Annotated in this window: 66 protein-coding genes; 16 read left to right on the plus strand and 50 right to left on the minus strand. The window is 37.5% G+C overall.

The genetic code is table 11. The features are described 5' to 3' along the window. The 32 genes from rplQ to rpsL form a co-directional block, all read right to left on the minus strand. A partial coding sequence (rplQ, locus tag ASG38_RS07650; RefSeq protein WP_056068798.1) for a 50S ribosomal protein L17 occupies window positions 1-513 on the minus strand: 513 nt, incomplete at its 3' end. A gap of 39 nt (window positions 514-552) precedes the next feature. Beyond that, complete coding sequence (locus ASG38_RS07655) at window positions 553-1,545, minus strand: DNA-directed RNA polymerase subunit alpha (RefSeq protein ID WP_056068801.1); 993 nt, start codon at window positions 1,543-1,545, stop codon at window positions 553-555. A 19-nt stretch (window positions 1,546-1,564) separates the two neighbouring features. After that, window positions 1,565-2,170, minus strand: a complete 606-nt coding sequence (rpsD, locus tag ASG38_RS07660) for a 30S ribosomal protein S4 (protein ID WP_056068803.1) — start codon at window positions 2,168-2,170, stop codon at window positions 1,565-1,567. 87 nt (window positions 2,171-2,257) lie between these two features. Continuing rightward, window positions 2,258-2,641: a 30S ribosomal protein S11 gene (gene rpsK / locus ASG38_RS07665; protein WP_023574076.1), complete on the minus strand. Its 384-nt coding sequence runs from the start codon at window positions 2,639-2,641 to the stop codon at window positions 2,258-2,260. Window positions 2,642-2,649: 8 nt separating this feature from the next. Then, window positions 2,650-3,024, minus strand: a complete 375-nt coding sequence (rpsM, locus tag ASG38_RS07670; protein ID WP_056068805.1) for a 30S ribosomal protein S13 — start codon at window positions 3,022-3,024, stop codon at window positions 2,650-2,652. A 2-nt stretch (window positions 3,025-3,026) separates the two neighbouring features. After that, complete coding sequence (gene ykgO / locus ASG38_RS17400) at window positions 3,027-3,143, minus strand: type B 50S ribosomal protein L36 (protein ID WP_002987490.1); 117 nt, start codon at window positions 3,141-3,143, stop codon at window positions 3,027-3,029. A gap of 10 nt (window positions 3,144-3,153) precedes the next feature. Continuing rightward, on the minus strand, window positions 3,154-3,369 hold the full coding sequence (gene infA / locus ASG38_RS07675) for a translation initiation factor IF-1 (RefSeq protein ID WP_007136545.1): 216 nt from the start codon (window positions 3,367-3,369) through the stop codon (window positions 3,154-3,156). Between the two features lie 5 nt (window positions 3,370-3,374). Beyond that, a complete protein-coding gene (gene secY, locus ASG38_RS07680; RefSeq protein ID WP_056068807.1) occupies window positions 3,375-4,727 on the minus strand; it encodes a preprotein translocase subunit SecY in 1,353 nt (450 codons plus the stop codon). 15 nt (window positions 4,728-4,742) lie between these two features. Further along, on the minus strand, window positions 4,743-5,198 hold the full coding sequence (rplO, locus tag ASG38_RS07685; RefSeq protein WP_056068809.1) for a 50S ribosomal protein L15: 456 nt from the start codon (window positions 5,196-5,198) through the stop codon (window positions 4,743-4,745). Between the two features lie 12 nt (window positions 5,199-5,210). Then, on the minus strand, window positions 5,211-5,393 hold the full coding sequence (gene rpmD / locus ASG38_RS07690; protein ID WP_056068811.1) for a 50S ribosomal protein L30: 183 nt from the start codon (window positions 5,391-5,393) through the stop codon (window positions 5,211-5,213). Window positions 5,394-5,404: 11 nt separating this feature from the next. Continuing rightward, window positions 5,405-5,929 carry a 30S ribosomal protein S5 gene (gene rpsE / locus ASG38_RS07695; RefSeq protein WP_056068813.1) on the minus strand — a complete coding sequence of 175 codons (525 nt, stop codon included), beginning with the start codon at window positions 5,927-5,929 and terminating at the stop codon, window positions 5,405-5,407. A 6-nt stretch (window positions 5,930-5,935) separates the two neighbouring features. Then, entirely contained in the window at window positions 5,936-6,289 is a 354-nt protein-coding gene (gene rplR / locus ASG38_RS07700) for a 50S ribosomal protein L18 (RefSeq protein ID WP_056068815.1), read from the minus strand. A 12-nt stretch (window positions 6,290-6,301) separates the two neighbouring features. After that, entirely contained in the window at window positions 6,302-6,844 is a 543-nt protein-coding gene (gene rplF / locus ASG38_RS07705) for a 50S ribosomal protein L6 (RefSeq protein WP_056068817.1), read from the minus strand. Between the two features lie 19 nt (window positions 6,845-6,863). Beyond that, window positions 6,864-7,262, minus strand: a complete 399-nt coding sequence (gene rpsH, locus ASG38_RS07710; RefSeq protein ID WP_056068820.1) for a 30S ribosomal protein S8 — start codon at window positions 7,260-7,262, stop codon at window positions 6,864-6,866. A gap of 153 nt (window positions 7,263-7,415) precedes the next feature. Next, the gene (gene rpsN / locus ASG38_RS07715) at window positions 7,416-7,685 is read right to left on the minus strand and encodes a 30S ribosomal protein S14 (protein WP_014085011.1); all 270 of its coding nucleotides are present in this window, start codon (window positions 7,683-7,685) and stop codon (window positions 7,416-7,418) included. Between the two features lie 3 nt (window positions 7,686-7,688). Next, window positions 7,689-8,240: a 50S ribosomal protein L5 gene (rplE, locus tag ASG38_RS07720; RefSeq protein WP_056068822.1), complete on the minus strand. Its 552-nt coding sequence runs from the start codon at window positions 8,238-8,240 to the stop codon at window positions 7,689-7,691. 2 nt (window positions 8,241-8,242) lie between these two features. After that, window positions 8,243-8,557, minus strand: coding sequence for a 50S ribosomal protein L24 (gene rplX / locus ASG38_RS07725; RefSeq protein ID WP_056068824.1), 315 nt, complete (start codon window positions 8,555-8,557; stop codon window positions 8,243-8,245). An 11-nt stretch (window positions 8,558-8,568) separates the two neighbouring features. Further along, complete coding sequence (gene rplN, locus ASG38_RS07730; protein ID WP_007803649.1) at window positions 8,569-8,937, minus strand: 50S ribosomal protein L14; 369 nt, start codon at window positions 8,935-8,937, stop codon at window positions 8,569-8,571. Window positions 8,938-8,939: 2 nt separating this feature from the next. Next, the gene (rpsQ, locus tag ASG38_RS07735; RefSeq protein WP_026710306.1) at window positions 8,940-9,197 is read right to left on the minus strand and encodes a 30S ribosomal protein S17; all 258 of its coding nucleotides are present in this window, start codon (window positions 9,195-9,197) and stop codon (window positions 8,940-8,942) included. A 17-nt stretch (window positions 9,198-9,214) separates the two neighbouring features. After that, entirely contained in the window at window positions 9,215-9,406 is a 192-nt protein-coding gene (gene rpmC, locus ASG38_RS07740; RefSeq protein ID WP_056068826.1) for a 50S ribosomal protein L29, read from the minus strand. Window positions 9,407-9,418: 12 nt separating this feature from the next. Further along, complete coding sequence (gene rplP, locus ASG38_RS07745; protein WP_056068828.1) at window positions 9,419-9,844, minus strand: 50S ribosomal protein L16; 426 nt, start codon at window positions 9,842-9,844, stop codon at window positions 9,419-9,421. Window positions 9,845-9,863: 19 nt separating this feature from the next. Continuing rightward, a complete protein-coding gene (gene rpsC, locus ASG38_RS07750; RefSeq protein WP_056068830.1) occupies window positions 9,864-10,610 on the minus strand; it encodes a 30S ribosomal protein S3 in 747 nt (248 codons plus the stop codon). A 4-nt stretch (window positions 10,611-10,614) separates the two neighbouring features. Further along, the gene (gene rplV, locus ASG38_RS07755) at window positions 10,615-11,025 is read right to left on the minus strand and encodes a 50S ribosomal protein L22 (protein ID WP_056068831.1); all 411 of its coding nucleotides are present in this window, start codon (window positions 11,023-11,025) and stop codon (window positions 10,615-10,617) included. A gap of 8 nt (window positions 11,026-11,033) precedes the next feature. Then, entirely contained in the window at window positions 11,034-11,312 is a 279-nt protein-coding gene (gene rpsS / locus ASG38_RS07760; protein ID WP_014085019.1) for a 30S ribosomal protein S19, read from the minus strand. Window positions 11,313-11,318: 6 nt separating this feature from the next. Continuing rightward, window positions 11,319-12,143: a 50S ribosomal protein L2 gene (rplB, locus tag ASG38_RS07765; RefSeq protein WP_056068833.1), complete on the minus strand. Its 825-nt coding sequence runs from the start codon at window positions 12,141-12,143 to the stop codon at window positions 11,319-11,321. A gap of 16 nt (window positions 12,144-12,159) precedes the next feature. Then, complete coding sequence (rplW, locus tag ASG38_RS07770; protein ID WP_056068835.1) at window positions 12,160-12,450, minus strand: 50S ribosomal protein L23; 291 nt, start codon at window positions 12,448-12,450, stop codon at window positions 12,160-12,162. A gap of 6 nt (window positions 12,451-12,456) precedes the next feature. Beyond that, on the minus strand, window positions 12,457-13,086 hold the full coding sequence (gene rplD / locus ASG38_RS07775; protein ID WP_056068837.1) for a 50S ribosomal protein L4: 630 nt from the start codon (window positions 13,084-13,086) through the stop codon (window positions 12,457-12,459). Beyond that, entirely contained in the window at window positions 13,086-13,703 is a 618-nt protein-coding gene (rplC, locus tag ASG38_RS07780) for a 50S ribosomal protein L3 (RefSeq protein ID WP_056068839.1), read from the minus strand. The genes rplD and rplC overlap by 1 nt, the downstream gene beginning before the upstream one ends. Before the next feature lie 155 nt (window positions 13,704-13,858). Beyond that, window positions 13,859-14,164, minus strand: coding sequence for a 30S ribosomal protein S10 (rpsJ, locus tag ASG38_RS07785; RefSeq protein ID WP_056068841.1), 306 nt, complete (start codon window positions 14,162-14,164; stop codon window positions 13,859-13,861). Between the two features lie 12 nt (window positions 14,165-14,176). Continuing rightward, window positions 14,177-16,333, minus strand: a complete 2,157-nt coding sequence (fusA, locus tag ASG38_RS07790; protein ID WP_056068843.1) for an elongation factor G — start codon at window positions 16,331-16,333, stop codon at window positions 14,177-14,179. Between the two features lie 10 nt (window positions 16,334-16,343). Continuing rightward, entirely contained in the window at window positions 16,344-16,820 is a 477-nt protein-coding gene (rpsG, locus tag ASG38_RS07795; protein WP_056068845.1) for a 30S ribosomal protein S7, read from the minus strand. 90 nt (window positions 16,821-16,910) lie between these two features. Further along, window positions 16,911-17,294, minus strand: coding sequence for a 30S ribosomal protein S12 (gene rpsL / locus ASG38_RS07800; RefSeq protein ID WP_007136570.1), 384 nt, complete (start codon window positions 17,292-17,294; stop codon window positions 16,911-16,913). Between the two features lie 324 nt (window positions 17,295-17,618). Here rpsL and ASG38_RS07805 point away from each other — a divergent pair, with 324 nt between their 5' ends. The 5 genes from ASG38_RS07805 to rlmB all read left to right on the plus strand — a co-directional run bounded on the left by ASG38_RS07805 (window position 17,619) and on the right by rlmB (window position 25,663). Further along, complete coding sequence (locus ASG38_RS07805) at window positions 17,619-19,235, plus strand: hypothetical protein (protein WP_235498576.1); 1,617 nt, start codon at window positions 17,619-17,621, stop codon at window positions 19,233-19,235. A gap of 108 nt (window positions 19,236-19,343) precedes the next feature. Continuing rightward, complete coding sequence (locus tag ASG38_RS07810) at window positions 19,344-22,427, plus strand: SusC/RagA family TonB-linked outer membrane protein (protein ID WP_056068848.1); 3,084 nt, start codon at window positions 19,344-19,346, stop codon at window positions 22,425-22,427. Window positions 22,428-22,438: 11 nt separating this feature from the next. Beyond that, window positions 22,439-23,914 (plus strand): SusD/RagB family nutrient-binding outer membrane lipoprotein, encoded by a 1,476-nt coding sequence (locus ASG38_RS07815; protein WP_056068850.1) that lies wholly within the window; start codon window positions 22,439-22,441, stop codon window positions 23,912-23,914. Window positions 23,915-23,928: 14 nt separating this feature from the next. Beyond that, window positions 23,929-24,837, plus strand: coding sequence for a DUF1735 domain-containing protein (locus ASG38_RS07820; protein WP_056068852.1), 909 nt, complete (start codon window positions 23,929-23,931; stop codon window positions 24,835-24,837). Window positions 24,838-24,928: 91 nt separating this feature from the next. Beyond that, window positions 24,929-25,663 (plus strand): 23S rRNA (guanosine(2251)-2'-O)-methyltransferase RlmB, encoded by a 735-nt coding sequence (gene rlmB, locus ASG38_RS07825; protein ID WP_056068855.1) that lies wholly within the window; start codon window positions 24,929-24,931, stop codon window positions 25,661-25,663. Here rlmB and ASG38_RS07830 read toward each other — a convergent pair. Then, complete coding sequence (locus ASG38_RS07830) at window positions 25,660-26,460, minus strand: rhomboid family intramembrane serine protease (RefSeq protein ID WP_056068857.1); 801 nt, start codon at window positions 26,458-26,460, stop codon at window positions 25,660-25,662. The two genes, rlmB and ASG38_RS07830, sit on opposite strands and share 4 nt — an antisense overlap. Window positions 26,461-26,653: 193 nt before the next feature. On the opposite strand from ASG38_RS07830, the gene ASG38_RS07835 reads away from it, so the two are divergent. Beyond that, window positions 26,654-27,931: a replication-associated recombination protein A gene (locus ASG38_RS07835; RefSeq protein ID WP_056068859.1), complete on the plus strand. Its 1,278-nt coding sequence runs from the start codon at window positions 26,654-26,656 to the stop codon at window positions 27,929-27,931. On the opposite strand, the gene ASG38_RS07840 is transcribed toward ASG38_RS07835, so the two are convergent. The 7 genes from ASG38_RS07840 to ASG38_RS07870 form a co-directional block, all read right to left on the minus strand. Beyond that, on the minus strand, window positions 27,928-28,644 hold the full coding sequence (locus ASG38_RS07840; protein ID WP_056068861.1) for a hypothetical protein: 717 nt from the start codon (window positions 28,642-28,644) through the stop codon (window positions 27,928-27,930). The genes ASG38_RS07835 and ASG38_RS07840 overlap by 4 nt on opposite strands. Window positions 28,645-28,654: 10 nt before the next feature. Further along, window positions 28,655-29,341, minus strand: coding sequence for a YjjG family noncanonical pyrimidine nucleotidase (locus ASG38_RS07845; protein ID WP_056068862.1), 687 nt, complete (start codon window positions 29,339-29,341; stop codon window positions 28,655-28,657). 1 nt (window position 29,342) lies between these two features. Beyond that, window positions 29,343-29,879 carry a hypothetical protein gene (locus ASG38_RS07850; RefSeq protein ID WP_235498577.1) on the minus strand — a complete coding sequence of 179 codons (537 nt, stop codon included), beginning with the start codon at window positions 29,877-29,879 and terminating at the stop codon, window positions 29,343-29,345. Continuing rightward, entirely contained in the window at window positions 29,872-31,143 is a 1,272-nt protein-coding gene (locus tag ASG38_RS07855) for an FtsX-like permease family protein (RefSeq protein WP_056068864.1), read from the minus strand. The genes ASG38_RS07850 and ASG38_RS07855 overlap by 8 nt, the downstream gene beginning before the upstream one ends. Beyond that, window positions 31,140-31,769 (minus strand): ABC transporter ATP-binding protein, encoded by a 630-nt coding sequence (locus tag ASG38_RS07860; protein WP_056069097.1) that lies wholly within the window; start codon window positions 31,767-31,769, stop codon window positions 31,140-31,142. The genes ASG38_RS07855 and ASG38_RS07860 overlap by 4 nt, the downstream gene beginning before the upstream one ends. 207 nt (window positions 31,770-31,976) lie before the next feature. Further along, the gene (locus tag ASG38_RS07865; RefSeq protein ID WP_056068866.1) at window positions 31,977-32,642 is read right to left on the minus strand and encodes a response regulator transcription factor; all 666 of its coding nucleotides are present in this window, start codon (window positions 32,640-32,642) and stop codon (window positions 31,977-31,979) included. Window positions 32,643-32,648: 6 nt separating this feature from the next. Continuing rightward, window positions 32,649-34,661, minus strand: coding sequence for a sensor histidine kinase (locus ASG38_RS07870; RefSeq protein ID WP_082482182.1), 2,013 nt, complete (start codon window positions 34,659-34,661; stop codon window positions 32,649-32,651). 140 nt (window positions 34,662-34,801) lie between these two features. Between ASG38_RS07870 and ASG38_RS07875 the strand changes: the two genes are divergently transcribed. The 4 genes from ASG38_RS07875 to ASG38_RS07890 all read left to right on the plus strand — a co-directional run bounded on the left by ASG38_RS07875 (window position 34,802) and on the right by ASG38_RS07890 (window position 37,587). Next, window positions 34,802-35,299 carry an outer membrane beta-barrel protein gene (locus ASG38_RS07875; RefSeq protein WP_056068869.1) on the plus strand — a complete coding sequence of 166 codons (498 nt, stop codon included), beginning with the start codon at window positions 34,802-34,804 and terminating at the stop codon, window positions 35,297-35,299. A gap of 27 nt (window positions 35,300-35,326) precedes the next feature. Beyond that, on the plus strand, window positions 35,327-35,737 hold the full coding sequence (locus tag ASG38_RS07880; RefSeq protein ID WP_056068871.1) for a hypothetical protein: 411 nt from the start codon (window positions 35,327-35,329) through the stop codon (window positions 35,735-35,737). Window positions 35,738-35,854: 117 nt separating this feature from the next. Beyond that, window positions 35,855-37,033 carry a hypothetical protein gene (locus tag ASG38_RS07885; RefSeq protein ID WP_056068873.1) on the plus strand — a complete coding sequence of 393 codons (1,179 nt, stop codon included), beginning with the start codon at window positions 35,855-35,857 and terminating at the stop codon, window positions 37,031-37,033. 53 nt (window positions 37,034-37,086) lie between these two features. Continuing rightward, window positions 37,087-37,587, plus strand: a complete 501-nt coding sequence (locus tag ASG38_RS07890) for a hypothetical protein (RefSeq protein ID WP_056068875.1) — start codon at window positions 37,087-37,089, stop codon at window positions 37,585-37,587. A 49-nt stretch (window positions 37,588-37,636) separates the two neighbouring features. Here the strand turns inward: ASG38_RS07890 and radC are convergent, their stop codons facing one another. Further along, window positions 37,637-38,344 carry a DNA repair protein RadC gene (gene radC, locus ASG38_RS07895; RefSeq protein ID WP_056068877.1) on the minus strand — a complete coding sequence of 236 codons (708 nt, stop codon included), beginning with the start codon at window positions 38,342-38,344 and terminating at the stop codon, window positions 37,637-37,639. 125 nt (window positions 38,345-38,469) lie between these two features. Here radC and ASG38_RS07900 point away from each other — a divergent pair, with 125 nt between their 5' ends. Next, the gene (locus tag ASG38_RS07900) at window positions 38,470-39,045 is read left to right on the plus strand and encodes a DUF1287 domain-containing protein (protein ID WP_056068879.1); all 576 of its coding nucleotides are present in this window, start codon (window positions 38,470-38,472) and stop codon (window positions 39,043-39,045) included. 52 nt (window positions 39,046-39,097) lie between these two features. Here ASG38_RS07900 and murC read toward each other — a convergent pair whose 3' ends face one another. From murC to ASG38_RS07945, 8 genes are all read right to left on the minus strand, one after another. Next, the gene (gene murC, locus ASG38_RS07905; RefSeq protein WP_056068881.1) at window positions 39,098-40,456 is read right to left on the minus strand and encodes a UDP-N-acetylmuramate--L-alanine ligase; all 1,359 of its coding nucleotides are present in this window, start codon (window positions 40,454-40,456) and stop codon (window positions 39,098-39,100) included. A gap of 28 nt (window positions 40,457-40,484) precedes the next feature. Then, entirely contained in the window at window positions 40,485-41,183 is a 699-nt protein-coding gene (locus tag ASG38_RS07910; protein ID WP_056068883.1) for a lipopolysaccharide assembly protein LapB, read from the minus strand. Window positions 41,184-41,393: 210 nt separating this feature from the next. After that, complete coding sequence (locus ASG38_RS07915) at window positions 41,394-43,541, minus strand: S46 family peptidase (RefSeq protein WP_056068885.1); 2,148 nt, start codon at window positions 43,539-43,541, stop codon at window positions 41,394-41,396. Between the two features lie 148 nt (window positions 43,542-43,689). Continuing rightward, entirely contained in the window at window positions 43,690-45,735 is a 2,046-nt protein-coding gene (locus tag ASG38_RS07920; protein ID WP_056068887.1) for an LTA synthase family protein, read from the minus strand. 529 nt (window positions 45,736-46,264) lie between these two features. Further along, complete coding sequence (obgE, locus tag ASG38_RS07930) at window positions 46,265-47,278, minus strand: GTPase ObgE (RefSeq protein ID WP_056068891.1); 1,014 nt, start codon at window positions 47,276-47,278, stop codon at window positions 46,265-46,267. A gap of 88 nt (window positions 47,279-47,366) precedes the next feature. Continuing rightward, entirely contained in the window at window positions 47,367-48,641 is a 1,275-nt protein-coding gene (locus ASG38_RS07935) for a hemolysin family protein (protein ID WP_082482183.1), read from the minus strand. 15 nt (window positions 48,642-48,656) lie between these two features. Further along, on the minus strand, window positions 48,657-49,229 hold the full coding sequence (locus tag ASG38_RS07940; protein ID WP_056068895.1) for an adenylate kinase: 573 nt from the start codon (window positions 49,227-49,229) through the stop codon (window positions 48,657-48,659). 67 nt (window positions 49,230-49,296) lie between these two features. After that, window positions 49,297-49,827 (minus strand): phosphoribosyltransferase, encoded by a 531-nt coding sequence (locus tag ASG38_RS07945; protein ID WP_056068897.1) that lies wholly within the window; start codon window positions 49,825-49,827, stop codon window positions 49,297-49,299. Between the two features lie 189 nt (window positions 49,828-50,016). Between ASG38_RS07945 and ASG38_RS07950 the strand changes: the two genes are divergently transcribed. The 3 genes from ASG38_RS07950 to ASG38_RS07960 all read left to right on the plus strand — a co-directional run bounded on the left by ASG38_RS07950 (window position 50,017) and on the right by ASG38_RS07960 (window position 53,322). Then, entirely contained in the window at window positions 50,017-51,279 is a 1,263-nt protein-coding gene (locus ASG38_RS07950) for a sorbosone dehydrogenase family protein (protein WP_056068898.1), read from the plus strand. A gap of 185 nt (window positions 51,280-51,464) precedes the next feature. Beyond that, window positions 51,465-52,019, plus strand: a complete 555-nt coding sequence (locus ASG38_RS07955; RefSeq protein WP_056068900.1) for a hypothetical protein — start codon at window positions 51,465-51,467, stop codon at window positions 52,017-52,019. 70 nt (window positions 52,020-52,089) lie between these two features. Then, window positions 52,090-53,322: a cation:dicarboxylate symporter family transporter gene (locus ASG38_RS07960; protein WP_056068901.1), complete on the plus strand. Its 1,233-nt coding sequence runs from the start codon at window positions 52,090-52,092 to the stop codon at window positions 53,320-53,322. Here ASG38_RS07960 and ppk1 read toward each other — a convergent pair. Continuing rightward, window positions 53,319-55,385, minus strand: a complete 2,067-nt coding sequence (gene ppk1 / locus ASG38_RS07965; protein WP_056068903.1) for a polyphosphate kinase 1 — start codon at window positions 55,383-55,385, stop codon at window positions 53,319-53,321. The genes ASG38_RS07960 and ppk1 overlap by 4 nt on opposite strands. A 417-nt stretch (window positions 55,386-55,802) precedes the next feature. Here ppk1 and ASG38_RS07970 point away from each other — a divergent pair, with 417 nt between their 5' ends. Beyond that, window positions 55,803-56,204: a helix-turn-helix transcriptional regulator gene (locus tag ASG38_RS07970; RefSeq protein ID WP_056068905.1), complete on the plus strand. Its 402-nt coding sequence runs from the start codon at window positions 55,803-55,805 to the stop codon at window positions 56,202-56,204. A gap of 12 nt (window positions 56,205-56,216) precedes the next feature. Continuing rightward, window positions 56,217-56,702 (plus strand): hypothetical protein, encoded by a 486-nt coding sequence (locus ASG38_RS07975; protein ID WP_056068907.1) that lies wholly within the window; start codon window positions 56,217-56,219, stop codon window positions 56,700-56,702. Window positions 56,703-56,849 lie beyond the last annotated feature (147 nt).

Here is a 56,849-nt window from a genome sequence, read left to right on the forward strand (position 1 = left end):
TTCAGCAGCATCAGTAGAAGTTTCTGCAGCCGGTGCAGCTGGAGTTTCAGCTTTTGGAGCCTCTTCGACAGCAGTTTCTTCTGCTTTCTTAGTAGACTTACCACCACGACGGCTTTTCGCTTTTTTAACTTCTTTTTTACCTCCGTTGTATAGTTCGTTGAAATCAACTAGTTCGATCATCGCCATATCAGCGTTATCTCCTAAACGATTTCCAAGTTTGATGATACGAGTGTATCCACCTGGACGATCTCCAACTTTTGCAGCAACATCTCTGAAAAGGTCAGTTACAGCATACTTATTTTTAAGGTAAGAAAAAACAATACGTCTGTTGTGAGTAGTGTCTTCTTTTGATTTAGTAATCAAAGGCTCAACATATTGTTTAAGCGCTTTAGCTTTAGCAACAGTAGTGTTAATACGTTTGTGTTCGATTAGAGAACAAGCCATATTAGACAACATAGCTTTTCTGTGCGATGCCTGTCTGCTTAAGTGATTGATTTTTTTTCCGTGTCTCATTGCTATTGAAATTTAATCTCGAACGAATTCGGGATTAGATTATTCTTTATCTAATTTATACTTTGTTAAATCCATTCCGAAATGTAAATTTTTCACTGCAACAAGCTCATCAAGCTCAGTTAATGATTTTTTACCGAAATTACGGAACTTCATTAAGTCATTCTTATTGAAAGATACTAGATCTCCGAGTGTATCAACTTCAGCCGCTTTCAAGCAATTTAAAGCTCTAACAGACAAATCCATATCAACAAGCTTAGTTTTAAGCAATTGTCTCATGTGTAATGATTCTTCATCATAAGATTCTGTCTGAGCGATTTCATCAGCTTCAAGTGTTATTCTTTCATCAGAGAACAGCATGAAATGGTGAATCAAAACTTTAGCAGCTTCAGTAAGAGCATCTTTAGGATTGATAGATCCGTCAGTCTTGATTTCGAAAACTAGTTTTTCGTAATCTGTTTTTTGCTCAACACGGAAGTTTTCGATAGCATATTTCACGTTCTTTACCGGTGTAAAGATAGAATCCGTAAAAATAGTACCGATTGCAGCGTTTTGTTTTTTATTCTCTTCTGCAGGAACGTATCCTCTACCTTTTTCAATAGTCAACTCCATATTCAAGTTAACTTTGCTATCTAAGTTGCAGATAACCAATTCCGGGTTCAATACTTGGAAACCAGAAATAAATTTTTGAAAATCTCCAGCAGTAATCTGGTCTTTACCAGAAATTGAGATAGAAACAGACTCATTGTCTATATCTTCAATCTGACGCTTGAAACGTACTTGTTTAAGATTTAGGATGATTTCTGTAACGTCTTCCACTACTCCTGAAATTGTAGAAAACTCGTGATCTACACCTTCGATACGAACAGATGTTATTGCATATCCTTCTAAAGCGGAAAGCAAGACTCGTCTAAGTGCATTACCAACAGTCAATCCGTAACCAGGTTCCAAAGGTCTGAATTCAAACTTACCTTCGAAATCGGTTGAATCGATCATGATAACTTTATCGGGCTTCTGAAAATTAAATATTGCCATATGTTCGACTAGTGTCTTATTATTTGTTATACAACTCTACGATTAGTTGCTCTTTAATGTTTTCTGGGATTTGAAGTCTCGCTGGAACTGAAACGAAAGTACCTTCTTTAAGGTCGTTGTTCCAAGTAATCCACTCGTAAACGTGACTTGAATTAGATAATGAACGCTCGATAGCTTCTAAAGATTTAGATTTTTCACGAACGGCAACTTTATCTCCAGGTTTCAAGTGATATGAAGGAATGTTTACAACTTCACCGTTAACAGTGATGTGTCTGTGAGAAACGATTTGACGTGCAGCTCTTCTTGATGGAGCGATTCCCATTCTGAAAACTACGTTATCAAGTCTTGCCTCACAAAGTTGTAAAAGAACTTCACCTGTTACTCCTTTAGTAGCAGAAGCTTTTTCGAATAAGTTTCTGAATTGTTTTTCCAAGATTCCATAAGAATACTTAGCTTTTTGCTTTTCCATTAACTGGATAGCGTATTCAGATTTCTTACCTCTTTTTTTAGCCAATCCGTGTTGTCCCGGTGGATAATTTCTTTTTTCGAAGGCTTTGTCATCTCCGAAGATTGCCTCGCCGAATTTACGAGCAATTTTAGTTTTTGGACCAGTATATCTTGCCATTTTAAAAATTAATTAAGGTAGAGATTATGAATTCAGGTCATATCCTCCGATAATCTTAGATTCTACCTAGTTATACTTAAATATTAATTAAACTCTACGTCTTTTTGGAGGACGACATCCGTTGTGTGGCATTGGAGTAACGTCAATGATTTCTGTTACTTCAATTCCGCCGTTATGAATAGAACGGATAGCAGACTCACGTCCGTTTCCTGGTCCTTTTACATAAACTTTCACTTTTTTAAGTCCAGCTTCTAACGCTACTTTGCTGCAATCTTCAGCTGCCATTTGAGCGGCATACGGAGTGTTCTTTTTAGAACCTCTGAATCCCATCTTACCTGCAGAAGACCAAGAAATAACTTCACCTTTTTTGTTAGTCAAAGAGATGATGATGTTGTTAAAAGTTGCATTAATATGAGCTTCGCCTGTTGATTCAACGATAACTTTACGTTTTTTTGTACTTGCCTTAGCCATACTACTTATTATTTAGTTGCCTTTTTCTTGTTAGCAACAGTTTTTCTTTTACCTTTTCTAGTTCTAGAGTTGTTTTTAGTTCTTTGTCCTCTTAATGGAAGACCAGATCTGTGACGAATTCCTCTATAACATCCGATATCCATCAAACGTTTGATGTTCAATGAAATTTCAGAACGTAATTCACCTTCAATTTTGAAGTAGGAAACAGCCTCACGGATAGCTCCGATTTCATCATCATTCCAATCTTGAACTTTAGTATCCTGGCTAACTTGAGCTTTTTCTAAAATCTCAATAGCTCTGCTTTTTCCTATCCCGAAGATATAAGTTAAAGCGATAACTCCTCTTTTGTTTTTAGGTATATCTACCCCTGCTATTCTTGCCATAACTATCCTTGTCTTTGTTTAAATCTAGGATTCTTTTTATTAATAACGTACAATCTTCCTTTTCTTCGTACGATGATGCACTCGGCACTTCTTTTTTTAACTGATGCTCTTACTTTCATTTTAATAGCTTTAGTATCTATAAGTAATTCTTGCTTTTGACAAATCGTAAGGGCTCATTTCCAGCTTCACTTTATCGCCAGGCAATAATTTGATGTAATGCATGCGCATTTTCCCAGAGATGTGAGCTATTACAATATGTCCATTTTCTAACTCTACACGGAACATCGCATTTGATAATGCTTCGATGATGGATCCGTCTTGTTCTATTGCTGATTGTTTTGCCATAAAAATTAAGCTACTGCTTTTCTATTTTTACCACTTTTCATCAAACCATCGTAATGCTTGTTCAACAAATAAGAATTAATTTGCTGGATAGTATCACTTGCAACTCCAACCATAATCAATAACGATGTACCTCCGTAAAACAAAGCCCAGGATGGTTGTACATTCAAAATAGTTACAACGATTGCCGGGAACACGGCGATCAAAGCAAGAAATAATGAACCTGGGAATGTGATGTAAGACATAATCTTATCTAAGAATTCTGAAGTTTCAGCACCAGGTTTGATTCCTGGGATAAAACCGCCACTTCTTTTCAAATCATCTGCCATTTTATTTGTAGGTACTGTAATTGCGGTGTAAAAGTAAGTAAAAACTATGATTAACAAGGCGAAAACCAAGTTATACTGCCATCCAAAAATATTCTGGAAAGCTGTACTAACTGAAGTAGCTGTTTCTGAGCTAGATAAACCAGCCAAAGCTGCAGGAATGAACATAATTGCCTGAGCAAAGATGATTGGCATAACTCCGGAAGCATTCAGCTTCAGAGGAATCCATTGTCTGTTTCCTGCCTGTTCGAATTCACCTGATACCGTACGGCGTGCATACTGTACCGGAATTTTTCGAACCGCCATAACTAATAGAACACAAGCTACGATGACGAGCAACCAAATTATTACTTCGAAAACCAAAAGCATTGGACCACCGTTATTGTTTGTTACTCTGGTAGAGAATTCCTGGATGAATGCTTGTGGCATTCTCGCAATAATACCCACCATAATCAATAACGATATACCGTTTCCGATTCCTTTATCTGTAATTTTTTCTCCAAGCCACATCGCGAAGATAGTACCTGAAACAAGTATTACAACAGACAGGAACTGAAATGCAAAAGGTGAGATCAATCCTGGGTTCACATTAGAAAGGAAAGCTTCTCCCGGTAAAGTTCTGTAAAGGTTGAAAATATAACCCGGAGCCTGAACCAACGTAATTACGATAGTCAACCAACGTGTGATTTGATTCATTTTCTTTCTTCCGCTTTCACCGTCTTTTTGTAGCTTTTGAAGGTAAGGCACAGCAATACCCATCAATTGAACTACGATAGATGCAGAGATGTATGGCATGATACCTAATGCAAATACAGATGCCTGCGAAAACGCACCACCTGTAAATACATCGATTAACCATCCGATTCCTTCTTTTGTTTGATCAGTAAGTCCATGTAACTTAGTCGCATCAATCCCTGGAAGCGTTACTTGTGCTCCAAAACGATACACCAATAACAATCCAAGAGTAACTAAAATTCTGTTTTTTAGCTCTTCAATCTTCCAAACATTGCTTAACGATTCTATAAACTTCTTCATCTTGATTATTAAGGATTACAAAGTTACAGCTTCTCCTCCGGCAGCTTCGATAGCAGCTTTTGCAGTAGCAGTAAATTTATGTGCGGTTACCTTTAATTTAGCTTTTAATTCACCTCTACCCAAAATCTTTACGATTTCGTTTTTAGTTGCCAAACGGTTAGCTACGAAAACTGTCATATCAACAGTGTTATCTGTAACAATGCCATTATCAACCAAAGCTTGAAGCGTATCAAGGTTTACACCTTCGTATTCTTTACGATTGATGTTTTTAAAACCAAATTTAGGCACACGTCTTTGAAGTGGCATCTGACCTCCTTCAAAACCAATCTTTTTAGAGTAACCAGAACGAGACTTAGCTCCTTTGTGACCTCTTGCAGAAGTACCACCTTTTCCAGAACCTTCTCCTCTACCTAATCTTTTGTTTTGATTGTGTGTTGAGCCTTCAGCTGGCTGTAAGTTACTTAAATTCATAACTATAATTTGTTATTTAGCTTCTTCAACAGAAACTAAGTGTTTTACTTTGTTTATCATCCCAAGGATAGCAGGATTTGACTCATGCTCCACAACTTGTCCCATTTTACGAAGACCTAAAGCTTCAAGACCTCTTTTTTGAGATAGAGGACAGTTGATTTTGCTTCTAACTTGTTTTACTAATAATTTTGCCATTTTTCCTTGAATTAACCTTTAAAAACTTTCTCCAAAGAAACACCTCTCTGTTTTGCAACAGTATAAGCGCTTCTCATTTGCAATAAAGCATCAAAAGTTGCTTTTACCACGTTATGAGGGTTTGAAGAACCTTGAGATTTTGATAATACGTCGTGAATACCTACTGATTCAAGAACTGAACGAACAGCTCCACCAGCGATAACTCCTGTACCATGAGATGCAGGCATCAAGAATACACGCGCTCCACCAAATTTACCTTTTTGTTCGTGAGGAACAGTTTTGCTGCTCAATGGAATTTTCACAAGATTTTTCTTTGCGTCTTCTACTGCTTTAGCAATAGCTTCAGAAACATCTTTAGATTTTCCAAGTCCATGTCCAACTACACCGTTCTCGTCACCTACAACTACAATTGCAGAAAATCCGAAAGCTCTACCACCCTTAGTAACTTTAGTTACACGGTTTACACTCACCAAACGGTCCTTTAATTCAAGTCCACTTGGTTTTACTAACTCTACGTTTTTGTATTTATGATACATAATTTCTTAGAATTTAAGTCCAGCCGCTCTAGCGCCTTCTGCTAATGATTTAATACGACCGTGATATAGATATCCGCCTCTATCGAAGGTAACGGTTTCAATTCCGGCTTTCAACGCTTTTTCAGCTACCAGTTTTCCAACTGCTGCTGCAACTTCTACGTTTGTACCTTTAGTATCTACTTCTTTCTCTCTAGAGGAAGCAGCCAATAAAGTAACACCATTTACATCGTCTATGAGCTGTGCATAGATTTCTTTGTTACTTCTGAATACAGAAAGTCTTGGTTTAGCAGCAGTACCGCTTACGATTTTTCTGATTCTGAATTTAATTCTCTGTCTTCTTTCAGATTTTGTTAATGACATAATCTTTTATTTTTAAGCTGATTTACCTGCTTTTCTTCTTAATACTTCACCAACAAACTTAACTCCTTTTCCTTTGTATGGCTCTGGCTTACGGAAACTTCTGATTTTCGCAGCTACCTGTCCTACAAGTTGTTTATCGAAAGATGTTAATTTTACGATTGGGTTCTTACCTTTTTCAGAAACTGTCTCCAATTTTACTTCAGGAGCAATATCCAAAATGATATTGTGTGAAAATCCTAGAGCCAAATCAAGTTTTTGTCCTTGATTAGAAGCTCTGTAACCTACTCCAACCAATTCCAATTCCTTTGTAAAACCTTCAGATACACCAACAATCATGTTATTGATTAACGCTCTGTACAATCCGTGTTTTGCTCTCTCTTCTTTCTGATCAGATGCTCTTTCAACCTGAACTTGACCATCTTCAACTTTTACAGTAACATTAGAATATTCCTGAGTAAGCTGACCTAATTTTCCTTTTACCGTAATCACACCTTCAGCAACTTCAACAGTTACTCCGGCAGGGATTGCGATTGGGTTTTTTCCTATTCTTGACATCTTAATAAGTCGTTTAAAATTAGTATACGTAGCAGATTACCTCTCCACCAATATTCAATTGCTTAGCTTGTTTTCCAGTCATCAAACCTCTTGATGTTGAAACAATAGCAATACCTAATCCGTTAAGGATTCTTGGAAGTTTAGCAGCACCTGCATATTTACGCAAACCTGGTTTACTAATTCTTTGGATATCTTTGATAACCGGCTCTTTAGTATCTTTATCATACTTCAAAGCAATTTTGATTGAACCCTGTACAGAGTTGTCCTCAAACTTGTAGCTCAAGATATATCCTTGATCAAATAAAATCTTTGTGATTTCTTTTTTAAGATTAGAAGCAGGAATTTCAACGACTTTGTGGTTTGCAGCCACAGCGTTTCTAACTCTTGTCAAATAATCCGCAATAGGATCTGTATACATATAATTAAAATTGCGGTTTTGGTATTCGTCCCGGACTCTCCGGTAGAACCTGAAACCATTAAAACTTACTAATTAATCGACAGATAGTTGCCGGTTCGCGGCAAAAATCCGGCAAACTTACAACTATCTGTCGAGAAAACAAAATTTTTGATTTTACCAGCTGGCTTTTTTAACTCCTGGTATCAATCCTTGGTTAGCCATTTCACGGAAAGTTACACGTGAAATACCGAATTGACGCATATACCCTCTAGGTCTTCCAGTCAATTTGCAACGGTTGTGCAAACGAACAGGAGAAGCATTTTTCGGTAATTTTTGTAGGCCTTCATAATCTCCAGCTTCTAATAAAGCTTTTCTTTTTTCAGCATACTTAGCTACCGTTTTTTCTCTTTTTACCTCACGGGCTTTCATTGATTCTTTAGCCATAACTTAATTCTTTTTAAAAGGTAATCCTAATTCTGCTAATAATGACTTCGCTTCTTTATCTGTTTTTGCAGATGTTACAAAGGTAATATCCATACCAGAGATTTTGTTTACTTTGTCAATATCAATTTCTGGGAAAATGATTTGCTCCAAAACTCCAAGGTTGTAATTTCCTCTTCCATCAAAACCAGTAGCTTTGATTCCGCCGAAGTCTCTTACTCGAGGCAATGAAGATGTAATCAATCTGTCTAAGAATTCATACATTCTTTCGCCACGCAAAGTAACTTTTGCACCAATTGGCATTCCTTTTCTCAATTTGAATGACGCTACGTCTTTTTTAGATATAGTCGCTACTGCTTTTTGACCTGTAATTTTAGTCAACTCATCAACTGCATAATCGATAAGTTTTTTATCAGATACTGCAGCACCAACTCCGCGGCTCAAAACGATTTTTTCCAATTTAGGAACTTGCATTACATTTTTGTAACCAAATTCTTCTTTAAGAGCAGAGATAACTCTGTCCTTATACTCTTGTTTTAGTCTAGGTATATAAGCCATCACTATAATACTTGATTAGATTTTTTTGAAAATCTTACTTTCTTATCTCCTTCTACTTTCACACCTGTTCTTGTAGCCTTTTTAGTCTTAGGATCTATAAGAGCAATGTTTGAGATATGAATTGGAGCTTCTTTCTTAACGATACCACCTTGAGGGTTTTTCGCACTTGGCTTCGTGTGTTTTGAAACCATGTTTACACCTTCAACAATCGCTTTATTTTTTTCACGATCAACACGTAAAACCTTACCTTCTGCACCTTTATGGTCGCCAGCGATAACTTTTACTGTATCTCCTGATTTGATTTTTAGCTTTATCATCTTGTAAATAATTAAAGCACTTCTGGTGCTAATGATACAATCTTCATGAATTGTTTCTCACGAAGTTCTCTTGCTACTGGACCAAAAACACGAGTTCCTCTCATTTCTCCTGCAGCATTCAAAAGAACACATGCATTGTCATCGAAACGGATATAAGAACCATCAGCTCTTCTCACTTCTTTTTTGGTACGTACAACAACTGCAGTTGAAACAGCTCCTTTTTTCACGTTTCCGTTTGGAGTTGCATCTTTGATAGATACTACAATCTTGTCACCAACAGAGGCATACCTTCTTTTGGTACCTCCTAAAACACGGATAGTTAAAACTTCTTTAGCTCCTGTGTTATCTGCTACTTTTAGTCTTGATTCTTGTTGTACCATAATTATTTAGCTCTTTCAATGATTTCAACTAGTCTCCAACATTTTGATTTACTTAAAGGACGCGTTTCGCTGATTCTTACAGTATCTCCAATGTTACAGTCGTTTGTTTCGTCGTGTGCTACATATTTCTTAGTTTTCAACACGAACTTACCGTATAACGGGTGTTTTACTTTTTTTGTTTCAGAAACAACAATAGATTTCTCCATTTTGTTGCTAGTAACAACACCTATTCTCTCTTTTCTTAAATTTCTTTTTTCCATCTTTTAGCAGAATACAATTACTGTAACTCTCTTTTGCTTAACTCTGTAGCGATTCTTGCAACTGATCTTCTCAAACTTCTGATTTGAAGCGGGTTTTCAATTGGAGAAATTGCGTGAGCATTTTTTAGGTCGGCATATGTCTTTCTTAATTGACCAAGTTTTTCTTGCAACTCAGCTACAGACAGATCTTTAATTTCTGATTGTTTCATAATAAAAATTGATTATGCTTCGAAATCTCTAGCTACGACAAACTTAGTTTTAACAGGAAGTTTTTGTGCTGCAAGACGCAAAGCTTCTTTTGCAACTGACAAAGGCACACCACCTACCTCAAACATAATTCTTCCGGGTTTAACAACTGCAGCCCAATATTCAACTGCACCTTTACCTTTACCCATACGTACTTCAAGAGGCTTCTTAGTGATTGGTTTATCTGGAAATATTTTAATCCATAATTGTCCTTCTCTTTTCATGTAACGAGTTGCAGCGATACGTGCAGCTTCGATTTGGCGAGAAGTAAGGAACATTCCAGTTTCATGAACAGATTTAATACCAAACATTCCGTTAGAAAGTTCGTGCCCTCTTTGAGAGTTACCTTTCATTCTACCCTTCTGTACCTTGCGGTATTTTGTTCTTTTAGGCTGTAACATTTTTCTTTAATTTAAAAATTTACTTTCTTTTACGTGGGTTTGATTTGCCTGGTCTGTCAGATTTGCCACGAGGAGCATCTCCGCCTTTACCGCTTCCGGCTTGTTTTTTGTCCATTCCAACTAGTGGAGACAAATCTCTCTTGCCGTAAACCTCACCTTTCATGATCCACACTTTGATTCCCATTCTACCGTAAGTAGTATGAGCTTCAGCAAGTGCATAATCAATGTCAGCTCTGAAAGTTGATAGAGGAATTCTACCTTCTTTGAACATTTCTGAACGCGCCATTTCAGCACCATTCAAACGACCTGAAATCATAACTTTCACACCTTCAGCGTTCATACGCATTGCAGCCGCAATAGCCATTTTAATAGCTCTTCTGTATGAAATACGACTTTCGATTTGACGAGCGATACTTGTAGCCACTAAGTAAGCATCAAGCTCCGGTCTTTTAATTTCAAAGATGTTGATTTGAACCTCTTTGTCAGTAATTTTCTTAAGCTCTTCTTTCAACTTGTCTACCTCTTGGCCACCTTTCCCGATAATGATACCAGGTCTGGCAGTAGTGATAGTAACGGTTACAAGCTTCAAAGTTCTCTCGATGATTACTTTTGATACACTAGCTTTTGATAAACGAGCGTGGATATACTTTCTGATTTTGTGATCTTCGGCAAGTTTGTCACCGTAATCATTTCCACCATACCAGTTTGAATCCCATCCTCTGATGATACCAAGTCTGTTTCCAATTGGATTTGTCTTTTGTCCCATCTTATTAATTGCTTTGTGTGTTATCTAATTGTCCCAACACGATAGTTACGTGGTTAGAACGTTTTCTAATTCTGTGTGCACGACCTTGTGGAGCCGGACGAAGTCTTTTCAACATCATTCCACCATCTACTCTGATCTCTTTAACAATCAAGCCTGCTTCAGCTACATTACCTTCGCTGTTTTTCTGCTCCCAGTTATTGATTGCAGACAACAAAAGTTTTTCTAACTTTCTTGAAGCTTCTTTAGAGCTGAATCTTAAAATATTCAAGGCTCTTTCCACTTTCTGACCTCTTACTAGATCTGCTACTAAGCGCATTTTTCTAGGTGAAGTAGGGCAGTTATTCAATTTTGCGAAGGCAACTTGCTTATTAGCTTCTTTGATGCCTTCAGCTCTTTCTCTTTTACGAACTCCCATTGCTCTTCTTATTTTTTACCTTTATTTTTTGCTCCAGCGTGACCTCTAAAAGATCTTGTTGGTGAAAATTCTCCTAATTTATGACCTACCATGTTTTCTGTTACGTAAACTGGTACAAACTGACGACCGTTATGAACTGCGATAGTCTGTCCAACAAAATCTGGAGTAATCATAGAAGCTCTAGACCAAGTCTTTACAACTCCTTTATTACCTTTTTCAATATTTTCTTGAACTTTCTTATCTAATTTATAGTGAACAAAAGGTCCTTTTTTTAATGAACGTGCCATATCTTATTATTTCTTTCTACGTTCTACGATATACTTGTTACTCGGATTTTGCTTAGAACGCGTTCTGTAACCTTTAGCAGGCAACCCTTTTCTTGAACGTGGGTGTCCTCCTGAAGAACGTCCTTCTCCACCACCCATTGGGTGATCAACAGGGTTCATCGCAACTGGTCTTGTTCTAGGTCTTCTACCTAACCATCTAGATCTACCTGCTTTACCAGATACTACTAATTGATGATCAGAATTAGATACTGCTCCAATTGTAGCCGAACAAGTCAACAAGATTAATCTTGTTTCTCCTGAAGGCATTTTAATTGTTGCATATTTTCCATCTCTTGCCATTAATTGAGCGAAAGTTCCTGCTGAACGAGCAATAACAGCTCCCTGACCAGGACGCAACTCAATACAAGAAATAACAGTTCCCAAAGGAATTTTGCTCAAAGGCAATGTATTACCGATTTCCGGAGACGCTTCAGCACCAGAAACTACTTTCTGACCTACCTGCAATCCGTTTTGAGCGATAATATAAGTTTTTGCTCCATCAGCATAAGCTAACAAAGCGATAAAAGCAGTACGGTTTGGATCGTATTCGATTGATTTCACAGTAGCCGGAATTCCGTCTTTTGTTCTTTTGAAATCAATAATACGATAACGCTGCTTGTGACCACCACCCGTATAACGCATGGTCATCTTTCCTTGACTATTTCTACCTCCTGAGTTTTTTATCGGTGCTAACAAAGAGCGCTCCGGCTTATCAGTTGTAATGGCGTCAAAACCATTAACAACTCTAAAACGCTGACCCGGGGTAATAGGTTTTAATTTTCTAACTGACATGTTTCTGCCTTATTTATTAGATATTATTATAAAAATCTATCGTTTCTCCTTCTTGTACTTGAACAATTGCTTTTTTGTAAGCATTTGTCTTTCCGTTGATGATACCACTTTTAGTATATTTAGTAGATCTATCAGCTCTATAGTTCATCGTGTTTACTTCAACAACAGTAATCCCGTAAGCTGCCTCGATAGCATTCTTAATCTGGATTTTGTTTGCTTTTTTGTCAACGATGAATCCAAAGCGATTGAAAACCTCACCATCTTTGGTAATTTTCTCAGTAATTATAGGTTTAATTATGATACTCATGGCCTATTATTTGCTTAAATTTTCTTGAATTCCTTCCAAAGACCCTTCTAAAAGCACTAAATTGTTTGCATTCAAAATAGCGTAAGTGCTTAATTCTGAACTAATTACAACGCTAGACGCCTTTAAATTGCGTGAGGACAAATATACATTTTTATTCGACTCTCCCAACACAAATAAAGATTTTTTATTCTCTAACCCTAAAGCTTTCAAAACGTTAATGAAATTTTTAGTGTTTGGCACTTCAAAATTGAAGTCTTCTAATACGATAATATTTGACTCTTTTGCTTTGATTGAGAAAGCAGATTTTCTTGCCAAACGCTTCAAGTTTTTATTCAATTTGAATGAATAACTTCTTGGTCTTGGTCCGAAAACTGTACCTCCACCTTTAAACAAAGGGTTCTTAACGCTACCAGCACGAGCCGTACCGGTTCCTTTTTGCTTTTTAATCTTACGCGTACTTCCGGTTACCTCAGCTCTCTCTTTAGATTTGTGAGTTCCTTGTCTTTGATTAGCAAGATATTGCTTAACATCAAGGTATACCGCGTGATTATTTGGCTCAATTGCGAATACTGAATCAGAAAGAGTAATCGTTCTGCCAGTTTCTTTTCCGTTGATATTTAAAACTTTTACTTCCATTACTTCTGAATGATTACATAAGAGTTATTGTGTCCTGGAACACATCCTTTTACTAAAAGCAGGTTCTTCTCAGCAACCACTTTCAAAACTCTTAAGTTCTGAACAGTTACATTATCAGTTCCCATTCTACCTGCCATACGCATTCCTTTGAATACTCTGGAAGGATAAGAAGAAGCTCCTACAGATCCCGGCGCTCTCAAACGGTTGTGCTGACCATGTGTAGACTGTCCAACCCCACCAAAACCGTGACGCTTAACAACACCCTGGAAACCTTTACCTTTTGATACACCTTGAACATCTACAAATTCACCTTCTACAAAAAGGTCTACAGTGAGCACATCACCTAATTTGTATTCTTCTTCGAAGTACTTGAACTCAACGACTTTTTTCTTAGCTACAGTTCCCGCTTTTTTAAAGTGACCTAGATCAGCTTTTGTGGAATGTTTCTCATTTTTGTCATCGAAACCAAGTTGCAACGCTTCATACCCGTCAACCGCATTGGTTCTGACTTGGGTAACAACACATGGTCCAGCTTCGATTACAGTACAAGGAATATTTTTCCCGTTTTCATCGAAAATACTGGTCATGCCGATTTTTCTACCAATTAACCCAGACATAAAATATTAATTATTAATTATTAAAATACAAAACAATAGAACACATTATTTAAACGAATCCTATTTTTTGGAGGCGCAAAAGTATAACTATTTTGCGATTTATCCTAAAAATATTTTTTCGCCTAAATAATGTGTTGTTTTTCTTAATGAGATACTTATACTTTGATCTCTACTTCAACTCCACTTGGAAGCTCCAATTTCATTAGAGCATCGATAGTTTTTGATGAAGAAGAATAAATGTCTAACAATCTTTTGTATGACATTACTTCAAATTGCTCTCTAGATTTTTTGTTAACGTGCGGAGAACGCAACACAGTAAAAATCTTTTTGTGAGTTGGCAACGGAATTGGTCCTGTTACCACTGCACCTGTACTTTTTACAGTTTTTACAATCTTCTCAGCAGATTTGTCTACCAAATTGTGATCGTAAGACTTTAGTTTTATTCTGATTTTTTGACTCATTTTTCTTTAGAATTAAGCGTTACCTTTTGCTTTTTTGATTACCGCTTCTGAAATGTTAGAAGGCGTTTCAGCATAGTGAGAGAACTCCATTGTAGAAGTAGCTCTACCTGATGACAATGTTCTCAATGTTGTAACATAACCGAACATTTCTGATAATGGCACATCAGCCTTGATAGTCTTAGCACCATTTCTGTCACCCATGTCATTAACCTGACCTCTACGACGGTTCAAGTCACCTACGATATCACCCATGTTTTCTTCCGGAGTGATAACTTCGATTTTCATGATTGGCTCAAGGATAACAGCACCAGCAGCTTTTCCAGACTCTTTGTATCCTAATTTCGCAGCTAACTCGAAAGAAAGCGCATCAGAATCCACAGGGTGGAAAGATCCGTCCAACAAAGTAACTTTAAGGCTATCTACTGCATAACCAGCCAAAGGCCCTTGTTTCATTGCTTCTCTGAAACCTTTTTCTACTGCAGGGATATATTCTTTAGGAACGTTACCACCTTTAACTTCATTAACGAACTGTAATCCAACAGGAACTTTTCCGTCAACTTCGTCAGCTGGTTCGATTCTAAATACGATATCACCAAATTTACCACGACCTCCAGATTGCTTCTTGTAAACCTCTCTGTGCTGAGCCGGTCTGGTGAACGCTTCTTTGTACTCTACCTGAGGCTCACCCTGGTTAACTTCCACTTTGAACTCACGTTTCATACGGTCGATAAGGATATCCAGGTGAAGCTCACCCATACCAGAAATAATTGTCTGACCTGAAGCCTCATCTGTTCTAACTGTAAACGTTGGATCTTCTTCAGCCAATTTAGCCAAAGCCATACCCATTTTGTCTACGTCAGCCTTAGTTTTAGGCTCAATAGCGATACCAATTACCGGATCAGGGAATTTCATAGATTCAAGGATGATTGGGTGTTTTTCATCACACAATGTATCTCCTGTTTTGATATCTTTAAATCCAACAGCAGCTCCAATATCTCCAGCCTCGATAAATTCGATTGGATTTTGCTTGTTAGCGTGCATCTGGTAGATACGGGAAATTCTCTCTTTGTTTCCTGAACGGGTGTTCAAAACATAAGAACCAGCATCAAGACGTCCGGAGTAAGCACGGAAGAACGCCAAACGACCTACGAATGGGTCAGTAGCAATCTTAAATGCTAAAGCTGCAAACGGCTCTTTTACATCTGGCTTACGCATAATTTTTGTTTGGTCTTCTTCCAACAAATCTGCATCATCAGGATGAATTCCTTCGATACCTTCTTTGTCTAGCGGAGAAGGCAAATATTTACATACAGCATCCAACATGAACTGAACTCCTTTGTTTTTGAAAGAAGAACCACAGATCATAGGAATGATAGCCATATCAATTGTAGCAGCACGTAATGCCTTGTTGATTTCTTCTTCTGTGATAGAGTTTTCGTCCTCCATGTATTTGTCAAGAAGATTTTCATCATACTCGGCCACAGCCTCGATTAAAGTAGAACGGTATTGTTTTACTTCGTCTACCATATCAGCAGGGATATCAACGATATCAAAAGTAGCTCCCTGAGTTTCATCATGCCATATGATAGCCTGATTTTTCACCAAGTCAACCACTCCTTTGAAATCCGCCTCATCACCAATTGGCAATGTAATAGCAACAGCGTTAGATTTCAACATATCTCTAACCTGTTGGCATACGTTCAAGAAGTTAGAACCTTGACGGTCCATTTTGTTAACGAATCCCATACGTGGAACTCTATATTGGTCAGCAAGTCTCCAGTTAGTTTCAGACTGAGGCTCAACACCATCAACTGCACTAAACAAGAAAACCAATCCATCCAATACTCTTAAAGAACGGTTTACCTCAACGGTAAAGTCAACGTGCCCAGGAGTATCGATGATGTTAAAGTGGTAAGGCTTACTTTCCGGAAGAAGCTTTCCTTGTACAGTTGGAAAGTTCCACTCACAAGTTGTAGCAGCCGAAGTAATTGTGATACCTCTTTCCTGCTCCTGTGCCATCCAGTCCATTGTTGCAGCACCATCGTGCACCTCACCAAGTTTATGTGATTTTCCAGTATAAAAAAGAATACGCTCCGTTGTTGTTGTCTTACCAGCATCAATGTGAGCAGCAATTCCGATATTTCTTGTATATTTTAAATCTCTAGCCATTTCTTAAGGATTAAAATCTAAAGTGAGAGAATGCTTTGTTTGCTTCAGCCATCTTGTGAGTATCCATTCTCTTCTTAACAGCAGCACCTTCTTCTTTAGCAGCAGCTAAAACTTCAGAAGCTAGTTTTTGAGCCATAGATTTCTCGTTTCTTCTACGAGCATAAAGTATCATCCACTTCATTGCCATAGAGATTTTACGGTCTGGTCTGATTTGCATCGGGATTTGGAATGTAGCACCACCAACTCTACGGCTACGTACTTCTACGTGAGGCATAACGTTAGTTAAAGCATCTTTCCAGATTTCCAATGAAGATTTTTCTGCATCTTGTTTCTTGTTTTCTACGATATCCAATGCATCATAGAATACTTTGAAAGCAGTTGATTTTTTACCGTCCCACATTAAGTTGTTCACAAAACGCGTCACTAACTGATCGTTAAATTTTGGATCTGGTAAAAGAGGTCTTTTTTTGGCCTGTCTTTTTCTCATGTCTTGAATTTTAGTCTAAAGTCTAAAGTTTAAAGTCGTAAAGAATATTTCTTTCAACCTTCCGCCTTCGACATCGGACTGATTAAAAAATTACTTTTTTGCTTCTTTTGGGCGTTTTGCACCATACTTAGATCTTCTTTGCGTTCTTCCGGCAACACCTGATGTATCAAGCGCACCACGAACGATGTGGTATCTAACTCCTGGTAAATCTTTTACCCTTCCACCCCTAACTAATACTATCGAGTGCTCTTGTAGATTGTGTCCTTCTCCTGGGATGTAAGCATTCACTTCATTACCATTTGTCAAACGTACACGCGCAACTTTACGCATTGCAGAGTTTGGTTTTTTTGGTGTAGTAGTGTAAACACGCGTACAAACCCCTCTTCTTTGAGGACAAGAATCTAAAGCAACCGATTTACTCTTCTTAGTTATCTGGGTTCTTCCAGTTCTTACTAATTGTTGAATTGTTGGCATAATTAATACTAATATATATTATGATTTAATTTCCCGCTTTTTACGGGGTTGCAAATGTAGCAATTATTTTTTTTTAAACAAACGTTAATTCATTAATTTTCAAACAGATTAACCTAGATTTAATTTTTGTATATTATTCGTTGCTTTTTTGCGTTACTTTTACCGTAGTCAGACAACAGTCCGAAAAGCTTTATTCCCATTCTTATAAATCCTGAGAAATTCCGGAATAAAAGCAAAAAATCCCGTATCGTTGTTTTTAACAATTATAGTATTTTGAACCGATTTTTTTTTCTTCTATTCTGCATTTTATTCAGCTTAAATTCTTTGGGCCAGAAACTTCATTTAAAAATTACATCGGATTCGCAAAGCGATTTGAAAACGATTGACTCCATTGGCTATTCCAAAAAACACAGCAATGCCAAAAGTATCGTAGAGGAAGCCAATAGCCTTTCGGAAAAACTAAAACGTTTCGGTTTTCTTGAAAACGAAATTCAGGAAAATAAAAAACAGGATGACAGCACTTTTTTATTCAAATTTCGCTTGGGGCAGAGAACCCGTTTTATACATATTTATTTAGGAAAGGATTCTGAACTACGGAAATTAGGAATCGTAGAAAGCCCCGGAGATACACTAAAACTCCCTTTGGGGGAAACGGAAAGTTTTCTGAACACTACACTAAATTCCCTGGAACGAAAAGGCTACTCTTTAGCCAGGCTTCAGCTTATCAATCTAAAAAAACAGAAAAACATCCTACTTGCCGACTTGAATTTCCAAACCGAAAAGCAACGACAGGTAAATGATATTGTAATTAACGGTTATGAAAAATTTCCTGAAGGACATAAAAAAGAAATCAGGCGCCGTTACCGCAACAAAGTTTTTAACCAACAAAATCTCAAAAACATACACGAAGATTTTAACCAATTTCAATTTGTAACCCAAACCAAATATCCTGAAATCCTTTTTATGAACGACACCACCAAGGTGTATGTCTATCTGGAAAAATCAAAACCCAATCGTTTTGACGGATTCATAGGTTTCGGAAATGACGATAAAGGCGACTTAAAAATCAATGGCTATCTTGACCTGTTATTGGTCAACTCGCTAAACGTAGGTGAACGATTTAATCTGTACTGGAAAAGCGACGGCAACGACCAAAAGACTTTTAACGCCAATATCGAACTCCCTTATATTTTCAGAAGCCCCTTGGGAATCAAGGCTCAGCTAAACATTTTTAAACAGGACAGTACGTTTCAAAATACGCAGACCGCTATCGATCTCGGATATTACTTTAATTACAACACAAGATTATATGTAGGATATCAATCCACAGAATCAAATGACATCCAGAACCTCAACAGTTCGACTTTGAAAGATTTTGACAATGCTTTCATCACCTCTAATTTTGAGTATACGCGATTCAAAAACGATGATTTTTTATTTCCGGACAAAACATTACTCAATATTAAGGCTGGCGTAGGAAGTAGAAATTCCGAAGCTTCAAAGAACAGCCAGTTCTTTACCAATGTAGACCTCAGACACAATCTTTATCTGAATGACAAGAACATTATAGCACTCCGGAGCCAGAACTTCCTGCTGCAGAGCGACAGCTATATCACCAACGAGCTTTTCCGTTTTGGCGGGATAAATTCCATCAGAGGATTCAATGAAAACAGTCTTCAGGCCAATCTTTATTCTTCTATACTTACGGAATACAGATATGTTTTGGCACCAACAATCTATATCCATTCCATCATTGATTTCGGATATTATCAGGACAAGACTACAGATAACGACGGAAATCTTCTTGGACTGGGATTCGGATTTGGATTGCTGACCAAAAATGGACTTTTCAATATTGTATATGCTAACGGCAGTACTGGCGAACAGCAAATAAAACTTTCCAATTCAATCGTCCATATTAGCTTTAAGGCTAAATTTTAACATTAAGAATACATATATTACAATATAATAAAAACAAAATTAAAAAAACTATAGGTTTGTTAAGAAATATTTAAGAAATTTGAATTAACTAATTCAAACCTATATCTAATGAAAACAAAGTTAAACGGCTTGTTAACGCTTGTCCTGGCGTTAATAATGCAGATTTCTTTTGCACAGGAAAGGACAATTTCTGGTACAGTAAGTGACCAAAGCGGACTGCCCCTTCCCGGGGTAAGCGTAACCATCAAAGGAACAACAATGGGTACTCAAACCGATTTTGATGGTAAATTTCAAATAAAAGCTTCACCTCCCGACATTTTAGTTTTCAGTTTCATCGGCATGACCACAAAAGAAGTTATGGCTACAGCCAACGATTTCAACATTGTAATGGAAGACGATGCAACCCAGCTTGAAACTGTCGTGGTAACAGCTCTTGGAATAAAAAGAAATCCAAAAGAACTGAGCTATTCCACTCAAGTCGTAAAGTCTGACGAATTAAATCAGGCCAAGGCCGTAAATGCAGCCACAGCGTTAGTTGGAAAAGTGTCCGGTTTACAAATTAATACCATAAACAGCGGTGTCAATCCACAGACCAGGGTTGTATTAAGAGGTGCCAGATCCATTTCAGGAAACAACGAAGCACTGATTGTAATTGATGGTGTGCCTTCTGCCCTTAGCACTTTGAGTGAATTGAACCCGAACGACATTGAAAGCACTACTATCCTAAAAGGTGCCAATGCTGCGGCCTTATATGGTTCTGCGGGTTCAAACGGAGCAATCATGATAACTACCAAAAAAGGACGAAATGGTAAAATGACTTTGCAATACAACTCGACTATAACTTTTGAACAGGTTCAGTTCATCCCGGACAGGCAGACAAGATTTGGTCAAGGCTGGGCAGGAGAACTTGACCCGGTTGAAAACACTAACTGGGGAGCGCCATTAGATGGCTCATTAGTTCAGGTTGGACCGGAATTGCCGGATGGATCTATCAGAGAATTTAGCTATGTAGCCCGAAAAAACAATATCAAGGACTTTTTTAATGTTGGAACTACAAAACAAAATGGCTTTTCTATCTCACAAGGCGATGAAAATGGTAATTTATTCTTCTCTGCTCAGGATGTAAAAACAGAAGGGATTATTCCTGGTGATCTTTACCACAAAAACACCTTCCGTTTAAATACAAGCAAAAATTCCGGAAATTGGTCGGTTACAGGAAATGTTTCCTATTTTACTGATAAAACAGATATCGCAGGAAGCCTTACCGGCTCTGATGACGAAAGCAGCTTTTTTACAGATACAGAAAGTGGCCGAAGCCTTTACAGCCAACTTTTGCAAACTCCTATCAACATTCCTTTAGAAGTATACTCTCAGGGAGATTTACAGGATTACTTTACAAACTATGCTTATAACCCTTATTGGATTCTGAAAAATTCACGACGTATTTCTTCTACAGAGCGTTTTCAGGGATCGGTTGATTTAGGTTATAAGATAAACGATTGGTTCAATGTTTTATACCGCGGAGGTGTAAGTATGTTGAGTTCTGATTTCAAACACACCAATAACGGCCATGTTTTCACAGATGGCAGTGGTAGGGAAGATTTAAACCAGGGTGTTTCTGACGGTTCGAATTTTGAGAGAAGAATTAACAGCGACCTGATGCTTAACTTTGATTTCAACCTGACTAAAGATATTACAGCCAAAATCATTTTGGGGAACAATATCAGGGATATCCGAACAAAAGAAATCGGAATACGCGGTGACAATTTAGTTGTTGAGGGATTATATAATGTTTCTTTAAGAACAGGTGAGCTTCGTGGTGTTGAATTCAATTCCCGTTTAAGAAGCATCGGTCTATACGGAAGCGCCGAACTGGGCTTCAAGGACTTTTTATTCCTTAATGTTACCGGAAGAAATGACTGGTCGTCTGCTTTAATCAAAGAAAACAACTCCTACTTCTACCCTAGTTATGGTATTTCATTCATTCCTACATCAGCTTTCCCTGAACTAAAAGGAAATGTTTTGAATTTTGCAAAGTTAACCGCAAGTTATACCAAAGTAGGAAACTCTACTTCCGCTTATGCGAACCAAAACACCTATGTCCGCTCTGTAGGTTTCCCTTATGGCGATCTGACATCTTTTAATTTGAGCAATACAGTTGCTTTAGCAGGATTAAAGCCGGAGTTTACTACATCAAAAGAATTTGGTTTAAATCTTGAATTCTTCAACAAAAGAATCTGGCTGGATGCGAGTTATTATATTTCAAACTCTACTGACCAGATTATTAATGCAGCAGCATCTTCATCATCTGGTGCCACAAGAGCTTTGCTAAATGCGGGGGAATTACAGACGAAGGGGCTTGAATTAGACCTGGGCTTTGTGCCAATCCAGACCGAAGATTTCAGCTGGGATTTCAGAGTAAGCTATAGTGCTCCAAAAACCGAAGTAAAAAGCTTACTACCTGGTGTTAACGAACTTTCTTTAGGTGGTTTTTCTACTGCCGGAGTTTATGCTGTTGTAGGACAGGAATATCCTATTATTAAAGGAACCGCTTATGAAAGAGACGACCAGGGCAGAGTAATTATCGACCAGGCAACAGGAAACCCAATCCAATCATCAGCTTTGAAAAATCTGGGAAAAACAACTCCTGATTACATCGTTGGCCTTTCAACCAACTTTAATTATAAAGGATTCAGACTTTCTGCTGTTTTTGATTACAGAACAGGACACGTATTTTATAATGAAATAGGTCAAATGCTTGATTTCACAGGTTCGTCAGTACAAAGTGCACAGACAGGAAGGTTACCATTCGTATTCCCTAACTCTTCTTACCAAACAGCACCGGGAGTATATACTGCCAATACAAGCATTCCAACTTCCAGCGGAGGACAACCTTTTTGGGATTCGGTTTACAGCAACATTGCAGAAAACTATGTGATTGATGCAACAGCTTTCAAATGCCGCGAAATAGCACTTAGCTATTCATTCCCTAAAAAAGTATTAGACAACTCTCCTTTTGAAGGCATTACCATTGGAGCAAACGCACGCAACGTATTCATGATTTTGCCTAAGGCAAACCGATATACAGATCCTGAATTTGGATTTACTACAGGAAATGCTGTTGGGGTAGGAACCGTAAATGAAGTTCCTCCAACCAGAAGCTACGGTTTCAATGTTACATTAACTTTCTAATTCAAGAAATGATGAAAAATATATTCAAAAAAAGCTCCTTATTAATTGCCTCTTTTTTCTTGCTGTTTTCCTGCAGCGATTATTTGGACATCAATGAAGATCCAAACAACCCCACTAATGTAAAGCCGGAATTACTTCTGGCAAGCGCTCAAAATTCAGGAGCAAGAAAACTCAATGTAAGAATGAACCATGTGGGTAACTTTATGGTTTACAACTGGTCAAATAACATTGAAGAATTTATTGCCTATCAGGATGAGATGCAATATATCGTAAACAGTACATTCTATGATGACACCTGGGATGACCTGTATTTGACCTTGGCTAACTTTCATAAGATTGAAAAGACATCTTTAGAAAACTACGAAAATTATCAGGCAATCGCCAAAATAATGAAAGCTTTCTATTTCCAGTATCTTGTAGATTTATATGGAGATATTCCTTATACTGAAGCATTGCAACGTGATTTGGAACTGACTCCTGCCTATGATGACGCAGAAGCTGTTTATGATGATTTAATTGTGCAATTAGATGCAGCAATCGAACTTATCAAAAACGCACCTTCTTCTGCATTGGATCCTGCCAACAATGATATCATGCTTCACGGAGACATGGATGAATGGATAAAATTTGCCAACACCGTAAAGATGAGAATCCTTATCCGTCAATCAGGAATGCCTTCGAAACAGGCCTATATTGCCGATAAGTTCCAAGACATCATTGATGAAGGCAGTGGCTTCATAACTGAAAACGTAACCAACAATCCCGGCTACATTACGAGTACCGGAAAAATGAATCCGTTTTTTGAAACTTATGGAACAACATTATCTGGAAGTCCAACAAGTGACAACAGAGCAGTAAAAGGTACGCAATATACTATTGACTATCTTAACAGTACAAATGACACCAGACTTGAAAAAATCTATGCCCCAATTCCTGGCGGAGGTTTTGCCGGAATAAACCAGGGTGCTCCAGACGAGCAAGGAACAGTGGTTGTGCCATACTCAGGATTAGGAAATGGAGTACTTAAAAACTTTACCCAGGATGCTTATATTTTAACAGCCGCAGAAAGCTATTTCCTTCAGGCTGAAGCAGTAGCAAGAGGCTATATTGCCGGAAGTGCTCAAAATCTCTATGAATCAGGAATCGAGGCCTCATATGAAACTTTAGGGCTTACAGCTGCTCAGGCAAACACTTACTATTCACAAGCTACCAACCTTGTAGGATGGAATGCTTCTGCAGGAAATGAAATCGAAGCCATCATAACACAAAAATGGATTGCCTTAAACAGTATTAACGGTATCGAATCCTGGATTGAATACACCAGAACCGGATTCCCATCAGGCATTCCGTTATCATTAATTGCAAGCAGACCACAACGTCCAATTAGATTAATGTATCCTAACTCAGAATATGTGGCCAACTCTGCAAATGTTCCTAACCAGACAACGGATGACGCTTTTACATCACCTATTTTTTGGGATAACTAATTAAAATGTGAAACATGAAAAAAAATAAATTCAAATTCGCAGCTATTGCGATCATATTGGCCCTGTTCTCATCTTGTCTTGTAGATGATGATGTGACAGATTTTGGTGCCGGGACGAACCTTGTTGACTTTCCGTCTGGCTCTATTGACGGAACATTTGATATTGGAATGGACGAAGCAGAATTTCAGGTTCCTGCCCGTTTAGTAGGTGGTAACGGCTCGGCTGCTCCATCAGATATTGTAGTTACGTATGAAGTAGATCCCGCCAAGACAACAGCTGTTGAAGGCACAAACTTTGTCATTTTAAACAACGGGACATTTACATTCCCGGCAGGAGAAACTCAGGCCACATTCCCAATCAAGATACTCCCTTCTTCATTGGACCCTGAATTACCTGTTCCATTGACTATTGCCCTGAAACTGACTGCTGCTACAGGAAGTTTCCCAGTAGGAGTTTCTACAAAAGAATCTACAGGCACTATCATAATCAACCTGAAACCATTGTGTCCAATTACAGATGATCTGTCAGGAACACATACCTATACTCAGACATCGATGCAATATGGTGATGGAGAAGGAACAGGTACAGGAACGGGAATTGCGGGTACTATCAGCGGCACAGTAACATGGACTGAAACCGAACCAGGAAAATACAGTCTTGACGATGCCTCATTCGGATTGTATGGAGCTATCTACGACGATGACCCTGCTGTTGGCCCTGACGGCGCCTTTTTAACATGGGTATGCCGTGAATTTCTTTTCAGCGGTTCGGACCAGTATTCCGATACTTTCACCTATAACATTGTCAGTGTTACAGGACCTGTTATGGTCTTTACCTGGAGAAATACATGGGGTGATGGCGGTACCGTTACCTTAACCCGTGAAGGCGGCGTTGATTGGCCGGATATCTTCCAGACCAACTAATTAATCAAAACAAGTATAAAACAAAGGCCGGCAGAATCGAATTCGCCGGCCTTATTTTATTTCTTTACAACTTTATCCTATCTTTGCCACCATGGAAAAAGGACATCAAATTTTTGGAATCAGAGCTATCATAGAAGCTATTCAGGCAGGAAAAGAAATAGACAAAGTATTTATACAGAAAGACGCTCAGGGTGAATTGATGAAAGACTTGATGAAAGTCATGAAGCGTGCCGGAGTAAATTTTTCTTATGTGCCTGTAGAAAAGCTAAACAAACTAACTCCAAACAACCATCAAGGTGCTGTTGCCACTATTGCGCCGGTTTCTTTCCACAATCTTGAAACGCTTATAGAAACTGTGATGGACAGCGGAAAGACTCCCCTTTTCCTTATTTTGGACCAGATTTCCGATGCCCGGAATTTTGGGGCTATTATCCGTACTGCAGAGTGTACCGGAGTCGATGGAATCATCATTCAAAAACAGGGTGCCGCTCCGGTTAACGGAGATACCGTAAAAACATCAGCAGGTGCTGTTTTTAATGTTCCAATCTGTAAAGTAGAACACATCAAAGATGCTATTTTCCATCTTCAGGGATCAGGCATAAAAACTATCGCCGCTACAGAAAAAACGGATCAGAACATTTATGACTTGTCACTAAACGAACCTATAGCCATCATCATGGGTTCTGAAGACCGTGGGGTGAATCCTTCCGTTTTGAAAATTGTAGATGAAAAGGCCAAGTTGCCAATGTTTGGAACTATTGCTTCCCTGAACGTATCGGTTGCCTGTGGCGCTTTCCTTTATGAAACAGTAAGACAGAGAAGTTAGGTATTCTCTTCTACCCCATCTTCATTATTTTCCTGACTCTCTTCTGAATTATCACGGACAATTGTATAAAAGACATTATAATTGGATCTGAAAAAATCCTCATTGCCTGTTTCATCATCAACATCAGGTTTTGGAAGATTTTGGAAATTGCCGTTTTCATCAAAATGCCTCATAAACATATCTTCTTCCGGATTAAAGTCAGGCCGTTCCCAATCATACACAATCGGTTTTTGATATTCCGGAGTTTTAATTGCCAATGAGAAAACATATCCTGTTATGAGTCCTGACAAATGGCCTTCCCAGGAAATTCCCTGCTGTACGTTTGGAAAAATATACCACACCATACCTCCATACAGCAGTATAATTGTTAGGGATAAGGCAACAAGCCTGTAATATCGGGTTTGTATTCCTTTAAAAAAGATAAAGCTGACCAAAACATAAATCAAACCGCTGGCTCCAATATGATAGGATTCCCTACCGATAACCCAGGTCAAAAAACCAGAGAGCAATATTCCATATCCAAGCACTGCCAGAGTCTGGTTTCTATAAAAGAAACGCATTGCTGCTATTAAAAGAAACAGCGGAATCGAATTATTATAAAGATGTTGGATATCGCCATGAAGAAACGGGCTGAATAAAATTCCCCTCAATCCGGAAAAAGTTCGCGGATAAATTCCAAATTCTGTAAGATTGAGTTTAAAACGTACTTCCGCCCAAAAAATAATCCACAAAAGAACTATGGAAAATAATGGCCAGGCCAAAACCGAAGGCGAGAATCGTAAATTTTTATCATCCATTGCTTTTAGGATTTTTTTTACCAAAAACTGTCAAAAACTTATCCACTTTTATTTTCGTGCTATTTTGTCAGCATTTGAAATCAGGCAAACTGTTTTACCTCTCATAAGATAAAATATAGGCCTTCAGAAATTTCACAAAAGTTTATGCTGTGTTCCTTAAAAAAAACTTCTTCAAATTCAGTAATTTTACAAAATGGAAGCACCGTTAGCAGAAAGAATTCGCCCGCAACAACTTGAAGATTATTTAGGTCAACCGCAACTAGTAGGCCCTAACGGGTCATTGACCCATCAGATTGCAAAAGGCATCATTCCTTCATTAATTTTTTGGGGACCACCGGGAACAGGAAAAACTACCCTGGCCCAAATTATTGCACAGGAGTCCAAACGTCCGTTTTATATCCTAAGCGCTATTAATTCCGGCGTAAAAGAAGTGCGTGATGTTATTGAAAAAGCCAAGCAAAGTGGCGGTTTGTTCACTGCCAAAAATCCAATCTTATTTATTGATGAGATTCACCGTTTCAGCAAATCGCAGCAGGATTCCTTATTAGCCGCTGTAGAAAAAGGCTGGGTAACATTGATAGGTGCCACAACTGAAAATCCTAGTTTTGAAGTAATTCCCGCATTACTGTCGCGTTGTCAGGTTTATATATTGAATGCCTTTTCAAAATCAGATTTGGAGGCGTTGCTTGAACGGGCTATGAAAACCGACGTCTATCTGAAAGAAAAAAACATTGAATTAAAAGAAACGGAAGCTTTATTAAGGCTTTCGGGTGGAGATGGCAGAAAGCTGCTCAATATTTTCGACCTCGTCGTTAATGCTTCCAACGATGAAAAAATCATAATTACGAATGATTCCGTACTAAAACTGGTACAGCAAAATACGGTTTTATATGATAAGACCGGTGAACAGCACTATGACATTATTTCCGCATTTATAAAATCCATTCGCGGTAGTGATCCAAATGGGGCCGTTTATTGGCTGGCCCGCATGATTGAAGGAGGTGAAGATGTCAAATTTATTGCGAGACGTATGCTGATTCTTTCCAGCGAAGATATTGGCAATGCAAACCCTACAGCCTTTATCATGGCAAACAATACGTTTCAGGCAGTTTCAACCATTGGCTATCCGGAAAGCAGGATTATTTTAAGCCAGTGCGCCATTTATCTGGCAACTTCGCCTAAAAGCAATGCTTCGTATACGGCAATTGGAAAAGCACAGCAAATAGTAAAACAGACAGGCGACCTGCCTATTCCGCTTCATTTAAGAAATGCACCAACAAAATTGATGAAAGAACTGGGTTATGGTGAAGATTATAAATATGCCCACGATTATCAAAATAATTTTGCGGAGCAGGAATTCCTTCCCGATGAAATAAAAAATACCCCTATCTATGTTCCGGGAAATAATTCCAGAGAACAGTCAACAAGGGAATTTTTAAAAAATCGTTGGAAAGACAAGTACGGTTATTAAAACTTAATCAAAAGTTTTTCTGAAACCGGCTTATCGTCTTTATAATATTCCAGTACCCATTCATTATTTTTTCTGATTAATGCCCCGTTAATGGTATCCGATTGCACTGTGAAATAGTCCGGGTGAGAAGTCTTGAAAATTTTGAATACCACTTTAGGTGTCTTATCTACCAATTGGTAGCCATTAGGAATTGGCTGCGCAAAAAGCATATTAGGAGTATCTTCCGGCTCTACAGAAGATTTAGGGGTTTCTACCTTTTTAGCTGATTCCGGTTTATAAACCGTTCCGTTATAGTTATATCCAAAAGTAAACAGTGATTTAAAAGCATCATTTAGCGCCTCAGGATAAGCAATTTTATACTCTTTAGCCTTGCTTAACCCAATGCTGCTTCTGCTAATTTCTACATTATTGCAATCTCTGAATACCACAACCACCTTTGTTGATAACAGCGAGCTTACTTTTTCTACGTTAACGAATAATCTGCTGCATCTTTCTCCTGCTGTTTCTAATGGTAGATCCTCATTGTCATAAAAAGCCTCAAATCCCATCTTCGTCAGATTAAATTTTGTAATTGTGTTGAGTCTGTACTCATTTTCCTCATTTGCAAAAGCAAATCTTACAGGAACGATAGCATATTTGTAATCATTTAATGAACGTTGTGCCAAAGCAGATAAAGAAACAAATAAGAAGAGTATTAGGATGTTTTTTTTCATAACTAGAGGTTTAAAGATATTTTTTTAAGGCCAGCAGATGGTTTACCTGCTTGATATTAGGGTTAGTTTCTAAATTGTGTTCGTTAAAAAAGATAGCGTCAAGCCCCACATTCAAGGCTCCTTCGATATCGGCTTCCAGATTGTCTCCAATCATGATGCTTGTTTCTTTGGCACATTTTGCCAAATCCAAAGCATAATTAAATATTTCCGGATGTGGTTTTTTTACACCTGCATTTTCGGAATTGGTAATGGTTTCAAAATAATGCACAATTTTAGAATTGACCAACTTATTATTTTGTATCTGGTGGAATCCGTTTGTGATGATATGCAGCCTGTATTTTGGCTTCAGGTATTCCAACAGTTCTATTGCCCCTTCATAGAGGTGATTGAACTGCGGAAGATAACTGATGTATTCTTCTGCTAAAAAATGAATCATTTCGTCATCGACCTCAATTTTCATATGGTCAAAAACATCTTTCAGTCTTCCATAGCGCAATTCTTGCTGTGTCACTTTATCATCCTGGTAAAGCTTCCAGTATTTAATATTTACGGGAACATATAACGAAATAAACTCCTGAATATCCACATTAACTTTGTGTTTCTTCAGGATGGTATCAAATGCTAACGCAGAATTCTTTTCAAAGTCCCATAAGGTATGGTCCAAATCAAAAAAAACGTCTGAAATTTTAGTTTCCAATTTATTTTCCTTTTACAATTACGGCATCTTCAATATGATAGATCCAATCTTCTACATCATTTTCATTTATACGGAAATTGCCTTCCAAAGTTACATACTGATCCGTTTTCAACTTTGGAGTACCTCCCCTGAACTTTATTCCCATAATGGTTTCCGGCCCTGCCTGTCCGCAGAAAAAGCAGGCTGCAAAAACATTTTTGCTGAGTGCATAAGTGGTATTGTCTATCGGGACAATGAAGCCTGACATGGCAATCCTCTTTTTGTTTTTTGTCTTTAAGGTAGAATTGATTATCGGGTACATGACACCTTCAGGATAATCCTTGGTTGTTTTTTTTACAAACTTGATAGCCCCCAGCAATTTCCAGTTTAAAGTATCGGTCACAATAAGAGATTTTGCTTCCGATTTAGAAAAAGCTTCTGCCTTTGGCAAAAAACCTGCCTGCTGTACTGAAAATGAATCTGATTCTCTTCCCTTTACATTCATATAAATTGCGCCTAAAAAAAGAAAAAGCGCTATGAAAAAATAAGTCTTACGCATTTGCTAAAGTTTTTGAAATATTCAATCGGTATGCTTTTATGGCAGGAATTGCTGCCGCCAATACTCCTACAAAGATAGTTACTATAAATAAAATTCCTTCTTTCTTCCAAACAAAAGCAAATGGATCAAAAGTCATTTTATATTCCTCATCTGTTGAAGAAGAAATTAAAAACAATGCTATCCTTCCAACAATAGTGCCGAAAATAAATCCGACAAAGCAAAGCAATATGCTTTCAAACATCACCAGGCTAAGCAATTGTATGCGACTGGCTCCGCCAACCCTCAGAAGGGCGAATTCGTATTTCCGTTCTTTCAATGTTGTATAAAGCGCTATAAAAATACTGATTCCGGATATAAGCATAATTCCGTATGCCAGATACTGTAAAGCCTGAAGTCCTATCCCGAATAAGGAAAACAGCCTGTTGATTTCGATTGCAGGAGAAGCTGCCTGCATTTTTGTATTCTGTGCAATCAATCTCGGCCAGGTTACAAAACCCATTTTATTCCTGAATTTTATCAATACGGCAGTTATTTCTTTCCCTTCTTCAGATACCGGCATTGCTGCTTCGTGATTGTGATGTTCGTGTTCATCGCCTTCAAAGTGAATATGTCCTTCTTCTCCATGTTCCGGATTTTCATCTGCATGCTCGTGGTTTTCATGCATAGCCCATACACTAGGGATGTTGCACAAAATCAGATTGTCGATTACTTTTCCGGTAGGACTCGCAATACCGCTGACTTTATAAGCAAATTCTTCATGAACCTCGCCTTCGGCCGCATCTCCATGCGACCCGAAAAACTTATCTCCTACTTTTATATTTAGTTTTTTTGCAATTTCGGCACCCACAACAACTTCAAAATCGGATTGAAATATCTTTCCCTGAGAGACGGTTGCCCCAAATTTATCAAGATAAGCGGGTGTTGTTCCTACAATTTTAAATCCCCTGTAGTTATCTCCAAAAGCCAAAGGTATGGCGCTTTTTACAAAAGGATGTTTCATCCATGTTTTTGCTTCGCTGTAACTAATATTGCCTGTTGGCGCATCAACCTGATATACTGAAGAAAGAATCAGCTGCAACGGACTTCCCTGTGCCCCCAAAACAACATCAACACCATCAATATTACTTGAAAATTGCTTTTCAAATTGTTCCTGAAGCAGAATCAATAATGAAATTATGGCAACACTTGCCGTCAGCAAAATAATACTCAAAATGGTATTCAAGGGTTTGAACCAAATATTTTTCCAGGCTAATCTGCCAATCATGCTAATGTAATTTGATTAGAAAAACGATCTTTTAGTCTTTGGTCGTGCGTAACAATAATGAGTGCTGCACCATATTCTTTTGACAATTGCGAAAGCAGGTCGGCTACCTTATAGGCATTCTCATCATCAAGGCTTGACGTGGGTTCGTCTGCCAAAAGCAATTGGGGCTCATTCACCAAAGCTCTGGCTATGGAAACTCTTTGCTGCTGCCCAATACTCAAACGTGATGTAAGCTTGTGTATTTGATCAGACAGTCCCAGTTCTGCCAAAAGTAATTTTGCTTTTTCGTCTGCCTTCCGTCCGGTTGCCAGCCAGGAAGAAAGAACAACATTTTCAAACACAGAAAATGCCTCTACAAAATGAGATTGCTGGAGTATTAACCCAATATTTTTGCCTCTGAATTTGTCCAGATTCTTATTGGACAGGGTTTCGATATTGACATCGCCTATACGGATAGAACCTGATTGGGCTTTCAGCAACCCACCCAAAAGGTGAAGCAATGTTGTTTTTCCTTTTCCGGAGCCGCCGGTAATCAAAAGTACCTCGCCGCTATTTAAGGAAATATCAGGGAAATTAAAATTTGCTTTCCCATTATAAGAAAAAGCCAGATTTTTAGTCTGAATCATAACTAAAGTCATTTCTGCAAGTGCCTGCAAGATACTGAAATACTTTAATATAAATTGTTAAGCCAAACTTATAAATATGGCCTTGAAAAGCGAATGAAACGAAACAACCAAAGTTGCTCCCGCTTAGAAGGTTAATATAATGACAGAAATGCAATTTTCAGAATTATCGGAAACATCAGATAAGAAATGGAGTTCTAAATTGAAAAGTCAGCTAAAATTAGGTGGAAAATAAGGGTTGTTAAGAAGTCCATTCTCATTGGCAAAATTGATTAGTTCGAGAGAATTTTTGACATCAAACTTTTGAAGCAGGTTTCTTCTGTGGGTTTGTATGGTTAAAAAACTTAAAAATAACTCTTCTGAGATTTCTTGTGTAGATTTCCCTTTTATTAATAAAGCCAATATTTCTTTTTCTCTTTTGGTCAGCCTCGGAATCGATTTTAAATCAGCTATCTGTATTTTATCCAACATAACCTGTACTTCTTTTCCAAATACGATTTTCCCTTTTGCCGCCTCTTTTATGCAATGGATATATTCATCATTTTTGGCTGTTTTTAATAAATAACCGGAGGCACCTTGTTTGATCATCTGTAATACAATACTTCTTTCTGCCTGACTGCTAATTCCCAATATAATCATTTTGGGATATTTCTTTTTCAAATCAAAACAAATATCGATTCCGTTATTATTTCCAAAGAAAATATCCAACAGCAGTACATCAATTTTGTGAATTGCTTCAAAACCATACAGTTCTTCACTTTGGTTAAAACCACCCAGCAGATTAAATTCTGTGTGGTTTGAAAAAAGTGTTGTCAACCCCTCAATAATCAAAGGATGGTCATCTAAAATGGCAATATTCAACTTTTTATTTTCCATAGTCTGTCAGACATCAAGTTCTATATTATAGGAAGTTCCTCCGGAACTACTTTCACAGTCAAGGCTTCCGTGTAAAAGTTCTATTCTGCTTTTTATATTTTTGATTCCAAGTCCCTGGTTTTCTTCAATCCCTGAAATATCAAAACCAACTCCATTATCTTCTATTGAAATATAAAACCGGTTGCCATTCTGGCTGCAAGAAACTAAAATCTGAGTGGCTTTTGAATGTTTTAGCGCATTGTTTAATAATTCCTGAACGATTCTAAAAATATTTGTTTGCGTAGTGAGCGGCATTGAATTATCAATTTCATACGAATGAAATTCTATCGAAACAGTATCAGAACGCAATGTAAAACACAAATCGCCAAGGGCTTTTTCCAAACCTAATTTCAGCAGAGATTCGGGAACCAAATTATATGAAATCTGCCTTAACTCAGCTATGGACGTTTCTAAAATAGTATTGATTCTGCTATCATTATAATCGTTTTTGTTTTGTGTATTTGCAAATATAATTTTCAAAGCCGACAGCTTACTGCCTATACTATCATGCAAGTCCCGGGCTACCCTTTTTCTTTCAGCTTCTTCTACATTAATCATGGTTTGCATGATTTCAATTTCTTTTTCCCTTTTTAAATTATTTAGTTTCTGAAAATGGTTAATTTCTTTTTGGGCTGTTATTTTCTTTTGGTTTTTTAAATTCTTCCAGATAAAATAGGTGACAGTCAATACGCAGATAAGGGCAAAAGACAGCAATAAAAGGAAGAGCATATTTTTTCTCTGATTTAATAGTGTTGCCTGTTTTTCGATAGTCAGCTCTTTTATCTTATTTTCATTTTCCAATTTATTGTATTTGGCCTCAATGTCTGCTATCTTTTCAGCCTCAAACATTTGACTCAGGCTATCTTTTAATTGAATGTATTGCTCATTATAGACATAAGCCTTTTCAAAATCATTTAATTTCCGGTAAATTTTAGACAGTTCATAAGAATAATAGGCCCTATCCTTAATATTCATTCCGTCGGTTTTAAAAATCTCTAGCAGTAAATCTTTAGCACTTTTAATTTTATTTTGAAGAATAAAGACCTCATATTTCATGAGTTTGAATCTTTGTTCCAGAGCAGAATCCTTATTCAGTTTTGACAGCTTTATACCATTATCATAATCCGAAATAGCCTGCTCATAGTTTTTAATCTCCTGATTCAAACTCCCTTTTGCAAAATAATATTCAATATATAACGATTTCAACGGATAGGATTTCAACAAATCTTCAGCTTTTTGCAAATATTCAAAAGCTTCATTCGTTTTTTTCTGAACAGATAAAACCTCAACATTAAACAAATACAATTCTATTAAATCCTCATTGTATCTGTTCTTTTTGCTCTTTCCCTGTTCCAAAGTACTGATTGACAGATCCAGATAATATTTTGTTTTGGCAATGTCTTCATTATTATAAAAAACAACGGCAATTAATTTATATAGATTAGACAGTTCCTGGCTATCCTTGCTTTTCTTTGCCACCGGAATCGCTTCCTTTACCAAAACCTCTATTGTTTGTAAGGGTTCATTTTCCCGCTGATATAGGAGTCCTATATTAAAAAGTATTTTAGACCTTAATATGTATATTTCCCTGCTGTTGTATTTTTTTAAGGCTTCGTCTGCTTTTCGGAACTTCTGCAGATTCTCTTTTGTCAGGCTAAAAAAAAGCGAATTATAATAACAGGAGAGGTCTTTTAAATAGCTATTGTTTTTTACTAATTCATTGCCCTTTTTTAAATGAATCTTTCCCAACTCTTTCTTATCTACATTTTTAGTACAAATATAAGCCAGCCTGTAATTCATAATGCAACGGAGACTGTCTGATTTACTGGTAGAAATTGCATTTTTCAGGCTATCAATTGTAACCTCATAATCATTTAATGTACTACTGCTTTGTGCGTGCGCAAGACTGCTTGCAAATAGCAGGAAAAAAAGATGCAATCGCTTCATTTTGTAGAGATAAGCTACAAATGTAATGACCATTATTCGGATTCTGAATAAAAGGCAGAAAATTACCTGATTTCAGGTAATCATATATACCTTTTTATGATTAGACGCAAATTAAACCTCCTCTATAAATTTGTCTGACATCTAATAACCATCTAATCAATTAAAAAAATTAAATGAAAAAGCTTATTAATTTATCTGTGCTTTTGCTTACTGTTTCTGCATTGGCGCAATCTCCGCTTGAAAAAGGCAAAATTCAATTAAACGCCGGCTTTGGGACATCTAACTGGTCGACGCCTGTTTATGTTGGTGCAGATTACACGATTTCGAATCCAATTACTGTGGGAGTTGAGGCATCCTATCAGTCTTATACTACCTATGGCATTAAAAGTACCATAATAGGTTTGCAGGCCAACGGGAATTATCATTTTAATGAATTGCTGAAAATCCCGAATGAATGGGATGTTTATGCAGGACTTAATTTAAATTACTATAACTGGAAATTCAAAGATTCGGAAACCAACACTTATCTGGTTGATGACAAACCTTTTGGAGTTGGAATTCAAATTGGCGGAAGGTATTTCTTTAATGAGAGATTTGCTGTAAATCTGGAGCTCCGAAGTGGAAATGTTACAACAGGAGGAAAAATTGGCATTACTTATCTGTTAAATTAAAAGTACCATCTCTAAAAAACAAAAACTATGAAAACAATAAAAACATTTTTTTCCATCTTATTAATTGCCATTACTGTTTCCTGTAGCAGTGACGATGGCGACGGCAATCCAATACCTACACCCACACCGATTAAAACTGCAAAATTTGAAATAACGGGCAACTTTACCGGTCATATATTTGTAGTTTATAACAATAATGTCACCGGAAACACGACTGAAACAGTCACTTCATTGCCATGGAGCAAAACAATTGAGTATCCTGACAATGTCATGGGCATTGGCATTAGCGGTAATGCCGTAATGCAAAATCCCGGTGTTGCAGGTCAAACGGCCAGCTTAAAAATCTATTATGACAACAACGTTGTGAGGCAAAGCAATAAAATTGCGGACGTTAATGGTACATTTAGTTTTGAAAGCCTGGCTTTTGTTTTTCCTTAACATACTAATTATTAGGACGTTTACAAAAAACCATCCTATTTAAGAAAGAGAAATGGCTGATAATTAAGTAAAAGAAAATATATTTAGAAAAAATAAATTCAGTTAAGCCAAATAATCATGAAGCAATTGTTTAAGTATGTTTTTCTTTTCACTTTAAAAATTTCAGCACAAACCAATACAGAAACTTATCAGTTTTCAAAAGATATTGCAGCCAAAATCGAAAAAGACACACTGGCATGGAAATATCAAATGGGAGCAACAGATTATTCCATAAACGGATATTATAAACAGGCTTTAGAAACCTGGGATAAGAACGGAAGACCTGCACGAAAAATCAGCAAAGAAGATAGTTTGTACTTCACTTCTTTCAGGCAAAAGAATGCAAAGGACTATATCATAAATCGCTCAAAAGACGAGAAAATCATCATCATCAATGAAGCACACCATAACAACAGGCACCGTGTTTTTACGACTTCGCTTTTACAAGGTTTGTATGATAATGGTTATCGCTTCTTTGGTTTGGAGGCACTCGCTGATACGGAAATAAATGACCGGAAATTTCCTGTCATGGAAAGTGGTTTTTATGTAAAAGAACCACAGATGGCAAATATGTTAAGCGAAGCATTAAAAATTGGTTTTGTTTTATTTGAGTATGAAGCATCTGATGGAAAAAATGGTAAAGAAAGAGAAATTGAACAGGCTGCCAATATTGCCCGATTAGTCAAGGAAAATCCAAATTCAAAATTTTTAATCCATTGTGGCTTCGACCATGTAATAGAAGGAATTCCACCAAGCAAAAGTTGGGAAAGAGCTATGGCTGGCCGATTAAAAGACGAAACAAATATTGATCCTTTTACAATTGATCAGGTGTATTATACGGAAAAAGGTGATATTAAATTCACCAGTCCTTATGTCTTGATGGCGAATCCTAAAAAATCGGTAATTATGGTCAATGGAGCCGGAAAATTATTTAATGGCGGAGAAACAAATGATCAGACCGATTGCAGGATAATTCATCCTATTACGGAATACGAAAACGAAAGGCCTGATTGGTTATTATTAGATGGGAAACGAAAAACATATATGGTTCCAAAATCTAAAATTACCGAATATCCTGTTTTGGTTCTTGCCTACCGAAAAAATGAATACGAAAAAAATGGAGTTCCTGCAGACATTATTGAAATCCTAAATAAGGAAACAAAGACAAATCTTATTTTAGACAAAGGCATTTATAAAATAATTATTAAGGATAAAAATTATAAGATTATTCACGGATTTGATGCAAAAATAAAATAACCCATCATCTTCAATTTTTAATATGCCTTTTTTGAACCTTTAATATAAAAAAAATGAAAAGACATATTGGCATATTACTATTGCTGTTATCATCTGTATATGGTAAAGCCCAAACCAAATTACCCGAGTTTAATGACAAGCCGGCCTATTTCAATGCCGCCACAAATGAGCTGATTGAGTTGGAGAAATCACAATACAACACTATGGCAAAGGCCAAAGGATTATTTAGTGCGGAGGGCGGTTTTTATTTAAACGGAATCAAATCATCTGTTACCATTAAAAACAAAAGCACTTTAAAATTCATTGTTAAAGTAAACCCCGGAACCGACCCGACTTCTGTTTTTGATTTAGTAAAATTTGAAATCCGAAAAGATAAAAGGGTTTTGATTACCACGAAAGCAAAAGCAACCAGCACATCAACTTCATTCGACAAGATTAATTATACGATTGAAAAAGTAAAAGACGGCTATTATTACTTAGTCGTTAAAAATCTCGCTTCAGGAGAGTACTTTTTTGGATCCGGGGACTTCATGTTTGCTTTTAGTTTGGAATAAGAACCTGATTTGGTGCAACATCCTTGCAAGGATGTTGCACTTCTCAAATCTATAAAATACCATTATCTGCAAAGCTGTAATAATCATTTTCGGTAATTATTACGTGATCAAAAACCCGTATGTCGAGGCTTTCTCCTGCTGCTTTTAATTTTTTAGTTATTATTCTGTCAGATTCACTTGGATATAATACCCCTGAAGGATGGTTGTGTGCCAGAATTATTGCTGTTGCATTATGCTCGATTGCTATTTTAAAAACAAGGCGGGCATCCACTACGGTTCCTGTCATTCCGCCTTTGCTCAATCTCCATTTGTGAGCAATTCTATTGGAGTTGCTAAGAAATAGGATCCAGAATTCTTCATGTGCAAGTTCACCTATAACAGGTTGCATCGTTTCAAAAACCACCCTGCTTGTAGCAATTCTCCTAGATGGCACGGCTTCTTCAGAGCGCCTTCTTCGGCCCAATTCAACAGCTGCAAGAATTGTAATCGCCTTTGCCTCTCCAATGCCGTGATAAGTGAGGAGCTTTTCAATAGATAGCTTTCCTATCCCATTTAGACTTTTAGCATCTGCCAAAATTCGCTTGCTCAAGTCTACAGCACTTTCGGTATGATTTCCGGTACGTATCAGGATAGCTATAAGCTCTGCATTGCTTAGGGCTTCCTGCCCTTTATGCATTAGTTTCTCTCTTGGTTTGTCATCTTTTGCCCAATCCTTGATTGGAAATGTTTTTGTTTTTTTCGCTTCTTTTCCCTGCATGGCGTTGAAATTAAATCTAATAAGTGAATATACGAATATATACTATAAAAAAATACCCCTATTAAATTTAACCGAAATTATAAGATATATCATACCTCTGCCGTTATAGTTAAAAAATAACTGCCATGAAATATTTCATCTCTCTTACCTGTTTTCTTTTCATTGCCGCTATTGTAGAAAAAAGTTTTCCGGAAAAACTTTCGGATGCGGCAATTACGCTGACTAAAGACAAGGTTGTCTATGACCCGGGCTATTTTTCCATCAGCTATCCTAACGGCGATGTACCAAAAGGAAAAGGCGTTTGTACAGACGTTGTTATCAGGGCATACAGAAAACTGGGGATTGACCTGCAGAAAGAAGTACATGAAGACATGAAAAAAAACTTCTCAAAATACCCTCAAAAATGGGGACTCAAAAAAACAGATCCCAATATTGACCATAGAAGAGTACCTAATCTTCAGGTTTTTTTCACACGATTCGGTAAAAGTTTAGAAGTAACCGATAAAGCTTCAGATTATAAGACAGGCGATTTGGTAACCTGGATGATCAATGATAAAATGCCCCATATTGGAATTGTGACCAATCGAAAATCAGCTGATGGGAAACGGAACCTGATTGTGCATAATGTTGGTGCCGGCCAGGTTTTGGAAGATTGCCTTTTCCAATATAAAATAACAGGACACTACCAATTTAAAAAGTAAGCGGACCTGCTTTCTGAAAGGAATAACAGTTCCGCTAATCATCATAGTTTATTTATAGAAGCGTTTTTACCTCATCAAAATTAAGTCCTCCATAATTTCCGGAACTCATTAGCAATAATGCAATTTTCTCCGTATCAAATTTAAGGTGGAAAAGGTATTCTTTAAATGCAGCCGGATTGGTGTAAATAATCAGGTCTTCGCGATTGAATGATTTTGCAATCTGATCATAGGTTACTTCTTCCAGTTGTTTGATTTTGACGGCATCCGGCGAATAGAAAACCACCGCCACATCTGCAGCATCAAGGGCTCCTTCATATTCTTTCAGGAATTCAGCATTCAGGCTACTGTAGGTATGCAATTCCAGACAGGCAATCAATTTTCTGTCCGGATATTGTTCTTTCACCGCTTTTGTAGTGGCAGCCACTTTGCTCGGCGAATGTGCAAAATCTTTATAGGCTACATTGTTTTTATTTTCTGCAATTTTCTCCAAACGTTTTGAGGCTCCTTTAAAACTGGAAATCGCCTCATAAAAATCGGCTTCGTCAACGCCCATATTCTGACATATCCATTTGGCACCGGCCAGATTATTCAGGTTGTGGGCTCCAAAAACTTCAATCGGCATATTTCCTTCCGGAGTTTCAAGTAATGTTATTCCATTCTCAACTGTATAATTTGGCGTTGTGTATGGAATTTTGCGGATAGGATTCGTAGCTGCTTCCGCTACCCTTTTTACTTCCGCATCATCTTCGTTATAGACAAGAATCCCTCCGTTGGTTATTTTTTGAATGAAAATCTCAAACTGTTCCACATAATTTTCATAGGTTGGAAAAACATTAATATGGTCCCAGGCAATTCCTGAAATCAAAGCAATATTGGGCTGATAGAGATGGAATTTTGGTCTTCTGTCCATTGGAGATGATAAATATTCATCTCCTTCAAGAACAATAAAATCATTTTCTTCCGTCAGATGCACCATCGTATCAAAACCTTCTAATTGCGCTCCAACCATATAGTCTACATTGATGCCGTGGTAATGCATAACATGCAAAATCATGGAAGTAATGGTAGTTTTTCCATGCGAACCGCCAATTACTACTCTTGTCTTATTTTTTGACTGCTCGTATAAAAACTCAGGATATGAAAAAATCTTTAATCCTAATTCCTGTGCTTTTAAAAGTTCCGGATTATCTGCTTTGGCATGCATGCCCAAAATAACCGAATCAATATCTGAAGTGATTTTTTCAGGAAACCAGCCCAATTCCTCAGGCAGCAGTCCTCTTTTTTCCAAACGTGTTTTGGAAGGCTCAAAAACAGCATCATCACTACCGGTCACCTGGTATCCTTTTTCATGTAATGCAATGGCAAGATTGTGCATTGCGCTGCCTCCAATGGCTATAAAATGTGTTCTCATCTATTCAAATATATGGATAGGATATTAATTATGTTTTGCTTATTTCAGCATATTCTTCTAAAACAGCCTTGGCTTTTTCCGGCTGCTTCATTTTATTTTTATACAAATCGGCTAATTTCTTGTAGGTTGTTTTTGATTTGCCAATTTCAATTGCCTTTTTATAGTTTTTTTCTGCTTCTTTATATCTCTTGAAATATTCAGCAATATGTCCTTTTGATAGATAACCGTCAACAGCAGATAGTGTCATTAGTTCATCTGCATATTTTTGTGCCTTTCTTTCACTGCCTCCAATTATGGCAGGAAGTTGCAGGTACAATTCCACCAATGCCCATCTGGATTCAATATGTTTCGGATTGAGCTCAATAGCTTTTTTAAAAGAATCTTCTACATCGCCAATCATCCCCAAAGCCTTAAATTTATTACTTTCTTTGGCTTTCATTCCAAGAGCGCCACCATATTTATAATAATAATTAGCTTCAGAAGGTTTTAGTTCTTTTAGCTTTTCATAATACACTAAAGCCTCCTCCCATTTTTTGGTATGTCCTCCAATATCTCCCAGATATTCAATTACACTGACATCTTTAGGGTTCTTTTTATAAAGAGCTGTAAATATTTCTTTGGCTTTTTCATAATTCCCTTTATCAAAAAACTGCGCTCCTTTCGCAAATTCTGATTGCGAAAAGACTGCTAACGGAAATAAGAATAAGATTAAAAAGAAATGTTTCAACAGACATGATTTAGTGTTCCAAAAATAGGAAAATGATTTGGAATAGCGGGATGGATTTTATGTGTTTTGGCTAACTAAAAAACTATGTCCAAATACTATCCCGAATTTCAGATATTCAGAATAATTCCTGCAAATCCGCATCAATAAAAAAAGCCGTTTCAAAACTGAAACGGCTTTTTAATTTATTTGAACTAATAACTAATCTGAAAATTATTTTGCGATTGTCATTTCGTCAATGATATGTTTTGCACCGGCATATTTGTCAATGATAAACAAAACATAACGGATATCAACGTTGATTGTTCTTTGTAGTTTAGAATCAAAGATTACGTCACCGGCCATAGCTTCGATGTTACCGTCAAAAGCTACACCAATAAGCTCTCCTTTTCCATTCAATACCGGAGAACCTGAGTTACCTCCTGTAATATCGTTGTCTGTCAGGAAGTTTACAGGCATATATCCTTTTTTATCAGCATATGGTCCAAAATCTTTTTTCTCGTTCAATTCAATCAATCTCTTAGGCAAATCAAACTCCTGGTCGTTTGGCTTGTATTTTTTGATTGTTCCCTGAAGTGTAGTATAGTTGTTGATTTTTGCATCATTTCTCTTATCAGCAGGTAATGCACGAACTTTACCATAAGTCAGACGCAAAGTTGAATTTGCATCCGGATATTTGATTTTGTTAAGTTTAGACTCACGCAATCCTTCTACAAGAAGACGGAATGACTTTTGGAAATCATTTTCCAACTTCGCCAAATCTTCCGGCTTGCTTCTGTAAGTAGCCAAAATGCTAGATGAAAGTAAATACAACTTATCATTTTTCAATGCATCCACATTTGGATTTTTCAAAAATGCTTCAGCTTTTTCTTTTGTAGCAAAAGCGCTCTCTGCGATAGCCTGGTCTACAAATTTCGTGAAGTCATTGTTGTTTTCTTTGGCTAGCCCTTCAATGAACGGGTCAAGTTTGTAACCTGCTTTTTTAGCATAAAGGTTTAATTCTGCAATCAATACATCTCTTTCCAATGGAAGGTAGAAACCTTCGTAAACACCGTCAATTGCTGCCTGAAGTCTAGGAAGCATTTCTGCTTTCTTAGCATCATTTTCTTTGGCATAAGCAGCGATTCCGTTTCCTAAACTTGCAGGACCACCAGCCAGGCTGCTGTTTCTTAAAATAGAAATCAGGTAGTTATCGTGTCTTGATTTTTCGTTTGTTGCTTTGTAGTAATTGTTGATAGTAGCAACTACATCACCATATTTCTGCTTGTTCTCCGGCTTGTTTGCCCATTTGTTGAACTCTGCCTCTTCTTTTTGTTTTGTAGCTGCAGTTTTGAACTTTGTCAATGCATCAATCATTCCCTGACGGTTTTTCCAATAGTTGGCCACAGAAGCATATTTAGAAGCGTAGTTTAAACGAACCTGGTCGCTTTTGTCCATGTGGAATTTCATAGCATCCATTCCTGCTTTAGAACCTTCAACCCATGCAGGGTATGCAAATTTTACATTTTGCTCAATTCCTCCGGCCGGCATCCAACGGTTTGTTCTACCCGGATAACCTAAAATCATAGCAAAATCATTTTCCTGAACACCTTTCAAGCTGATTGGCAAGTGGTGCTTAGGCTTTAACGGAACGTTGTCCGGAGAATATTCAGCAGGATTTCCGTCTTTGTCAGCATAAACTCTGAACATAGAGAAATCTCCTGTGTGACGTGGCCATTCCCAGTTGTCTGTGTCACCTCCGAATTTTCCAATGCTTTCCGGTGGAGTTCCAACTAAACGAACGTCTTTATAGTCTTGATAAACGAAATAGTAATATTCATTTCCCTGGAAAAAAGAACGAACAGAAACAGTATATTTTCCTCCTTCGTCATTTTCTTTTTGGATTTTAGCAATTTCCTGGTTGATTACTTTTTCGCGCTCAGCCTCGCTCATGCCGTCATTTACTTTAGAAAGAATTCTTTTTGAAACATCATCCATTCTCACAAAGAAACGTACATAAAGTGAGTTTGGCTTGATTTCAGATTTCTTGTCTTTTGCCCAGAAACCATCTCTCAAATAGTTGTCTTTTGGAGTAGAAACTTCAGCAATCGCATCATAACCACAGTGGTGGTTGGTCAAAACCAAACCTTGATTAGAAATAATTTCTGCAGTACAGCCACCATTGAACTGAACAATTGCATCTTTAATACTTGAATGGTTGATACTGTAGATTTCCTCAGAAGTCAGTTGCAATCCCATTTTTTGCATGTCACGGTGATTCAAACGCTCAATGAACATCAGGAACCACATCCCTTCGTCAGCCTTTACTGTTGTAGGAACAAGCAGTATAGCCGTAATTAAGGATAAAATAATTTTTTTCATTTATTAGTATTTAAAGTTTAATAGGTATGTGAGTAGTCGCATAAAATGATTTTTTGTTACATTTTGACTGCCTGACATATATTTTTGCGATGCGAATATAACTCCATTTTAGAATTTTAGACTTATAAACGAGGAGAAAACTAAATCGTTATCGCAATTTTAACTTTTGTTTTAGACTTCTTGTTTCCTGCGCTTTTAATATGATATCTTCATCACGACCTGCTATTTCCTTTGCTTTCCTGCTTTTTTGTTGCGGCAGAAAATTTCTCTCGTTCAGATGCGAATAATACTGCTGAATAAATGCCTTGAAGTACAAAACATTCTTTTCGTCTTGCGGAATTTTACATTTCAGCAGATTATTTTTCCATAGTGGGTCTTTTCTGTAATCGGATTTGACCAATATGTCTTTTTCATTGAACTGGTAATAATAGGAATCGGTTGTACAATTAAAGGCACTATTTGAAAAATTAATTGCAAAATGATTTTCCTGCTCCTCTTTATTAAAATGATTTTTACCAAAGGCAAAATAAGGCTTATCATAATCCAGCATTCCTAAAAGTGTGGGCATGATATCTATATGTTGCATAATCTTATCATCTGTTCCTTTAAAGTTTTTTCCCGGATGATAAAACAAAATCGGAATAGAATAATCAAAAGGCGGCTTTAAAAACTTTGGCGAATCTGCCCCGGAAGCATGGTCTGCCGTTATGACAAAGAGAGTTTTCTTATACCACGGTTCCTTTTTTATTCCTTCAAAAAAAGTCTTCAGCGCATAATCAGAATATTTAATCACACGGTGTATCGGGAGCGTTCCTTCTGCAAACCTGCCTTTAAATTCTGCCGGAATACTAAACGGATGATGGGATGAAAGCGTAAAAACAGTCGTAAAAAAAGGTTTAGGCATCACGTTGATTTTTTCGTGAACAAAAGGCCAGAATTTATGGTCCCATATCCCCCATTTCCCATCAAAGTCATCATCTCCTTTTGCATCTTCATATTCTTCTCTGGACTGGAATTCTTTAATATCGAGGTTTTTTCCAAAAGACACAAATCCCATCGATTCTTTTACAGCACCGTGCATAAAAGCCGTATGGTAGCCCATTTCATTCATGCAGGCCGGCAACGCATGATAATCGGCAACAGAATTTGGCAAGGAAAGAAACGGTTCTTTGAAAGTAGGAATTGAAGCCCAAATGGCCGGCAAGGCATCCATAGACCGGTAGCCGTTTTGATGCGCATTCGTAAAGAGATAACCTTCATTAAACAGCGAATCTAAAAACGGCGTATGCGTTTCCTGTTTAGGCTTGAACTGGTCGGAAAGGCTTTTGATATGGGCTTTTCCGAAGCTTTCTAAAATTATGATAAAAACATTGGTATTCCGGTCAATCTTAAATCTGCCTGAAGACGACGGCATGTGAGTCGTAGGCACATAGGTTTCGGCAGTACTTTTATCAAAATATTCAAGCTTAGGCACTTTTTTAGATTTACCTATTGTCCTGAAAAGGCAGAAAGGATTACTCAATATCAAGGAAGTATGGGAAGCATTGCTTGTATAAAGAAAAGCATCGCTCATCGAAATGGGGAAAGAAGCTTTTGAAAGACTGGCTCCCCTCACCAAAAAAACGGTTAGAAAAACCATTACACCCAGATATGCCGAATTAACCACATAGTAATCTCTATTGTTTGATAATATGGATTTTCCATATCCTATACGTCTATAGCCCACACAAAGCATAGCCAGTACAAGAAAATAGAAGATAAAGCCATACCAGTAGTCAACCATAAAGTCGAGTATCAAAAGTGAGAAACTGTCTTCCTTAACCAAAAACAAATCTCCTAAAACCAATCGGGACTGTTTGTATGGATAATAAAACACATCCGCAAAATTGACCAGTAGCCCGAGGCTGTTTGAAATCATGTAAACCCAGAAAAGCCTTTTCTGATAGTTTTCTTTTTCCCGAAACCGAAAAGGCAACAGCGACAAAAAAATAAAAGGCAAATTCAGATAAAGTATGGAAACCGTATCAAACATCAGGCTTCCGCGAAGCAAAGAAAAAATATCCTTGTGGTGGATAGGGTCAATCAGGTGGTCGTTAAAAAAATAAAAGATAAATCTTCCGAGCATGAATGCGACATAAACGACCAAAAGCCGCAACAGCATAACGGTAAAATCATTTTTCCAGTTGATTTTCATAAAATCTAACTCTATTATGTTCTTCTGCAAGACAAGTCCTAAAACTAATTCTGTGGTTCCAGAAGAAGCGGTGGGGAATCGAAGTAAAACGTTTGTTCACACAAAAATAACGAATAATTCACATTCGGTTTACGTGCCTGAAAAATTTATATCAACCATTTTAAACTCATAAAAAAAGCATCCTTGAAGATGCTTCAATTTTTCTTTTTGTATCACTTCTATTGCTTTTCGCAATGCGTTCTGGCTGTCGTCAATTACAATATCCTGAAAGACACTTTCCGTATTGATAACGCCGCTTGGCCTTACATCAGGGCTGGTTGATGCCTGAAATGTAAATTTGGAATACGGCAATGCATACTACACTAAAGTGTAGGTAAAACAAATCGAACCAACTTATAATTTCTCTGTTTTCATCAACAATAAGGAGTTACCTGTTGACGCCTATAAAGATGATTTTTTCAAGCGGGTAGACGAAAATAAAATATAAAAGGCGACCTGATGGTCGCCTTTTATATTTGTTTGTCTTTTATTACTGATTTTCTTCAGCATTCAACATCTGCCAAAGTTTGTCTTTTAATTCGACCAATCCCTGGTTTGCTATTGATGATATAAAGTGATATTTCAAACCTTTAAACTCTTTGTCCAACTGTGCTTTCATTTCTGCTTTCAGTTCCTCATCAAGCATGTCTGATTTAGAAATTACGATAAAGCGTTCCTTATCTAAAATTTCCGGATTATAGCGTCGCAGCTCATCCAAAAGAATTTCATATTCTTTTTTAATATCGTCTGCATCAGCAGGAATCAAAAACAGCAATACTGAGTTTCTTTCGATATGTCTTAAGAAATAATGCCCGAGTCCTTTGCCTTCGGCAGCGCCTTCAATAATTCCGGGAATATCTGCCATTACAAACGATTGGAAATCTCTGTAGGCTACGATTCCAAGATTTGGTTTCAGGGTTGTAAACGGATAATCCGCAATTTTTGGTTTTGCAGATGTCAGTACAGACAGCAAAGTCGATTTTCCCGCATTTGGAAATCCTACCAAACCTACATCGGCCAGAACTTTAAGTTCCAGAATAATATCCAGTTCGTTAGCTGGCATTCCGGGCTGCGAATATCTCGGGGTTTGGTTTGTGGAACTTCTAAAATGCCAGTTCCCCAATCCGCCTTTTCCGCCTTTTACTACAATCTTTTTTTCACCGTGTTCGGTGATTTCGAATAAGATTTCGTTGGTTTCTTTATCGCGTACTACGGTTCCCAACGGCACTTCAATATACTTATCTTCTCCGTCAGCACCTGTACTTCTGGCACTTCCTCCGTCGCCACCATGTCCGGCTTTGACGTGTTTTGCAAATTTTAAATGGAACAATGTCCAAAGTCCTTTGTTTCCTACCAGATATACGTGTCCGCCTCGTCCTCCGTCACCTCCGTCAGGACCACCTTTTTCAATAAATTTCTCTCTATGCAAATGCGTCGACCCTTTTCCTCCTTTTCCGGAAGAAACATAAATCTTAACGTAATCTACAAAATTTCCCTCTGTCATTTTCTTTATTTAAAGTGTAAAGTTTAAGGTTTAAAGCTACAGTATACTGACAACTCTAAACCTTAAACTTTATACTGTTTCTTTTTGTTTATTCTTTTAGCGAACGGACTAAAACCTTGTCGATTTTAACGCCGTCCATATCTATAACTTCTAATTCAAATAAGTTCCAGATTAATTTTTCGCCCTGTTTTGGTATATAGGAAAGCTCTGTCATGATTAGGCCGCTTACTGTCGTAACTTCATAATCGTTAATCAGTTCATCCAAATCAAAATAGGTCAAAAAGTCGTGTAACGAATAATGCCCGTCAACCAGCCAGGTACCATCTTCTCTTGCCACAAGCTGGAATTCTTCATGATAGAAATCTGACGCATCGCCTACCAGAGCTTCCAGAATGTCGTTTAGGGTAATCATACCTTGTGTGATTCCGTATTCGTCTGTTACTATGGCATAGTGTACTTTGGTTTTCTTGAAAATATCCAATGCCTTATAGGCAGAAGTATGTTCTATCAGATAGACCGGCTCCTTCATTATATCTCTAAGGTTGAAGTCGCCGCTTTCAAATTTGGCAAACAAATCTTTTAACAGCACAACCCCAACAACTTCGTCCAGGCTTTCTTCACAAACCGGATAAACGGAGTGAATTTCATCCAGAACTTTTTGTTTAAGTGTAGGAAGGTCATCTTCCAATGAAAGATAGTCAACCGATTTCCTGTGGGTCATCAAGGAGTTTACCTTTCTGTCACCAATATGGAATACACGTTCCACAATGTCCTGTTCGATTTCCTGTACTTCTCCTACTTCAGTTCCTTCTTTGATGATGGCCTTAATTTCTTCTTCGGTAACTTTACCGTCTGCCGTTGGCCTGATTCTGAACAATTTCAGCAAAGATTCTGTTGAAATGGTCAAAAGCCAGATAAAAGGCGCGGTAATTATCGAAATTACTTTCATAGGCAAGGCTACCGTCTTTGCAATTGTTTCAGGATAATTGAGCCCGATTCTTTTAGGAAGCAATTCGCCAAGCACCAAGGAGAAGAATGTCAGGATAACAACCACGATTCCAACCGAAAGGTTTGCTGAATACGGCTGCAGGAATTCATACTGGTCCAGGAAAATCTTTACATCGCCAGTGATATTATCACCTGAATAAATACCTGTTAAGATTCCGATTAATGTGATTCCGATTTGAACAGTCGACAAAAATTTGTTTGGCGAATTGGCCAAATCCAAAGCAGTTTTGGCGCTGGGATTCCCTTTTTTTGCAGAAGTTTCCAACCTGTTTTTTCGCGCTGATATCAATGCGATTTCCGACATCGAAAAAACACCATTCAAAAGGATTAAAAAGAAAATTATAGCTATTTCCAAGTTTTATAAATTAAGTTAAAGGCTATCGATTACTGTACTTAACCGATGTGTAATTTCTTCTATGGAACCAATTCCGTCCACAGCGTGAAATTTATTCTGTGCTTTATAATAGTCCATTAAAGGAGCTGTTTTTTCGTTGTATTCCTGATAACGGTTTCTGATTTTTTCTTCATCCTGGTCATCTGGTCTTCCTGAAGTTTTTCCTCTTTCCAAAAGTCTTTTTACCAAAATTTCATCATTGGCCTCCAAAGCAACCGTTGCCGTTATTTCTTCGTTTTTAGATTCCAAAAAGTTATCCAGAGCTTTTGCCTGTGACAGGGTTCTTGGGAATCCGTCAAAAAGAAATCCTTTAGATTCCGGGTTTTTATCTACTTCACTTTGAAGCATCTGGATGGTTACTTCATCCGGAACCAAATCTCCTTTATCCATATAGGTCTTGGCTAATTTGCCAAGCTCTGTTTCATTTTTAATATTGAACCTAAAAATATCTCCTGTTGAGAGATGGGTCAGATTGTATTTCTTTTTTAAGAATTCAGCCTGGGTTCCTTTTCCTGCTCCAGGCTTCCCAAATAATACGATATTAATCATTTTGTTAGTTGTGAGTTATTATATGCCAGGATTTTTCAATCCAAAATATTTCATTTTCTAATCCGACTTAATCTTTCAATTGGTATATTTCCGGAATGTTTCTTCCGAGCCCATCATAATCCAGGCCGTAGCCTACAATGAATTTGTTTGGAATTTCAATACCAATATAATCAATTTTTATGTCTTTTTTGTATGCTTCGGGCTTTAAAAATAAGGTAGCGAATTTAAGCTGCTTTACATTTTGGGACTCAAACATTGCTTTCAGCTCGACCAAAGTATTTCCTGTGTCGACAATATCTTCTATTACGACAACGGTTCTTCCCGATAAATCTTGATTAAGTCCGATGAGTTTTTTTACCTCATGGGTTGTAGTAGTGCCCTCATAGGAGGCTAATTTTACGAAGCTTACTTCGCAGGCTTTCGGATAGTGTTTCATAAAATCTGAAACCACCATAAAGGCGCCGTTTAAGACGCCCACAAATAAGGGTATCTCTTCGTCTAGGTCTTCAGCTACTTCCTGCGCCATTTTGGCTATAGCTGAATCGATTTCCTTTCCGCTGATGAAAGGAACAAAATGTTTGTCGTGAAGTTGTATCACAATGATTTTATTAAATAATAAGTTGCAAATATACTAAAATAGAATCCAGCTATTTTACAATTTATTTCAGTTTTATTACAATTTTATTTTTGTTAAATGTTTTTTAATATTCTTTAAACTCCGAAGATAAAAAATTTAAAATCAGTAAATTCAATATCCTGAAAATACAACCACTAATTTTTTCAAGCTATGAAAACACGTATTTTACCCCTACTTTCCTGCATTGCTTTTTCATTCTTATCCTGTAACGGACAAGAAAAGAAACCGCCTGTAAAAAATAGTACTACTATTGTAAAAACTGCTGTAGGCGATTTGGAACTTCCTGCTCCGTATGCTACAGAATCTGCCCGAAAAATAAGCCGCATGAAAGAGTGGCCTGAAGGAGTTACACCTAAGGCTCCGGAAGGATTTGTGGTAACGAAATTTGCAGACGGATTGAAAAATCCACGCTGGACCTATATTGCTCCCAACAATGATATTTTTGTAGTGGAAAGCAACACTTTTAAAAGCGCCAACCAAATTACTATTTTCAGAGACAAGGATGGTGATGGTGTTTTTGAGACCCGTGAAATTTTTAAAGACGGGCTCAACATGCCTTTCGGGATGCTGATTCTTGATAATTATTTTTACATAGCCAATACTGATGGTCTTTTTCGTTTTCCATACAGCGCAGGTGACTTAAAGCTAAGAGGAAACGGAACAAAAATACTGGAACTTCCTGCCGGAGGTTATAACAATCACTGGACAAGAAATCTGCTTGCCAATGCTGACGGTTCAAAAATATATGTTTCCGTAGGCTCTGCCAGTAACAATGCTGAGCACGGGATGGAAGTAGAAAAAAGGCGCGCCAATATTTTAGAAATCAATCCTGACGGAACAGGAGAACAAATTTATGCCAACGGCTTGCGAAATCCTGTTGGAATGGATTGGAATCCTGCCAACAACGAACTCTGGACTGCCGTAAACGAACGCGATGATTTGGGTGACGAACTTGTTCCTGATTATATTACAAGCGTAAAAAGAGGAGGTTTTTACGGTTGGCCTTATTCCTATTACGGACAGATTCCAGACCCAAGAATGAAAGGACAGGGAAAAGAACTGGTTGCTAAGGCTATCATTCCCGATGTTTCTGTTGGTGCACATACCGCTTCACTCGGATTTGCTTTTTATAACCAGGATGTTTTTCCGGCTAAATACAGAAACGGGGCTTTTGTAGGACAGCATGGCTCCTGGAACCGTTCAAAACTAAGCGGATACAAAGTGCTTTTTGTACCTTTTAAAAACGGAAAGCCTTCCGGAAAACCCGAAGATTTCCTGACCGGATTCATTGCCAACGAAGAAAAAGCGGAAGTTTACGGACGTCCTGTTGCTGTGACGGTTATGAAAGACGGCTCGTTATTGGTGAATGACGACAGCGGCAATACGATATGGAGAGTGGCTTTTAAAAAATAAGCCATACAGATACATTAAAACTTTTGACATCGTTAGCGGCTCAGCGCCTTTGCAATGAATTATTTCACGCAAAGGCGCTGAGCCGCCAAGTTGATTAATAATGTATCTCTTTAGCAGTTCCTTTTGCCATAAACACTTAGTAATTATTTTAATACTTTTACGACAGTTTAAAATCAACAAACCAAATGAGTTCTGATTTTATTAAAAAATTAGAAAATAGCACGGCACACAGGCAAAGCCGCGAATTAATATCTGACAGCATTTCTGCCAACCCGGAACTGTTGCCTGTTTTAATGGGCGTGCTGTTAGACACCAAAAACAAAAATCATTATAAAGCCTGCTGGACTTCGGAATTGGTTTTTGAAAAGCATATTGAATGGCTTATTCCCTATCTTGATGTTTTTAGCAAGACACTGTCGTCCTATTCGCATGACGGGGCATTGCGTTCTGTTTCTAAAATCTGTCTTTTTTCAGCAACCTACCATTTGAAAAAGAAAAAGTCGGGAGCAATTTTTCTAACAGACGAGCAGTTGGAACTGATGGTAGAATCCTGTTTTGACTGGCTTATCAGCGACCAGAAAGTAGCCACCAAGGCTTATGCCATGAGGGCTCTTTATGCTTTTGGAAAAATAAACGACTGGATATATCCGGAACTCAAGACTATTTTGACACAGGATTATCCAAATCATTCGGCGGCATACAAATTAGCTTCAAAAGAAATCCTGAAAAAGCTGAAATAGCTAAAAAATATCTTCTTTTTGCGAGCCAATTCATTTTAAGACTTTAAATTGCACGCTTTAATTTCCTTTTATGGGCGAAAGCATTGCAAAAAATAATGGCCTTTTATTCAAAATAGTCACCAATCTTACTTTTTGGGTGCTGATAGCAATTATTTCTGGTGTTTTGGTTGGACATTATTTGCCTGAAACCGGCACAAAAATGAAGGTCATAGGTGATACTTTCATCCAGATTGTCAAGCTTTTTATCGCCCCGATTATTTTTCTTACTATTGTTTTAGGAATCAGTGGTATGGGCGACCTCAGAAAAGTGGGGCGCATCGGGATAAAAGCGCTGGTTTATTTTGAAATCGTTACCACATTTGCCCTGGCTATTGGCATTATAGCGGCTTATATTATCCAACCCGGAAAAATCGACAAGTCCGGCCTTGATATTCAGGATGCTTCAAAATACACTTCCAATCCAAGGACTGAATTTGACTGGTGGCAGTTTTTCATGGATAACTTCACCTTGCAGGTTTTAGCCCTGGCTATTGTTTGCGGCATTCTGCTCAATTATTACAACAAACGCGAATCTGTAGTAGCTACCTTATACAAAGCTTCAAAAATTGTTTTCAAGGCTTTAAAGTTTGTGATGCTCCTGGCACCATTAGGCGCATTTGGAGGCATGGCCTATACAGTAGGAAAGTTCGGATTGCATACTTTGATTCCTTTAGGAAAACTGATGTTTACTGTTTACCTGACTATGGCCGTTTTTATCTTTTTAATTTTGGGCGGTATCATGCGCTACTATAAAATGAGAATCTGGGACCTGATAAAGTACCTGAAAGCGGAGCTTTTGATTGTGTTAGGAACTTCATCTTCTGAACCTGCATTGCCCAATCTGATGGATAAGCTGGAACGACTGGGATGCAGCAAATCAGTCGTGGGACTTGTAGTGCCAACCGGATATTCGTTTAATCTGGACGGCACTTCTATCTATCTTTCAATGTGTGTCATTTTTCTAGCACAGTTATATAATGTACATCTTTCTTTTGGGGAAATACTGACTATTATCGGACTGCTGATGATTACTTCAAAAGGAGCAGCCGGAGTTACCGGAAGCGGCTTTATTGTTTTGGCCTCAACACTTACAGCTATTCACAAAATTCCGCTTGAAGGATTGGCTTTTCTTTTAGGGGTTGACAAATTCATGAGCGAAGCAAGAGCCATTACCAATTTTATTGGCAACGGTGTGGCGACTATTGTAATTTCTAAAAACGAAAACGAGTTTGTCGATATTGAAAATCCAATGGAGCTCGATTAGGATTTCCGTTTCAGGTATTCGTGAATTTTTTCCTGTGAACTTATTGGTTCTTTTTCATTTCTTACCGGAATATTTTCGAGCGATGTTCCTAATAAAGAAGCCTTGACATTATCGTCTAACTGAATTTTAAGAATATCGAGCATTTCTTCTTTGAGAATGGGGTCATATACCGGAAAGCAGACTTCTATCCTGTGGTATATATTCCTGTTCATCCAATCGGCAGACCCCATAAACAGTAACGGATTGCCATTATTTTCGAATACAAAAATACGTCCGTGTTCGAGATACCTGTCTACGATTCTGCGAACCGTAATGTTTTCGCTTCTGCCCTGAATTCCCGGTACAAGGCAGCAAATTCCACGAACAATCAGTTGGATTTTTACTCCTGCATTTGAAGCTTCGTATAATTTTTCAATCAGGCTTTTTTCTTCCAGGTTGTTCAGCTTGATGGTGATTCCGGCAGCAAGTCCTTTTATTTTGTTCTGGATTTCATTATCAATGAGTTTGATAAATTTTTCCCGCAGATTGAATTTAGCCACGAGCAAATGCTTAAAATCCATTTTGTATCTCTTCGGATTTTTTTTGATGGTAGCCAAAAGAAGGAAAGTCTTTTCCAAATCTTTCAGCATTTCCTTATGAGCCGTCATTAATATATGGTCTGTATAAAAACGGGCCGTATTTTCATTCAGGTTTCCGGTAGCCAATAATCCTATAGACGGGAGTTTACTTTGTTTTTTAAACTTTACCGGCGCTATTTTGGCATGTACTTTTAGTGACGGGATGCTGTGTACGATTTTAACTCCGGCTTTTTTCAATTGTTTTGACCATTTTATATTGTTCGCTTCGTCAAAACGGGCTTTCAGTTCTACTACAACAGTCACCTTCTTCCCGTTTCTGGCGGCACTAATGAGTGCATTGGCAATTCTTGAATCACTTGCCACGCGATAAAGCGTTACATATATTTCTTCGGCGTTGGGATGTATGGAAGCTTCGTTAAAAAAACGGAGTACGCTGTCGTAGGACTGATATGGCACATGCAGCATCAGGTCTTTTTCTGCAACGGTATCAAAAATACTCTTTGCTACAGGGGCGTCTAAAGAAACCGGAACCATTTCGGTATAAGAAAGGCTTTGTTTTTTTAGCGGTAATGAAGCCAGGTCCTTTAGATTATGGTAGCTTCCGCCCAGAACAATCGTGGCATCTTTTAGCTTGAAAGTATCTATCAGCGACTGTAAAAAAGGCGGCGGCATTCGGTAATCGAATAAAAAACGGGTGGCAAAGCTGTAATCTCTTTTGGCAATCTTCTTCTCCATTTTTTCGGCAATAGCCTCATCATATTCGTCGTCAAGTTCCAGAGCCGCATCGCGCGTTATTTTGAAGTTATAATCTGCCGGCAGTTTCTGGTCTTTGAAAATAAATTTCAAGCCAAATTTGATAATATCGTCCAGAAAAAGGATGTAGGTTTTTGCTCCTTTCTTAACGGCAAAAAATCGTGGCAAATCGTCTGATGGTATGTTTAGAAGAAACAGCTGGTGTGTGTCTGTATTTTCTTCGACAACAACAAGTTTGTATAATTTGTTGTTTTCCGGAAAGAAATCCGTTTCCTTTGTTATTTCTACAATCTGCAGGAATGCCAATACTTCTTTAAAAAAGTAATGGGTTATTTCGTTGTGGATGTTTTCAGGAATTGGCTCGTTGTACAGCAGATGGTATTTTTCTTTTTCGAGTGCGGGAAGAATCTTTTGGGTCATTATTGTTCCAAAAACCCGTTGCTGGTCGTCAACAATATGCTGTATTTTATCCAGAATGTGCTGATAGGCAAAGCTATTTTCCTTTTTGTTTTTGGAAATTTTTTTGAGTGCCATTAATGACGGTATCCTAACTCTGTAAAATTCATCAAGATTGGAAGAATAGATGGAAAGAAACTTTATTTTTTCAAAAAGCGGCACGTCATTGGCTTCTGCTTCAAGAAGCACTCTTTGGTTAAATGAAAGCCAGCTGATATCTCTGTCAAAAAAATCAGGTTTCTGGCTTACTTCTTTGGTCTTGGTTTCCAGAATCATATCGTTTTTAAAGTAGTTATAAAAGTATTAATTTATGATGATTATATCATTAAGATACTATTATCGTTTGCTTTTATACTTCTTTTTTGTTTACAATTACAACACAAAACGGTTTTCGCCTATTTCGGAATAACCAATAATTACCCGAATGGCAAACGTAATAAAGTAGTAACGTTTCCATCTGTTTTGGCTTGCAGTGCAAATTTTGTGGGAGTATTTTTTATTTTTTGCTTATGGAATAAGCAAAAATCAATAACTTTACGATTGTCTTTTACGTAAAGAAATGACATATAGGGTGCCATGACGATATATTTTTTTCTATATTCGTTGTTTGTTTTGTTACGATTTGTTGTATTTCCACATTTCTACAAAGCAAAGTAAATAATTTAATTTATAATAAACAAATTTATTTTTCATATGGATGGAAAAATTTTAAAAAAGAAATTACAATCACTTGACATCCAAATGACTGAAGTCGCAAAGAGATTAAACATTTCTCCTCAAAATCTTCAAAACCGATTCAAATCGAAAGAGATTACTTTGGATTTTTTAATCGAGGTTTCAAAAGCGGTAAATGCATCTGTTTATTATTTCATTAAAGGCACGGCTTATGAAAAAGAGTTTCAACAACCGGACAACGTGATTTTAAATGAACCGGACGGTGAATTTATTCCGAATGTGGTTGATGCCAAAAACCAAACTATTGAAATTTTACAACGTGAAGTTCAAGACCTCAGAAGCGATAAGGATTTTCTAAAAAAGATTATCGATTCAAATCTGGTGAAGAGGAATCCTGACTCTGATTTTGAACAGGCATAAACTTTTCTTGTTGTGCCTAATATCCGTTATATTAAGAAACCCTTTTTAGAGAGAATAATTTCTGCTGTTTTCATTTTTGCCAGCATTATATTGCTTTCCGGAGAACAAAAAGCGTTTGGAATTGTCACACTTATAATTGGCCTTGGCCTGCTTATCAGCAACTCTGTCTGTACGGGAATCGAAATCAACACAGAACAAAAATACTATCGTAAGCTATATTCTTTTCTGGGTATTGTATTTGGCGAATGGGAATCTTTTCCAAAAACGGAATACATTTCTGTCTATAAATCACGGGAAACACTAAATAGTCCCGCTGCCAACTGGCCTGCACTCACAAGCAATTCCTATATTGTCAATTCTTTTTGGGAAGACAGAAGGCCTATTACATTATATAAGTCCAATTCCAAAAAAGAAGCTCTTGCTGTTGCCAAAGATATGGCAGACGTCCTTGGCATTAAAATTCTCGATTCTACAGACGGGGAACAAAAGTGGCTTTAAAGCTGAGTTGATAAGTTATTAAGGGATTGAGGGACTAAGGTTCCTTGCTAATGCTTAGGGATTTATTGGGCGTAAACATTTTTGTTTCTATTTCATTTTAATATTCTTCCGAACAATTATTTTCTCTAATCAGTCTGCGTGTTTTAC

The sequence above is a fragment of the Flavobacterium sp. Leaf359 genome, assembly GCF_001423985.1.
In the GTDB taxonomy this organism is placed as follows: Bacteria; Bacteroidota; Bacteroidia; order Flavobacteriales; family Flavobacteriaceae; genus Flavobacterium; species Flavobacterium lindanitolerans.

Bases quoted from the DNA above. Each gene is read 5' to 3' on its own strand.
- ASG38_RS07655 (WP_056068801.1), bottom strand. From the start codon at position 1,545: ATGGCAATATTTAATTTTCAGAAGCCCGATAAAGTTATCATGATCGAT.
- rpsD (WP_056068803.1), bottom strand. From the start codon at position 2,170: ATGGCAAGATATACTGGTCCAAAAACTAAAATTGCTCGTAAATTCGGC.
- rpsK (WP_023574076.1), bottom strand. From the start codon at position 2,641: ATGGCTAAGGCAAGTACAAAAAAACGTAAAGTTATCGTTGAATCAACA.
- rpsM (WP_056068805.1), bottom strand. From the start codon at position 3,024: ATGGCAAGAATAGCAGGGGTAGATATACCTAAAAACAAAAGAGGAGTT.
- ykgO (WP_002987490.1), bottom strand. From the start codon at position 3,143: ATGAAAGTAAGAGCATCAGTTAAAAAAAGAAGTGCCGAGTGCATCATC.
- infA (WP_007136545.1), bottom strand. From the start codon at position 3,369: ATGGCAAAACAATCAGCAATAGAACAAGACGGATCCATCATCGAAGCA.
- secY (WP_056068807.1), bottom strand. From the start codon at position 4,727: ATGAAGAAGTTTATAGAATCGTTAAGCAATGTTTGGAAGATTGAAGAG.
- rplO (WP_056068809.1), bottom strand. From the start codon at position 5,198: ATGAATTTAAGTAACTTACAGCCAGCTGAAGGCTCAACACACAATCAA.
- rpmD (WP_056068811.1), bottom strand. From the start codon at position 5,393: ATGGCAAAATTATTAGTAAAACAAGTTAGAAGCAAAATCAACTGTCCT.
- rpsE (WP_056068813.1), bottom strand. From the start codon at position 5,929: ATGTATCATAAATACAAAAACGTAGAGTTAGTAAAACCAAGTGGACTT.
- rplR (WP_056068815.1), bottom strand. From the start codon at position 6,289: ATGTCATTAACAAAATCTGAAAGAAGACAGAGAATTAAATTCAGAATC.
- rplF (WP_056068817.1), bottom strand. From the start codon at position 6,844: ATGTCAAGAATAGGAAAAAACCCAATCGCAATCCCTGCCGGAGTAACT.
- rpsH (WP_056068820.1), bottom strand. From the start codon at position 7,262: ATGTATACAGATCCTATTGCGGATTATTTGACAAGAGTTAGAAACGCT.
- rpsN (WP_014085011.1), bottom strand. From the start codon at position 7,685: ATGGCTAAAGAATCAATGAAAGCCCGTGAGGTAAAAAGAGAAAAAACG.
- rplE (WP_056068822.1), bottom strand. From the start codon at position 8,240: ATGGCTTATATACCTAGACTAAAACAAGAGTATAAGGACAGAGTTATC.
- rplX (WP_056068824.1), bottom strand. From the start codon at position 8,557: ATGATAAAGCTAAAAATCAAATCAGGAGATACAGTAAAAGTTATCGCT.
- rplN (WP_007803649.1), bottom strand. From the start codon at position 8,937: ATGGTACAACAAGAATCAAGACTAAAAGTAGCAGATAACACAGGAGCT.
- rpsQ (WP_026710306.1), bottom strand. From the start codon at position 9,197: ATGGAAAAAAGAAATTTAAGAAAAGAGAGAATAGGTGTTGTTACTAGC.
- rpmC (WP_056068826.1), bottom strand. From the start codon at position 9,406: ATGAAACAATCAGAAATTAAAGATCTGTCTGTAGCTGAGTTGCAAGAA.
- rplP (WP_056068828.1), bottom strand. From the start codon at position 9,844: ATGTTACAGCCTAAAAGAACAAAATACCGCAAGGTACAGAAGGGTAGA.
- rpsC (WP_056068830.1), bottom strand. From the start codon at position 10,610: ATGGGACAAAAGACAAATCCAATTGGAAACAGACTTGGTATCATCAGA.
- rplV (WP_056068831.1), bottom strand. From the start codon at position 11,025: ATGGGAGTTCGTAAAAGAGAAAGAGCTGAAGGCATCAAAGAAGCTAAT.
- rpsS (WP_014085019.1), bottom strand. From the start codon at position 11,312: ATGGCACGTTCATTAAAAAAAGGACCTTTTGTTCACTATAAATTAGAT.
- rplB (WP_056068833.1), bottom strand. From the start codon at position 12,143: ATGTCAGTTAGAAAATTAAAACCTATTACCCCGGGTCAGCGTTTTAGA.
- rplW (WP_056068835.1), bottom strand. From the start codon at position 12,450: ATGAGTATCATAATTAAACCTATAATTACTGAGAAAATTACCAAAGAT.
- rplD (WP_056068837.1), bottom strand. From the start codon at position 13,086: ATGGAAGTAAAAGTTTTAAATATCAACGGAAAAGAAACTGGCAGAACG.
- rplC (WP_056068839.1), bottom strand. From the start codon at position 13,703: ATGTCTGGGTTAATTGGTAGAAAAATCGGCATGACCAGTATTTTCGAT.
- rpsJ (WP_056068841.1), bottom strand. From the start codon at position 14,164: ATGAGTCAAAAAATCAGAATAAAACTAAAGTCTTACGATCACAATTTG.
- fusA (WP_056068843.1), bottom strand. From the start codon at position 16,333: ATGGCTAGAGATTTAAAATATACAAGAAATATCGGAATTGCTGCTCAC.
- rpsG (WP_056068845.1), bottom strand. From the start codon at position 16,820: ATGAGAAAAAGACAGGCCAAAAAAAGACCTCTTTTACCAGATCCAAAA.
- rpsL (WP_007136570.1), bottom strand. From the start codon at position 17,294: ATGCCAACAATTCAACAATTAGTAAGAACTGGAAGAACCCAGATAACT.
- ASG38_RS07810 (WP_056068848.1), top strand. From the start codon at position 19,344: ATGAAAACAAAGTTAAACGGCTTGTTAACGCTTGTCCTGGCGTTAATA.
- ASG38_RS07815 (WP_056068850.1), top strand. From the start codon at position 22,439: ATGAAAAATATATTCAAAAAAAGCTCCTTATTAATTGCCTCTTTTTTC.
- ASG38_RS07820 (WP_056068852.1), top strand. From the start codon at position 23,929: ATGAAAAAAAATAAATTCAAATTCGCAGCTATTGCGATCATATTGGCC.
- rlmB (WP_056068855.1), top strand. From the start codon at position 24,929: ATGGAAAAAGGACATCAAATTTTTGGAATCAGAGCTATCATAGAAGCT.
- ASG38_RS07830 (WP_056068857.1), bottom strand. From the start codon at position 26,460: ATGGATGATAAAAATTTACGATTCTCGCCTTCGGTTTTGGCCTGGCCA.
- ASG38_RS07835 (WP_056068859.1), top strand. From the start codon at position 26,654: ATGGAAGCACCGTTAGCAGAAAGAATTCGCCCGCAACAACTTGAAGAT.
- ASG38_RS07840 (WP_056068861.1), bottom strand. From the start codon at position 28,644: ATGAAAAAAAACATCCTAATACTCTTCTTATTTGTTTCTTTATCTGCT.
- ASG38_RS07850 (WP_235498577.1), bottom strand. From the start codon at position 29,879: ATGCGTAAGACTTATTTTTTCATAGCGCTTTTTCTTTTTTTAGGCGCA.
- ASG38_RS07855 (WP_056068864.1), bottom strand. From the start codon at position 31,143: ATGATTGGCAGATTAGCCTGGAAAAATATTTGGTTCAAACCCTTGAAT.
- ASG38_RS07860 (WP_056069097.1), bottom strand. From the start codon at position 31,769: ATGATTCAGACTAAAAATCTGGCTTTTTCTTATAATGGGAAAGCAAAT.
- ASG38_RS07865 (WP_056068866.1), bottom strand. From the start codon at position 32,642: ATGGAAAATAAAAAGTTGAATATTGCCATTTTAGATGACCATCCTTTG.
- ASG38_RS07870 (WP_082482182.1), bottom strand. From the start codon at position 34,661: ATGGTCATTACATTTGTAGCTTATCTCTACAAAATGAAGCGATTGCAT.
- ASG38_RS07875 (WP_056068869.1), top strand. From the start codon at position 34,802: ATGAAAAAGCTTATTAATTTATCTGTGCTTTTGCTTACTGTTTCTGCA.
- ASG38_RS07880 (WP_056068871.1), top strand. From the start codon at position 35,327: ATGAAAACAATAAAAACATTTTTTTCCATCTTATTAATTGCCATTACT.
- ASG38_RS07885 (WP_056068873.1), top strand. From the start codon at position 35,855: ATGAAGCAATTGTTTAAGTATGTTTTTCTTTTCACTTTAAAAATTTCA.
- ASG38_RS07890 (WP_056068875.1), top strand. From the start codon at position 37,087: ATGAAAAGACATATTGGCATATTACTATTGCTGTTATCATCTGTATAT.
- radC (WP_056068877.1), bottom strand. From the start codon at position 38,344: ATGCAGGGAAAAGAAGCGAAAAAAACAAAAACATTTCCAATCAAGGAT.
- ASG38_RS07900 (WP_056068879.1), top strand. From the start codon at position 38,470: ATGAAATATTTCATCTCTCTTACCTGTTTTCTTTTCATTGCCGCTATT.
- murC (WP_056068881.1), bottom strand. From the start codon at position 40,456: ATGAGAACACATTTTATAGCCATTGGAGGCAGCGCAATGCACAATCTT.
- ASG38_RS07915 (WP_056068885.1), bottom strand. From the start codon at position 43,541: ATGAAAAAAATTATTTTATCCTTAATTACGGCTATACTGCTTGTTCCT.
- ASG38_RS07920 (WP_056068887.1), bottom strand. From the start codon at position 45,735: ATGAAAATCAACTGGAAAAATGATTTTACCGTTATGCTGTTGCGGCTT.
- obgE (WP_056068891.1), bottom strand. From the start codon at position 47,278: ATGACAGAGGGAAATTTTGTAGATTACGTTAAGATTTATGTTTCTTCC.
- ASG38_RS07940 (WP_056068895.1), bottom strand. From the start codon at position 49,229: ATGATTAATATCGTATTATTTGGGAAGCCTGGAGCAGGAAAAGGAACC.
- ASG38_RS07950 (WP_056068898.1), top strand. From the start codon at position 50,017: ATGAAAACACGTATTTTACCCCTACTTTCCTGCATTGCTTTTTCATTC.
- ASG38_RS07955 (WP_056068900.1), top strand. From the start codon at position 51,465: ATGAGTTCTGATTTTATTAAAAAATTAGAAAATAGCACGGCACACAGG.
- ASG38_RS07960 (WP_056068901.1), top strand. From the start codon at position 52,090: ATGGGCGAAAGCATTGCAAAAAATAATGGCCTTTTATTCAAAATAGTC.
- ppk1 (WP_056068903.1), bottom strand. From the start codon at position 55,385: ATGATTCTGGAAACCAAGACCAAAGAAGTAAGCCAGAAACCTGATTTT.
- ASG38_RS07970 (WP_056068905.1), top strand. From the start codon at position 55,803: ATGGATGGAAAAATTTTAAAAAAGAAATTACAATCACTTGACATCCAA.